General features: G+C 60.1%; 59 protein-coding genes and 2 tRNA genes (1 of these 61 only partly in view). 16 read left to right on the forward strand and 45 right to left on the reverse strand.

The window, feature by feature from the left end; all coding sequences use genetic code 11:
- Window positions 1-105: the 3' end of a transcriptional regulator gene (locus M5B42_RS03640; protein WP_248745062.1), read on the forward strand. The gene continues 270 nt to the left of window position 1, outside the view; the window shows 105 of its 375 coding nt (coding positions 271-375); the start codon falls outside the window, past its left edge; its stop codon occupies window positions 103-105.
- A gap of 94 nt (window positions 106-199) precedes the next feature.
- Here M5B42_RS03640 and M5B42_RS03645 read toward each other — a convergent pair.
- The 5 genes from M5B42_RS03645 to dapA all read right to left on the reverse strand — a co-directional run bounded on the left by M5B42_RS03645 (window position 200) and on the right by dapA (window position 3,875).
- Window positions 200-289, reverse strand: a tRNA-Ser gene (locus M5B42_RS03645).
- An 84-nt stretch (window positions 290-373) separates the two neighbouring features.
- On the reverse strand, window positions 374-1,084 hold the full coding sequence (gene purC / locus M5B42_RS03650; protein WP_248745063.1) for a phosphoribosylaminoimidazolesuccinocarboxamide synthase: 711 nt from the start codon (window positions 1,082-1,084) through the stop codon (window positions 374-376).
- Window positions 1,071-1,871 carry an MBL fold metallo-hydrolase gene (locus M5B42_RS03655; RefSeq protein WP_177099987.1) on the reverse strand — a complete coding sequence of 267 codons (801 nt, stop codon included), beginning with the start codon at window positions 1,869-1,871 and terminating at the stop codon, window positions 1,071-1,073. Before M5B42_RS03655 ends, purC begins: the two co-directional genes overlap by 14 nt.
- A gap of 4 nt (window positions 1,872-1,875) precedes the next feature.
- Complete coding sequence (gene bamC / locus M5B42_RS03660) at window positions 1,876-2,979, reverse strand: outer membrane protein assembly factor BamC (protein WP_248745064.1); 1,104 nt, start codon at window positions 2,977-2,979, stop codon at window positions 1,876-1,878.
- A gap of 17 nt (window positions 2,980-2,996) precedes the next feature.
- The gene (gene dapA / locus M5B42_RS03665; RefSeq protein WP_103498661.1) at window positions 2,997-3,875 is read right to left on the reverse strand and encodes a 4-hydroxy-tetrahydrodipicolinate synthase; all 879 of its coding nucleotides are present in this window, start codon (window positions 3,873-3,875) and stop codon (window positions 2,997-2,999) included.
- Window positions 3,876-4,202: 327 nt separating this feature from the next.
- On the opposite strand from dapA, the gene M5B42_RS03670 reads away from it, so the two are divergent.
- Window positions 4,203-4,763, forward strand: coding sequence for a glycine cleavage system protein R (locus tag M5B42_RS03670; RefSeq protein ID WP_100938862.1), 561 nt, complete (start codon window positions 4,203-4,205; stop codon window positions 4,761-4,763).
- A 10-nt stretch (window positions 4,764-4,773) separates the two neighbouring features.
- Complete coding sequence (locus M5B42_RS03675) at window positions 4,774-5,247, forward strand: peroxiredoxin (protein ID WP_248745065.1); 474 nt, start codon at window positions 4,774-4,776, stop codon at window positions 5,245-5,247.
- 14 nt (window positions 5,248-5,261) lie between these two features.
- Here the strand turns inward: M5B42_RS03675 and M5B42_RS03680 are convergent, their stop codons facing one another.
- Entirely contained in the window at window positions 5,262-5,501 is a 240-nt protein-coding gene (locus tag M5B42_RS03680) for a sulfurtransferase TusA family protein (protein ID WP_103498659.1), read from the reverse strand.
- A 128-nt stretch (window positions 5,502-5,629) separates the two neighbouring features.
- On the opposite strand from M5B42_RS03680, the gene M5B42_RS03685 reads away from it, so the two are divergent.
- Window positions 5,630-7,063, forward strand: a complete 1,434-nt coding sequence (locus tag M5B42_RS03685; RefSeq protein WP_248745066.1) for a M48 family metalloprotease — start codon at window positions 5,630-5,632, stop codon at window positions 7,061-7,063.
- A 139-nt stretch (window positions 7,064-7,202) separates the two neighbouring features.
- Here M5B42_RS03685 and nadA read toward each other — a convergent pair whose 3' ends face one another.
- The gene (nadA, locus tag M5B42_RS03690) at window positions 7,203-8,261 is read right to left on the reverse strand and encodes a quinolinate synthase NadA (protein ID WP_152738231.1); all 1,059 of its coding nucleotides are present in this window, start codon (window positions 8,259-8,261) and stop codon (window positions 7,203-7,205) included.
- Between the two features lie 244 nt (window positions 8,262-8,505).
- Here nadA and coaA point away from each other — a divergent pair, with 244 nt between their 5' ends.
- Together coaA and M5B42_RS03700 are read left to right on the forward strand one after the other, a co-directional pair.
- A complete protein-coding gene (coaA, locus tag M5B42_RS03695) occupies window positions 8,506-9,432 on the forward strand; it encodes a type I pantothenate kinase (protein ID WP_103498656.1) in 927 nt (308 codons plus the stop codon).
- Between the two features lie 155 nt (window positions 9,433-9,587).
- Window positions 9,588-9,833 carry a co-regulatory protein PtrA N-terminal domain-containing protein gene (locus tag M5B42_RS03700; RefSeq protein WP_103498655.1) on the forward strand — a complete coding sequence of 82 codons (246 nt, stop codon included), beginning with the start codon at window positions 9,588-9,590 and terminating at the stop codon, window positions 9,831-9,833.
- A 44-nt stretch (window positions 9,834-9,877) separates the two neighbouring features.
- On the opposite strand, the gene M5B42_RS03705 is transcribed toward M5B42_RS03700, so the two are convergent.
- Entirely contained in the window at window positions 9,878-11,851 is a 1,974-nt protein-coding gene (locus tag M5B42_RS03705) for an EAL domain-containing protein (protein ID WP_248745067.1), read from the reverse strand.
- A 122-nt stretch (window positions 11,852-11,973) separates the two neighbouring features.
- Window positions 11,974-13,026, reverse strand: coding sequence for an HD domain-containing phosphohydrolase (locus M5B42_RS03710; protein WP_152738196.1), 1,053 nt, complete (start codon window positions 13,024-13,026; stop codon window positions 11,974-11,976).
- A gap of 357 nt (window positions 13,027-13,383) precedes the next feature.
- Between M5B42_RS03710 and M5B42_RS03715 the strand changes: the two genes are divergently transcribed.
- On the forward strand, window positions 13,384-16,128 hold the full coding sequence (locus tag M5B42_RS03715) for a PAS domain S-box protein (RefSeq protein ID WP_248745068.1): 2,745 nt from the start codon (window positions 13,384-13,386) through the stop codon (window positions 16,126-16,128).
- Complete coding sequence (locus M5B42_RS03720; RefSeq protein ID WP_103498651.1) at window positions 16,125-16,754, forward strand: response regulator transcription factor; 630 nt, start codon at window positions 16,125-16,127, stop codon at window positions 16,752-16,754. Before M5B42_RS03715 ends, M5B42_RS03720 begins: the two co-directional genes overlap by 4 nt.
- Before the next feature lie 16 nt (window positions 16,755-16,770).
- On the opposite strand, the gene M5B42_RS03725 is transcribed toward M5B42_RS03720, so the two are convergent.
- The 11 genes from M5B42_RS03725 to M5B42_RS03775 form a co-directional block, all read right to left on the reverse strand.
- Window positions 16,771-17,835 carry a chemotaxis response regulator protein-glutamate methylesterase gene (locus tag M5B42_RS03725; protein WP_248745069.1) on the reverse strand — a complete coding sequence of 355 codons (1,065 nt, stop codon included), beginning with the start codon at window positions 17,833-17,835 and terminating at the stop codon, window positions 16,771-16,773.
- On the reverse strand, window positions 17,832-18,407 hold the full coding sequence (locus M5B42_RS03730; RefSeq protein WP_349292763.1) for a chemotaxis protein CheD: 576 nt from the start codon (window positions 18,405-18,407) through the stop codon (window positions 17,832-17,834). Before M5B42_RS03730 ends, M5B42_RS03725 begins: the two co-directional genes overlap by 4 nt.
- A complete protein-coding gene (locus M5B42_RS03735; protein WP_177099976.1) occupies window positions 18,346-19,149 on the reverse strand; it encodes a protein-glutamate O-methyltransferase in 804 nt (267 codons plus the stop codon). The genes M5B42_RS03730 and M5B42_RS03735 overlap by 62 nt, the downstream gene beginning before the upstream one ends.
- The gene (locus M5B42_RS03740; protein ID WP_103498647.1) at window positions 19,146-19,673 is read right to left on the reverse strand and encodes a chemotaxis protein CheW; all 528 of its coding nucleotides are present in this window, start codon (window positions 19,671-19,673) and stop codon (window positions 19,146-19,148) included. Before M5B42_RS03740 ends, M5B42_RS03735 begins: the two co-directional genes overlap by 4 nt.
- A gap of 90 nt (window positions 19,674-19,763) precedes the next feature.
- A complete protein-coding gene (locus tag M5B42_RS03745) occupies window positions 19,764-20,273 on the reverse strand; it encodes a chemotaxis protein CheW (RefSeq protein WP_152738183.1) in 510 nt (169 codons plus the stop codon).
- A 3-nt stretch (window positions 20,274-20,276) separates the two neighbouring features.
- Window positions 20,277-22,676, reverse strand: a complete 2,400-nt coding sequence (locus M5B42_RS03750) for a methyl-accepting chemotaxis protein (RefSeq protein ID WP_248745070.1) — start codon at window positions 22,674-22,676, stop codon at window positions 20,277-20,279.
- 23 nt (window positions 22,677-22,699) lie between these two features.
- Window positions 22,700-24,841, reverse strand: coding sequence for a chemotaxis protein CheA (locus tag M5B42_RS03755; RefSeq protein WP_248745266.1), 2,142 nt, complete (start codon window positions 24,839-24,841; stop codon window positions 22,700-22,702).
- A 16-nt stretch (window positions 24,842-24,857) separates the two neighbouring features.
- Window positions 24,858-25,175, reverse strand: a complete 318-nt coding sequence (locus M5B42_RS03760) for an STAS domain-containing protein (protein WP_177099968.1) — start codon at window positions 25,173-25,175, stop codon at window positions 24,858-24,860.
- Between the two features lie 31 nt (window positions 25,176-25,206).
- Window positions 25,207-25,575: a response regulator gene (locus M5B42_RS03765; RefSeq protein ID WP_103498642.1), complete on the reverse strand. Its 369-nt coding sequence runs from the start codon at window positions 25,573-25,575 to the stop codon at window positions 25,207-25,209.
- A 12-nt stretch (window positions 25,576-25,587) separates the two neighbouring features.
- On the reverse strand, window positions 25,588-26,736 hold the full coding sequence (locus M5B42_RS03770; RefSeq protein WP_248745267.1) for a methyl-accepting chemotaxis protein: 1,149 nt from the start codon (window positions 26,734-26,736) through the stop codon (window positions 25,588-25,590).
- A 169-nt stretch (window positions 26,737-26,905) separates the two neighbouring features.
- Complete coding sequence (locus M5B42_RS03775) at window positions 26,906-28,174, reverse strand: HD-GYP domain-containing protein (RefSeq protein ID WP_177099966.1); 1,269 nt, start codon at window positions 28,172-28,174, stop codon at window positions 26,906-26,908.
- Window positions 28,175-28,489: 315 nt separating this feature from the next.
- Between M5B42_RS03775 and M5B42_RS03780 the strand changes: the two genes are divergently transcribed.
- Entirely contained in the window at window positions 28,490-28,648 is a 159-nt protein-coding gene (locus M5B42_RS03780) for a hypothetical protein (protein ID WP_248745071.1), read from the forward strand.
- Between the two features lie 28 nt (window positions 28,649-28,676).
- On the opposite strand, the gene M5B42_RS03785 is transcribed toward M5B42_RS03780, so the two are convergent.
- The 21 genes from M5B42_RS03785 to M5B42_RS03885 all read right to left on the reverse strand — a co-directional run bounded on the left by M5B42_RS03785 (window position 28,677) and on the right by M5B42_RS03885 (window position 44,456).
- Window positions 28,677-28,865: a hypothetical protein gene (locus M5B42_RS03785; protein ID WP_248745072.1), complete on the reverse strand. Its 189-nt coding sequence runs from the start codon at window positions 28,863-28,865 to the stop codon at window positions 28,677-28,679.
- A 43-nt stretch (window positions 28,866-28,908) separates the two neighbouring features.
- Window positions 28,909-29,811 (reverse strand): LysR family transcriptional regulator, encoded by a 903-nt coding sequence (locus M5B42_RS03790; RefSeq protein ID WP_248745073.1) that lies wholly within the window; start codon window positions 29,809-29,811, stop codon window positions 28,909-28,911.
- A 29-nt stretch (window positions 29,812-29,840) separates the two neighbouring features.
- On the reverse strand, window positions 29,841-30,584 hold the full coding sequence (locus M5B42_RS03795; protein WP_248745074.1) for an isochorismatase family protein: 744 nt from the start codon (window positions 30,582-30,584) through the stop codon (window positions 29,841-29,843).
- A gap of 223 nt (window positions 30,585-30,807) precedes the next feature.
- Window positions 30,808-30,883 (reverse strand) — tRNA-Lys (locus M5B42_RS03800).
- A gap of 63 nt (window positions 30,884-30,946) precedes the next feature.
- Window positions 30,947-31,636, reverse strand: coding sequence for a 7-cyano-7-deazaguanine synthase QueC (gene queC, locus M5B42_RS03805; RefSeq protein WP_248745075.1), 690 nt, complete (start codon window positions 31,634-31,636; stop codon window positions 30,947-30,949).
- Between the two features lies 1 nt (window position 31,637).
- Window positions 31,638-32,285 carry a 7-carboxy-7-deazaguanine synthase QueE gene (queE, locus tag M5B42_RS03810; protein ID WP_100938837.1) on the reverse strand — a complete coding sequence of 216 codons (648 nt, stop codon included), beginning with the start codon at window positions 32,283-32,285 and terminating at the stop codon, window positions 31,638-31,640.
- Between the two features lie 164 nt (window positions 32,286-32,449).
- A complete protein-coding gene (ybgF, locus tag M5B42_RS03815; RefSeq protein ID WP_103499431.1) occupies window positions 32,450-33,265 on the reverse strand; it encodes a tol-pal system protein YbgF in 816 nt (271 codons plus the stop codon).
- A 6-nt stretch (window positions 33,266-33,271) separates the two neighbouring features.
- Complete coding sequence (gene pal / locus M5B42_RS03820; protein WP_100938835.1) at window positions 33,272-33,769, reverse strand: peptidoglycan-associated lipoprotein Pal; 498 nt, start codon at window positions 33,767-33,769, stop codon at window positions 33,272-33,274.
- A gap of 53 nt (window positions 33,770-33,822) precedes the next feature.
- A complete protein-coding gene (tolB, locus tag M5B42_RS03825) occupies window positions 33,823-35,103 on the reverse strand; it encodes a Tol-Pal system beta propeller repeat protein TolB (RefSeq protein ID WP_248745268.1) in 1,281 nt (426 codons plus the stop codon).
- Window positions 35,104-35,120: 17 nt separating this feature from the next.
- Window positions 35,121-36,188 carry a cell envelope integrity protein TolA gene (gene tolA, locus M5B42_RS03830; protein ID WP_248745076.1) on the reverse strand — a complete coding sequence of 356 codons (1,068 nt, stop codon included), beginning with the start codon at window positions 36,186-36,188 and terminating at the stop codon, window positions 35,121-35,123.
- Window positions 36,188-36,640, reverse strand: a complete 453-nt coding sequence (gene tolR / locus M5B42_RS03835) for a protein TolR (RefSeq protein WP_103499434.1) — start codon at window positions 36,638-36,640, stop codon at window positions 36,188-36,190. The genes tolA and tolR overlap by 1 nt, the downstream gene beginning before the upstream one ends.
- A 14-nt stretch (window positions 36,641-36,654) precedes the next feature.
- On the reverse strand, window positions 36,655-37,350 hold the full coding sequence (gene tolQ / locus M5B42_RS03840) for a protein TolQ (protein WP_100938831.1): 696 nt from the start codon (window positions 37,348-37,350) through the stop codon (window positions 36,655-36,657).
- The gene (ybgC, locus tag M5B42_RS03845; protein WP_103499435.1) at window positions 37,340-37,807 is read right to left on the reverse strand and encodes a tol-pal system-associated acyl-CoA thioesterase; all 468 of its coding nucleotides are present in this window, start codon (window positions 37,805-37,807) and stop codon (window positions 37,340-37,342) included. Before ybgC ends, tolQ begins: the two co-directional genes overlap by 11 nt.
- Before the next feature lie 138 nt (window positions 37,808-37,945).
- Window positions 37,946-39,004, reverse strand: a complete 1,059-nt coding sequence (ruvB, locus tag M5B42_RS03850) for a Holliday junction branch migration DNA helicase RuvB (protein WP_100938829.1) — start codon at window positions 39,002-39,004, stop codon at window positions 37,946-37,948.
- Complete coding sequence (ruvA, locus tag M5B42_RS03855) at window positions 39,005-39,619, reverse strand: Holliday junction branch migration protein RuvA (protein ID WP_100938828.1); 615 nt, start codon at window positions 39,617-39,619, stop codon at window positions 39,005-39,007.
- A 114-nt stretch (window positions 39,620-39,733) separates the two neighbouring features.
- Window positions 39,734-40,258: a crossover junction endodeoxyribonuclease RuvC gene (ruvC, locus tag M5B42_RS03860; RefSeq protein WP_152738165.1), complete on the reverse strand. Its 525-nt coding sequence runs from the start codon at window positions 40,256-40,258 to the stop codon at window positions 39,734-39,736.
- Window positions 40,259-40,274: 16 nt separating this feature from the next.
- A complete protein-coding gene (locus tag M5B42_RS03865; protein ID WP_100938826.1) occupies window positions 40,275-41,021 on the reverse strand; it encodes a YebC/PmpR family DNA-binding transcriptional regulator in 747 nt (248 codons plus the stop codon).
- A 126-nt stretch (window positions 41,022-41,147) separates the two neighbouring features.
- Window positions 41,148-42,923 carry an aspartate--tRNA ligase gene (gene aspS / locus M5B42_RS03870; protein WP_103499438.1) on the reverse strand — a complete coding sequence of 592 codons (1,776 nt, stop codon included), beginning with the start codon at window positions 42,921-42,923 and terminating at the stop codon, window positions 41,148-41,150.
- A gap of 83 nt (window positions 42,924-43,006) precedes the next feature.
- The gene (locus M5B42_RS03875; RefSeq protein WP_100938824.1) at window positions 43,007-43,228 is read right to left on the reverse strand and encodes a zinc ribbon domain-containing protein; all 222 of its coding nucleotides are present in this window, start codon (window positions 43,226-43,228) and stop codon (window positions 43,007-43,009) included.
- 166 nt (window positions 43,229-43,394) lie between these two features.
- On the reverse strand, window positions 43,395-43,733 hold the full coding sequence (locus M5B42_RS03880) for a ribbon-helix-helix domain-containing protein (RefSeq protein ID WP_100939203.1): 339 nt from the start codon (window positions 43,731-43,733) through the stop codon (window positions 43,395-43,397).
- Between the two features lie 252 nt (window positions 43,734-43,985).
- A complete protein-coding gene (locus tag M5B42_RS03885) occupies window positions 43,986-44,456 on the reverse strand; it encodes a Dps family protein (RefSeq protein ID WP_100938823.1) in 471 nt (156 codons plus the stop codon).
- A gap of 368 nt (window positions 44,457-44,824) precedes the next feature.
- Here M5B42_RS03885 and M5B42_RS32100 point away from each other — a divergent pair, with 368 nt between their 5' ends.
- Window positions 44,825-45,430 carry a cold-shock protein gene (locus tag M5B42_RS32100; RefSeq protein ID WP_103496683.1) on the forward strand — a complete coding sequence of 202 codons (606 nt, stop codon included), beginning with the start codon at window positions 44,825-44,827 and terminating at the stop codon, window positions 45,428-45,430.
- Window positions 45,431-45,494: 64 nt separating this feature from the next.
- Here M5B42_RS32100 and M5B42_RS03895 read toward each other — a convergent pair whose 3' ends face one another.
- Window positions 45,495-45,701 (reverse strand): SlyX family protein, encoded by a 207-nt coding sequence (locus M5B42_RS03895; RefSeq protein ID WP_177099955.1) that lies wholly within the window; start codon window positions 45,699-45,701, stop codon window positions 45,495-45,497.
- Entirely contained in the window at window positions 45,698-46,129 is a 432-nt protein-coding gene (locus M5B42_RS03900) for an HIT domain-containing protein (RefSeq protein ID WP_248745077.1), read from the reverse strand. Before M5B42_RS03900 ends, M5B42_RS03895 begins: the two co-directional genes overlap by 4 nt.
- A 960-nt stretch (window positions 46,130-47,089) precedes the next feature.
- On the opposite strand from M5B42_RS03900, the gene M5B42_RS03905 reads away from it, so the two are divergent.
- From M5B42_RS03905 to M5B42_RS03930, 6 genes are all read left to right on the forward strand, one after another.
- Window positions 47,090-48,433, forward strand: coding sequence for an OprD family porin (locus tag M5B42_RS03905; RefSeq protein ID WP_248745078.1), 1,344 nt, complete (start codon window positions 47,090-47,092; stop codon window positions 48,431-48,433).
- Between the two features lie 647 nt (window positions 48,434-49,080).
- A complete protein-coding gene (locus M5B42_RS03910) occupies window positions 49,081-50,187 on the forward strand; it encodes an ABC transporter substrate-binding protein (RefSeq protein ID WP_248745079.1) in 1,107 nt (368 codons plus the stop codon).
- Between the two features lie 93 nt (window positions 50,188-50,280).
- Complete coding sequence (locus M5B42_RS03915; protein ID WP_218586076.1) at window positions 50,281-51,177, forward strand: ABC transporter permease subunit; 897 nt, start codon at window positions 50,281-50,283, stop codon at window positions 51,175-51,177.
- Window positions 51,174-51,959 carry an ABC transporter permease gene (locus tag M5B42_RS03920; protein WP_152738156.1) on the forward strand — a complete coding sequence of 262 codons (786 nt, stop codon included), beginning with the start codon at window positions 51,174-51,176 and terminating at the stop codon, window positions 51,957-51,959. The genes M5B42_RS03915 and M5B42_RS03920 overlap by 4 nt, the downstream gene beginning before the upstream one ends.
- A 74-nt stretch (window positions 51,960-52,033) precedes the next feature.
- Window positions 52,034-53,101, forward strand: a complete 1,068-nt coding sequence (locus M5B42_RS03925; protein WP_103496677.1) for an ABC transporter ATP-binding protein — start codon at window positions 52,034-52,036, stop codon at window positions 53,099-53,101.
- A gap of 2 nt (window positions 53,102-53,103) precedes the next feature.
- On the forward strand, window positions 53,104-54,300 hold the full coding sequence (locus M5B42_RS03930) for a haloacid dehalogenase-like hydrolase (protein ID WP_248745080.1): 1,197 nt from the start codon (window positions 53,104-53,106) through the stop codon (window positions 54,298-54,300).
- Window positions 54,301-54,350: 50 nt separating this feature from the next.
- Here M5B42_RS03930 and M5B42_RS03935 read toward each other — a convergent pair whose 3' ends face one another.
- Window positions 54,351-55,193 (reverse strand): mechanosensitive ion channel domain-containing protein, encoded by an 843-nt coding sequence (locus M5B42_RS03935; RefSeq protein WP_248745081.1) that lies wholly within the window; start codon window positions 55,191-55,193, stop codon window positions 54,351-54,353.
- A 125-nt stretch (window positions 55,194-55,318) separates the two neighbouring features.
- A complete protein-coding gene (locus M5B42_RS03940) occupies window positions 55,319-55,804 on the reverse strand; it encodes a YajQ family cyclic di-GMP-binding protein (protein WP_248745082.1) in 486 nt (161 codons plus the stop codon).
- Between the last annotated feature and the right edge of the window lie 33 nt (window positions 55,805-55,837).

The raw sequence follows: 55,837 nt of genomic DNA on the forward strand, positions 1-55,837 counted from the left end.
CTCAATGGTAAGCGGGCTCTGACTCTACCAATGATCTGGAAACTACATGAGATGTTTGGAATTCCGGCTGAGAGCTTGATCAGGCCAATGAAAGCGGTGGGATGATTTCCTGCGAACCTAAGCTGCACGTGCCAGAACAAATTTCTCCCATAACGAAAAAACCCCTGAAATCTCACGACTTCAGGGGTTTTTCTATGTATGGCGGAGAGATAGGGATTCGAACCCTAGGTACCGGTGAAGGTACAACGGATTTCGAATCCGTCCCATTCGGCCACTCTGGCATCTCTCCAACGGCGCGCATCATAACAACACTTTTGCCGGAAGCGAAGCCCCAACTGCAAAAAAATTACGTGCTATCAGATGCTTGCGTCGATTACAGCGGTACGCCCAGACGCTTGGCGACTTCTTCGTAGGCTTCGATGACATCACCGAGGCCCTGGCGGAAGCGGTCCTTGTCCATCTTCTTGCGTGTTTCCTTGTCCCACAGGCGGCAGCCGTCCGGACTGAACTCGTCGCCCAGGACGATCTGGCCGTGGAATACGCCGAATTCCAGCTTGAAGTCCACCAGCAGCAGGCCAGCCTCGTCGAACAGCTGGCTCAGTACTTCGTTGACCTTGAGCGACAGCTCTTTCATCTTCGCCAATTGCTCGGCAGTGCCCCAACCGAACGCCACGACGTGGGATTCGTTGATGAACGGGTCGCCCTTGGCGTCGTCCTTGAGGAACAGTTCGAAGGTGTAAGGGTTGAGCTTCAAACCCTCTTCCACACCCAGACGCTTGACCAGGCTGCCGGCCGCGTAGTTACGCACCACGCATTCCACCGGGATCATGTCGAGTTTCTTCACCAGGCACTCGTTGTCGCCCAGCAGTTTGTCGAACTGGGTCGGGATACCGGCCGCTTCGAGCTTCTGCATGATGAAGGCGTTGAACTTGTTGTTCACCATGCCCTTGCGGTCCAGCTGTTCGATGCGCTTGCCGTCGAACGCCGAGGTGTCGTTGCGAAACAACAGGATCAAACGGTCGGCGTCGTCGGTCTTGTAAACCGACTTGGCTTTGCCGCGGTAGAGTTCTTCACGTTTTTCCATGATGGGCTCCGCTTGTTAAGTTGTTGGGCCAGGCGATATGTCGCCAGTCGAGCCCTGAATCTTGATCGGCCAATTGCAGCCAGTCCGGGTCGCACCCAAGGGTGTCGACAAAACATTGCCGGGCCAGCCGCGGCAGGTTGTTCTTGCTGCTCAGATGGGCCAGTACCAGGTGTTGCAGGTCTTGCCAGCCCAACTCAGCCACCAGGCTCGCGGCCTGGTGGTTGTTCAAATGTCCCAGTTCACCACCGACCCGCTGCTTGAGAAAGGCCGGGTAATGCCCACGACCCAGCAGGTCGCGGCAATGGTTGGACTCGATCATCAAGGCATCGAGACCGCTGTAGCTGTCCATGACCCTGCCGCAATAGGAACCCAGGTCGGTCAGCAGGCCGAAACGCCGCCGACCGTCGCTGAACACATATTGCGTCGGCTCAAGGGCATCGTGGGCCACCGACACCACTTCGATGCTCAAGCCGCCAATCCGCAAGGTCTCGCCACCCGCCACGAAACCCGCGGGTTCGATAGGCTTGCGCAGGCCGCGCAAGGTGCCACGACTCAGGTACACCGGTAGATTGTAGCGCCGAGACAGCAAACCCACGCCATGCACGTGGTCGGCATGTTCGTGGGTCACCAGAATCGCGCTCAGTTGCGTCGGACTCACCCCAAGGCGCGCCAGGCGTCGCTCGGTTTCCCGCAGCGAGAAACCACAATCGACCAGGATCAGCGTGTCTTCACTGGCGATCAGCGTGCCGTTCCCTTGGCTACCACTGCCGAGAACGGCAAACCGCACCGGATCAGCCCAGGTTGTCTTGAATCACGCCCAACACCCGACGGGCCACATCAGCCGGTGCCACGGTGTTGATGTCTTTCTCGACGGTGACCTGGACGTTGTCGCCGACCTTGCTCAGGCGAACCTGATAACGCACGGCACGGGTTTCGATCTCTTCCTTGCTCGGCTTGCTGCCGAACAGACGGGCGAAGAAACCAGGCTCGTCGTTCTTCTTCTCGGCTTTTTCCGCCAGGTTGATGTAATAGAGACCCAGGCTGCGGTTGATGTCTTCGACACGCCACTCGCCCTGCTCCAGAGCACGGCCGACACTCGACCAGGCACGGTCAAGGTCTTCACCAACGTTGAGCACCGGGTTGCCGCTACCGTCCTGGCTCAGGGCGACACGGCTCGGGGTATCGAAATCACGCGCGGCCAGCAAGGACACCGAACCGCCCTTCTCGGCGCTGCGGCTCATGCTCGAGAGCATTTCGTCGACCAGGGCCGAATCCAGGCCGAGGTTGACCGAATGCGGGGTGAAATCGACGTTGGCGGTGCTGCCAGCCGGGCGCTGGGCGCTGACCACGTAGACTTCACTGGTGTTGCGCTGCACGCCCGGCTCGATACGGACCCGCACACGGGTTTCGTTGTCACCCGCCGCGAGGCGCTTGCCCATGGCCGCCGAGAGCTCGCTGGAACGCTGCCAGGCCGTGGTGAATTCACCGGTCTGTGGGCGTTGCGCGTCGATCCGGAAACCGTTGTCCTGGAAGAACTGCAACGCCACTGGCCAGACTTCGGCCGGGGTGTGCTGGGCCATTACCCAACGCGTGTCGCCGCTTTTCTGCAGGCTGTAGTCGCTGGCGCTGGCCGCAACCTGCAAAGGCAGCGGACGCGGCACTTCGAACGGCCCCTTGGCGGTGTCGTCGGCGACGTTGCGTGGAATCGGCAGCAGCGGGTCAAGACGCTTGCTGGTGCTGACATCCGCTGGCAATTGCATCGCCGGCGTCTGTTTCGAGTCCAGGTAGTCGCTGCCGCGGTCGCGGAAATAACCTTCCGGGCCCCACAGCCAGGCGCAGCCACTGGTGCTGGAGATAATCAAGGCAAGTGCAGAAAGTCCGGCCAATCGCTTCATGCGGGGTATTTCCTCAATTAAACCAGGACGCCGGACTGGCGCATGGCCTGCCGCAGCGGTTCGTGACAGGCAGCACTGAGCCAGGTGAGCGGCAGACGGATACCGTCCGGCATCAAGCCCATCTCATGCAGCGCCCATTTCACGGGGATAGGGTTGGATTCGATGAACAGGGTCTTGTTCAGCGGCATCAGTTTTTCGTGAATCGCCCGGGCCTCATCGGCCTTGCCAGCCATGGCGGCGGCGCACATCGCGCTCATTTCACGGGGTGCAACGTTGGCGGTCACCGAGATATTGCCCTTGCCGCCGAGCAGGATCAGCTCGACCGCGGTGGCGTCATCACCGGAATACACCAGGAAATCACTGCTCACGCCAGCCAGGATCGCCTTGGCTCGCGCCAGGTCACCGGTGGCTTCCTTGATGCCGATGATGTTCGGCACGCTCGACAGGCGAATCACGGTCTCGGCCTGCATGTCACACGCAGTACGGCCTGGAACGTTGTAGAGGATCTGCGGGATGTCGACAGCTTCGGCGATGGTGCGGAAATGCTGGTACAGGCCTTCCTGGGTCGGCTTGTTGTAATAAGGGGTCACCAGCAGGCACGCGTCGGCGCCGGCGGTTTTCGCATTGGTGGTCAGTTCGATCGCCTCACGCGTCGAGTTGGCGCCCGTACCGGCAATCACCGGGATACGACCTGCCACCTGGTCGACCACGCGACGAATCACTTCGATATGCTCGTTCACATCGAGAGTGGCCGACTCACCTGTGGTGCCGACCGCGACAATGGCGTTGGTGCCGTTTTGCAGGTGGAAGTCCACCAGTTTGCTCAGGCTGTCCCAGTCAAGACGACCCTGTGCATCCATGGGTGTGACCAGTGCCACCATACTGCCCGCAATCATGCAACCGCTCCTGCCGGAAAAAGAGAGCGGTAATGGTACTGGCGCCATCAGGCTTGTACAAGCGAAGTACTGTCTATGAGCATTCCCCTGAGCGCAGGTTTTCGCTACCCTTCAGGCTTTGATCGGTACTGAGTCGCTCAAGTGCCGGGTTCCAGTCTCCATTTTCGCTGCCCGAAGCCCGCTCCGGCCTGGCCGCCGCCCGTCCCCTGCGAGACGGCAACCGGCACCAGCGCTCGATTCCAGGCCTCGCCACCCGCATCCGGATCCCCGAACCCAGCCCCTGACCGCCCCCAAGGTACTGACCGCTCATCGCTTTAGGAATGCTGCATGTCCACCCCCACAGTCCGCGAACAATTCCTTGTTATCAGTGCCCTCGGCGCCAACCCCATGGAGCTGACCAACGTCCTGTGCCGCGCCAGCCATGAAAATCGCTGCGCCGTCGTAACCTCACGCCTGACCCGCCATGGCGAGTACAGCGCGCTGGTCCTGCAGATTTCCGGCAGTTGGGACGCCCTGGCGCGCCTGGAAGCCGGCCTGCCGAACCTGGCGAAGAAGCACGCCTTCATTGTCAGCGTGGTGCGCAGCGGCGCCCTGGAGAGCCGTCCCCAGGCACTGCCGTACGTCGCTTATGTCAGCTCGGCCTACCGCTCGGACATCATCAACGAGCTGTGCCAGTTCTTCATGGACCACAACGTCGAGCTGGAAAACCTGACCTGCGACACCTACCTGGCGCCCCAGACCGGCGGCACCATGCTCAACGCCACCTTTACCGTGACCCTGCCTGCCGGCGTGCAGATCAGTTGGTTGCGCGATCAGTTCCTGGACTTCGCCGACGCGATGAACCTCGACGCCCTGATCGAACCGTGGCGCCCACAGAACCCAATGTAAGGAAACCCCCATGGCCGTCGTTCTCGATCAACCCGTCGCCGATTTCCAGGCCCAGGCCACCAGCGGGCAGACCGTCAGCCTCGCCGACCTCAAGGGCAAGCAGGTGGTGATCTATTTCTATCCCAAGGACAGCACCCCGGGTTGCACCACCGAGGGCCAGGGCTTTCGTGACCAGTACGGCGCCTTCCAGGCCGCCAACACCGAAGTCTTCGGCGTATCCCGCGACAGCCTGAAGTCCCACGAGAACTTCAAGGGCAAGCAGGAATTCCCCTTCGAACTGATCAGCGACAAGGACGAAGCCGTCTGCCAGCTGTTCGACGTGATCAAGTTGAAGAAGCTCTACGGCAAGGAATACCTGGGCGTGGACCGCAGCACTTTCCTGATCGATGCAAACGGTGTGTTGCGTCAGGAATGGCGCGGCGTGAAGGTTCCGGGCCACGTCGACGCGGTACTGGCGGCAGCCCAGGCGCTGAACAAGGCCTGAGCCGACGCGCTGCGTCAGGCCTTGCGCAACCAGTAACGATAAACGCCGGACGCTTCCTCTTCATGAATCAGGATATGTCCGGCAAGCCTGGCGAAAGTCCGAAAATCGCGCTGCGATCCGGCGTCGGTGGCAATGACCTTGAGCACCGCGCCACTGGCCAGGCGATTGAGTTCCAGCTTGGCCTTGAGCAACGGCAGCGGGCAGTTCAGGCCACTGGCGTCCAGCTCGGCATCGTGCTCTACAACTTCGGTCATTGCTTCACTCCTGGCGCGCTGCCGGATGGTCGGTTCGAAGCGCCTAGGATACCCCAAGTGGAAGCAGCTCTGGTCGCAGGCGCAGTGTCCGGCTACAGTAAGGACTTTGCCGACTCAGAGCCCTGTGCATGACCTTTCTGCGCCCCACCCTGTTGACGCTCGCTTGCCTGCTCGCCTCTCCAGGCTTCGCCGACGACCTGCCGTCACTCGGCGACGCCAGTTCCGCCATTGTCTCCCCGCAACAGGAATTCCAGCTGGGCCGTGCCTGGCTGAGCCTGCTGCGCAGCGAGGTCAAGCTACTCAATGACCCGCAGCTCAAGGATTACGTCGAGACCACCGTCTATAAACTGGCGGAAAGCAGCCAGGTCCAGGACCATCGCCTGGTGTTCATCCTGATCGACAGCAACCAGCTCAACGCCTTCGCCGCGCCCGGCGGGATTGTCGGGATCAACGGCGGCCTGTTCCTCAACGCCCAGACCGAGGGCGAATACGCCGCGGTACTGGCCCACGAACTGGCGCACTTGTCACAACGCCACTTCGCCCGGGGCGTGGAAGCCCAGCAACGCATGCAATTGCCGATGATGGCGGCACTCCTGACCGGGATCGTGATCGCGGCGGCGGGCGGCGGTGATGCCGGTATTGCCACCATTGCCGGCACCCAGGCCGCGGCGTTCCAGGAAAAACAGCGTTTCTCCCGTCAGAACGAACAGGAAGCCGACCGCATCGGCATCCTCACCCTGGAAAAAGCCGGTTACGACCCACGCTCGATGCCGACCATGTTCGAGCGCCTGATGCGCATCTACCGCTTCGACGCCAAGCCACCGGAATTCCTGCTGACCCACCCGGTCACCGAGTCACGGATCGCCGACACCCGCAACCGCGCCGAGCAATCCAAGCCCGGCGGTATCGAGGACAGCCTGCGTTATCAGTTGATTCGGGCCAGGGTGATACTGTCCTACGAAGACTCGCCAGGGTTGGCGGCCAAGCGCTTCCGTGCGCAACTGGACGAGAACCCCAAGTCCGACGTGGCGCGTTATGGCCTGGCTATCGCACAGATCAAAGGTACGCAGTTGAACGAGGCCCGGGCGACCCTCAAGCCACTGCTGGACAAGTCACCCAACGACATCACCTACAACCTGGCCCAGATCGACCTGGACACGGCGGCCAGCCGGTTCCCCGAAGCACTGCAACGGACCGACAAGATGCTGCTGCAATATCCTGCCAGCTACCCGCTGAAGCAGGAACGCATCGACCTGCTGATCAAGCAGAATCGTCCGGCCGAGGCGGAAAAGGGCCTGGACGACCTGTTGAAGACTCGCCAGGACGATCCGGATGTCTGGTATCAGCTCGCCGAAACCCGTGGCCAGTCCGGCAATATCATCGGCCTGCACCAGGCGCGAGCCGAGTATTTTGCCTTGGTCGGCGACTTCAAGCAGGCGATCCAGCAACTGGACTTCGCCAAGCGCCGCGCGCCGAACTTCCAACTGGCTTCACGCATCGATGCGCGCCAGAAGGAGTTGATTGATCAGGAGCGCATGGTCAAGGACTTGATGGGCGGCTGACAACATCCGCCCCCTGTAGGAGCGAGCTTGCTCGCGATGGTAACCCTGGCACTGCGGGGTATCAGGTGCCCTGCGTTATCGTTGACGTCCATCGCGAGCAAGCTCGCTCCTACAGGGGTGAGCCGTCGCCAAATGCCTCTCAGGCATTCCCCGCCAGTTTCATCCGCGCCGCCTGGGTGAAATCCAGCATGCGCTTGAGCGGGCGAACCGCGCGGGGAATCACCGCCGGGTCGACGAAGATCTCGTTGCTGCCCTCGCGCAGGCACTGCAAGGTGCGCTCCAGGGTATTCATCGCCATCCACGGGCAATGCGCGCAACTGCGGCACGCCGCGCCATTACCGGCGGTCGGCGCCTCGATAAAGACCTTGTCCGGGCACAACTGCTGCATTTTGTAGAAAATGCCGCGGTCGGTGGCCACGATAAAAGTCTTGTTCGGCAGACGCTGCGCCGCCGCGATCAATTGGCTGGTGGAACCCACCGCATCGGCCAGTTCGATCACCGACTCCGGCGATTCGGGGTGCACCAGGATCGCCGCCTCGGGATACAGTGCCTTCATGTCCTCCAACTGCTTGGACTTGAACTCCTCGTGAACGATGCAGGCGCCGTCCCAGAGCAACATATCGGCGCCGGTTTCCTTCTGGATATAACGCCCCAGGTGCTTGTCCGGCGCCCAGATGATGGTTTCGCCGTTGTCCATCAGGCTTTCGACGATCTCCAGCGCGCAACTGGAGGTCACCACCCAGTCGGCCCGTGCCTTCACCGCCGCCGAGGTGTTGGCATAGACCACCACCGTGCGCTCGGGATGCTGGTCGCAGAACGCGGAAAACTCGTCCACCGGGCATCCCAGGTCCAGCGAGCAGGTCGCTTCCAGGGTCGGCATCAGGATGCGTTTTTCCGGGGTGAGGATCTTGGCGGTTTCGCCCATGAAGCGCACACCGGCCACCAGCACGGTCTTGGCCGGATGGGCGGCGCCGAAACGGGCCATTTCCAGGGAGTCGGAGACACAGCCGCCGGTCTCCTCGGCCAGCGCCTGGATCACCGGATCGCAATAGAAGTGAGCCACCAGCACCGCATCCCGGGCCTTGAGCTCGGCGGCGATATCGGCCCGCAACTGCGCCTCTTCGGCGGCACTCAGGGGTTTGGGTTGCTTGGCATCAAGGTGGGCTTGAACCAGAAGGCGTTCGGAAATCTGCGTCATGTTCGCAAGACCTGCAAGCGCGAGAGCGCGAAAGTCGAGTATACCCCGGCCCCCGCCCCTTTCCGAGACGGGATATTAGGTGCAACGTATGGACCGGGAGAGTGAATCCATCAGGCATGGACTGCTTTGCAGCGTCGCAAGGCTACAGAATATCCAATGAATTCAAAAGATTATTCTGATCTTCGGACAAGTGGGGGCAAAGCGTTGGATAATCCGCCCATTGAAGAGGCCTGGATGGCAACCGATGAGATCCGATGAGTACCTCGTAATGACCCGCAACGAGTGGGCGGAACTGCGTGCCAGCACGCCGTTGACCCTCTCGGAAGAAGACCTGTCGGCATTACGCGGCGTGAACGAAGACGTCTCCCTGGAAGATGTCGCCGATGTCTATCTGCCCCTGTCGCGGCTGATCAACCTGCACATTGGCGCCGCCCGCCAACTGACAGGCATCCGCGATACCTTTCTCAGCCGCCCGACCCACCGTGGTCCTTACATCATTGCCATCGCCGGCAGCGTCGCCGTCGGCAAGAGCACCTTTGCCCGCGTGCTGCAGGCAGTGATGGCACGCTGGCCGGATCACCCCAACGTCGCCCTGGTCACCACCGACGGCTTCCTCTACCCCAACAGCAAGCTGGTGGCCGATGGCATCATGCACCGCAAGGGTTTCCCGGAGAGCTACGATCGCAAACACATGGTCAAGTTCCTGGCGGCGGTGAAAGCTGGCGAGCACAATATCGAGGCGCCGATCTACTCCCATGTCAGCTACGACATCGTGCCCGACCAGTTCCAGGTGATCGACCAGCCGGACATCCTGATCTTCGAAGGCCTCAACGTGCTGCAAACCGATGGCGTCGACGGGCTGAAACCCTCGACCATCGTCTCCGACTTCTTCGATTTCTCGGTGTACCTGGATGCCGATGAACAAGATATCGAGCACTGGTACGTGGCGCGTTTCCTGATGCTGCAGAAAACCTCGTTCCGCGCCCGTGGTGCCTATTTCCGCAAACTGGCCGACCTGACGCCCGAGGAAGCGCCCGAAGCCGCGCGCCAGATCTGGCGGGACATCAACCGCGTCAACCTGCTGGAAAATATCCTGCCGACCCGCGAACGTGCCGACCTGGTGTTGCGCAAGGCGTCTGACCACTCAGTCAGTGAGATCTGGTTACGCTGAGGGTGCTACGCTGACGCATTGACCCTTCGAAAACTGGCAGTAACCTGTCATATAATTCGGGTCGCAGGGAGCAGGCCGATCCATCAGCGCTCAGACCACGAGCGCTGCTCGGCCACTACCCTGTTCATACTCCCCATCACTCATGCAGAGTTCCCATGAAGCTCCTCAGCGCATTGTTGAGCGTCACCTTGTTGAGCGTCCCGGTCTCGGCATTCGCCGAAGGCGGTAGTTCGCGGGTGACTGCACGCATGCAAGCCCAGCGCGACGAGTCGATGGCGCGCTTCCTCGAACGTGAAGATGCCAAGGCGATTGTCACCGCCCAACAAGCCGCCAAAGCTCGCCTGGCGGCTCGGATAGCAGGCTCAGCGCCTGCCGAAGAAAGGTCTGTGGACCAGCCCTGAACAGACGCCCGTGGGCACGTGACAATACGCCGTCGAAGATCCGCTCATGCTGAATCCAGCACCTGTCCGGCCGCCCATTGCCGCCGCCGCGCCTCAGCCTGCGCCAACCAGTCCAGGGTGTCGGCGAAAGCCACCGGACGGCTGAAAAGAAACCCCTGCACCTGCATGCACCCCAGGCTGCACAGAGCCTGGAGCTCCTCCTGGGTCTCGATCCCCTCGACCACGCATTCCAACTCCATGTCGAGGCTCAAGGCCAGCAGCGACTTGACGATCTTGTAGCTCGCGGGCTTGATGTGAATATCGGCAACGAAGCTGCGATCGATCTTGAGTTTCGTCAGCGCCAGGGCATGCAGCTGGCTCAGGCTTGAATACCCCGTGCCGAAATCATCCAGCGAGATACCGCAGCCCAACTGACGAAACCGTCCGATCGCCGATTGCACCTGAGGGATATCCTGCATGACGACGGTTTCGGTGATTTCCAGATCCAGATACGCCGGATTGAAGCCACTGACCGTGATCACGTCGATGATCGACTGCACGTTGTCGTGGGAGCCGCAGTCGTGGACCGACAGATTGAATGAAAGCCGCATGCCTTCAGGCCAGAACCGCGCCATGCCCAGCGCCTGCCGCAACAACGGCAGCGTGAGGCGATTGATCAGGCCGATACGCTCGGCAATGGGGATGAACTGCGCCGGGGATACCAGACCCAACTCCGGGCTGTTCCAGCGGGCCAAAGCCTCGAAGGCAACCGTCTCACGGCTGCGGCAGTCGAGAATCGGCTGGAACAGCACGAAAAACTCCTTGTCCAGCACCGCCCTGCGCAGCGCCTGCTCGGTGATGGCGTCACGGTGCAACTGCTCGCGATGGCTGGCCGAGAACAGGCACATCGAACCCGGGTTATGGCGCTTGCCCTGGTAGAGTGCATAGTCGGCATATTCGAAAAGCTGTATGGCACTCGCTGCGCCCTCGGGAAATGTGGCAATGCCCAGGGTAGCGCCGATCTGGATCGGCACATCAACCAGCAGAAACTCGACGTGCAACCGCTCGCACACCGCCTTGCCGAACACCTGCAAATCCTCGTCACTGAGATCGCCTTCGAGCACCAGGGCAAACTCATCCCCACCCAACCGTGCCACATGCACCGTTGCGTCGGCCAATTGCCGCAAGCGCAGACCGACCATGACCAGAATCTTGTCACCGACGCTGTGGCCGTAGAGATCGTTCACCGGCTTGAATCCATCGAGATCGAGGATCCCTACCGCGAGGCGCCTTTTCTTGGTGATTGCCAGGTGCATGGCGCTCTCCAGGGTGCTGAAGAACTGCCGCCGATTGGGCAGCCCGGTCAGGCTGTCCTGATTGGCCAGTCGCAGGTTCTCGTTGCTCAGCTGTTCGGTCTGCGCCTGCACATTCACCAACCGGGTGAAGTCATGGTAGTGATGCTGCAGGATGATCAGCATCGCCAGGGACACCAGCAGGACATTCACCGCCGTGGCAATAAAGGCCGGGTTGTGGGTAGAGGAGAAAAAGACCACGAAAGCGACGTTGACCACCAATGTGGCGGTCAGCGCCGCGGGTCGCAGGTGCATCATGCAGAAAATGCAGACGATCACCGTAATGCCCATGAAAAAGGCGATTTGTGACTGTGAATAGGCGTCGCCGTAGGGATACAGGGCCAGGGACCAGGACGTGAAGGCGCCCGCGATAAAGGGCACCAACTGGTTGGTTCGCCGCAGTGAGGCGAGGATCTGCGCATCGGCCGGCAAGCGCCCGGCGCTACGCAACCACATGCAGGCGCGCGCCACACAGATCACCGTCATGGCCAGCGGAATGACGAATGTCAGCCACAACGGGGCAGTGGTCAGGTGAGTGATGGCCAGCGCCCACATATTGAGCAGCAAGACCAGATACATCAGCGGCAGCTGGCGCGACAAGGCCACGTACTGAGCCCGCAGCAGCTTGGGGTTGTCATGGGGCACGGACATGAGGGTCCGCAGGGTAGCCAGGAGCTTTATTATCATAGGAATGCCTCTCTGTCTGCGCAGTGAAGGCGTGCAGCGCTCGTCCCTTTCAGGTAGCCGACCCAAAGCCAATAAGGGTCAATATTATTGTCGGCGTCGCTATTACTTTCTTTATACTTTCTTTAGAGCGAGCGTAGTCGCTCAGCCTCGATCTCATCCAGCAGACCGCAGAAAATATCCACCAGTTGCGGATCAAAGTGCCGGCCGGCCTGTTCACAAAGATATTCCTGCGAGCGCTCGGCGCTCCACGCCTCCCTGTAGGGACGTGGCATTCTGAGCGCTTCATAGACATCACAGATCGCCGTGATCCGGGCTGACAAAGGAATCGCCTCGCTTTGCAACCGGTTGGGATAACCGGTGCCATCCCACCGCTCGTGATGCGCCAGGGCAATCTCCGCCGCCAGGTCGGTGACCGGGGAACCGTTGTTGTCGCGCAGGACTTCATAACCGATGCGCGGATGGTCCTGCATGATTTCCCGTTCCCGCGCCGTCAGCACCCCGGGCTTGCGCAATATCGCGTCTTCTATGCCGATATTCCCGACATCATGCATCGGTGCCGCCAGACGGATCAGCTCGCACCATTGCCTGGACATACCGACCGCCTTGGCCAACAGGGCTGCGCAATCGCCGATGCGACGGACATGGTTGAGCGTATCGTTGCCCCGATAACTGGCAGCACGACCCAGACTGTTGGCGATCGCCTGGTAGCTGGCCTCCAATTGGGCCGTACGTCGTTCGACCTTGCGCTCCAGTTCGACATTGGCCTCGCGCAACAACCGGGTGGCCTGGGCCAGCTCCAGGCAACTGCGCACTCGCAACAGCACCTCGGGCAGATCGATGGGTTTGCAGACGAAGTCGTTGGCGCCCATCTCCAAGCCTTTGCGCCGGTTTTGCGGATCGTTCAGGGCCGTCACGATAATGATCGGCGATTCGGTCCGGCTGCGCTGTTTGAGGCGATCCAGAATCTCGAAACCATCGGGCGCCGGCATATACAGGTCCAGCAACAACAAGTCCCAGGGGTTGGACTGGAGCCAGGTCAGCCCTTCGGCGGAGTCGGAAAACGTTCTGATGTTGCGAAGCCCATAGGCCCGCAAACACGATTCCAACAACCGGTGGTTGAGCGAAACATCATCGATAATGACGATTTCGCTTTCAGTATTGACTTTGGAAAACATAAATCCGTCACTCCCATGGCCAGTGTCCCGTCGAAACGGGCGCTACCGATACCGGCAAAAGCACATCAGGTCCACCTGCGCGGGCTGATCCTCCAAAGCGGGGCGGCTTCCATCGAGATATTCGATGGCGTGGAGTCAACAACATAGCATCACATTGATATCACCTTGCTCATACCTTAGACGTTTGTCTAAGCGGCCAACCGTCCTTCCGTCGGCAAGGGGGGTCATGACGCAATCGGCCTGCTTGCCGGCCAGGATCCGACACTGATCAACGGTCCCACGCCCCAGACCGAACAGGTGTGCATACCGCTGGGCGCTTGCGCTATGCTCCAGGCAAAATAACCGGGAGAAAGGCGAATGGACTCAGCCGTTACTGCAGAGCTCGCTCCCACGCAAGGCCCTGACAAAACCGAAGGATTACCGCTGGGCCCCGCCGAGCAAGACTATCGCCTCGCCTTCGATTCCGCCGGCACCGGCCTGGCCTTGCTACGCCTGAGCGGCGAATGGATTGCCGCGAACCCGATGCTCTGCCGGATGCTCGGCTACACCGAAGAAGAGCTGCGCGGTACCTCGTTCCAGCAACTGACCCACCCGGACGACCTTCAGGCTGGCCGGGACGAAATACCCAGGCTGATCCAGGGCCAGTGTTCAAGCGTCACCTTTGAAAAACGTTACCTGCGCAAGGACGGCAGCGCGCTGTGGGCGCGCTTGACCATCGGCGTAGCCCGTAACCAGAAAGGCGAAGCCCTTTACTTCGTGTCCCAACTCGAGGACATCAGCGAACACCTGGCCTTGCGCCAGGCCCTGTTGAGCAACGAACAGAAGTACCGCTCCCTGGCGCAAAACTCGCCCAATATCATCCTGCGCTACAACCGGCTTGGACAACGCATCTACGTCAACCCCGAGTTCGAACGCACCCGGGGCTTTCCCGATGTTCCCGGCATCGAACGCACAGCGTCACAAGGCTCCCACACGCAACCGATCGACGAGGAATTCCGCGCACATCTGCAACACACCCTGTCCACCGGCATCCCGGCCACCCGGTTGCTGGAAAGCAAGGATCCCTACTCCGGGCACTCCGTGGCATTCCTGTGCAACCTGACGACGGAGCATGATGAAAACGCAGAGATCTCCGGGATCCTGGTCATGGCCCAGAATGTGAGCTCCTTGCGGCAACAGGAACGTGCGGAGAATGCCCGATCGGCGATTTTCCAGGTGATGATCACCGACGGTGCGTTGCGTACCGTGCTGCCACTGTTGAGTACCTACCTGGAAGTACTGGCGCCGGACTTTCGCAATGCAATCGCCTTCAAGACAGAGCCCGACGGCGACAACCTGGCCCCGCCAGCCGTGGTCCCGCAGTCGCTCCAGGCCTGCCTGGTCGCCGACCTGAACCGTTTCCCGGGATTCTTTGAGCAACGCCGGCTGATCGATGACCTGAGGGCCGACGCCACGCACCTGAGTTTCAGCGCGCCGGCCCTGCTGGCCGGATATCGGGGCTGCTGGCTGGAACCGGTAGTCAACAGCGCTGGCCAGACACTTGGGGTCATCCTGCTGTTTACCAACGGCGAACATCCCCTCCCTGAACAAGAGCGCAAGTATGCGCAGATGGCCAGCCACATAGGTTCCATTGCCTGGGAGCGCTGCTCGGCCCTGGACAACCTTGCGCAAAGCGAACGCCGTTATCGCGAAGTCTTCGATCACACCCAGGACATGCTCTGCCTGCTGTCCATCGATGCCAACCAGCGGCTCAGTTGTCTGGAGGCCAATCCGATACTCTGCCAGATGCTCGCCAGAAGCCATGGGGAGCTCATAGGGCAACCTCCGGAGTCTTGGCTGCCGAGCGAGGCCGCGCAGGTGGTCGACGCTATTTGCCAACACTGCATCGCTGTCGGTGCCCCCATCGAGCTCGATGCCCACCTGCCCTGTGGCAAGCGCTCCTTGATCATCCATTTCAACCTGGTGCCGATCGCCGATGCCAGCGGCCGTCCGCACCGCATGGTATGCATTGCCCGAAATATCACCGACCTGAAGGAGATCCAGCGCAATGAACGAGCCCGCCAACAGGAAATCGGCACCCTGGTGGAAAACTCCCCCGACGGTATCGCTCGCCTGAGTCCGTCGGGGAAAGTGCTGTTCATCAACCCGGCGCTGGAAAGATGGCTTGACCGACCAAAGGCCAGATTACTGCACAAACGCCTGCTGCAAATACTGCCACGCAACCTGCAAAGCCAACTGCTCCAGGACGCGCTGATCGAAGCGGTGGAAAGCGGCCAGCCTCTGGAGTACGAGTATCTGCTCAACGGTCGCCAACGCCTGCAACAGGTCTACCACATCAGTCTGGTTCCGGAACAGGACGTCCAGGGGCGCATCAGCACCGTACTGGCCGTGGTCCGTGATATCTCCAAACTACGAGTGGCCGAGCGACGCCTGGCCGCGCTGAACAATCAACTCCGGCAACTGATGTCCAGCCGCGAAAGTGCCCGGGAAGAGGAACGCAAGCTGATTGCCCAGGAAATTCATGATGAATTGGGGCAGCACCTGACGGCAATCCGCATGGGCACTTCGCTGTTGCGCTTTCAGTATGGCGAACAAGTGCCGATGCTCAGTGAGCAAGTCACGCGCCTGCTGCAACTGATCGATCAGACGGTCCAGGTGGTGAGGAATATCTCCACCAGCCTGCGTCCGTCGATCCTCAACATGGGGCTGGTGGCCGCCCTGGAGTGGCTGACCGACACGTTCAGGCAACAATGGGACATTGCCTGCGACCTGCAACTCCCCCGGCAACCGATGCAACTGGAGGATGCCGCTGCCACCGCGGCCTTTCGGATCGCCCAGGAATCGCTGACCAACATCGCCCGCCACGCCCAGGCGACCCGAGTCACGGTGAGCCTCGAAAAAACCACCAGTGGCTGGTCGCTGGAGATCACCGACAACGGCAAGGGTTTCGAGCAACGTGGGCTCTCCGGCAAAACCCTCGGACTGCTGGGCATGCGCGAACGCGGCCTGACCCTGGGTGGCACCACCCAGATTTCCAGCAAAATCGGCGGCGGCACCACCGTACAGCTGAAGGTACCCGACTCAAGGACCCACGAATCATGATCCGATTGATGGTAGCCGACGACCACAGAATAATGCGCGAAGGCCTCAAGCAGCTGTTCGCCCTGGTCAAGGATTTTTGCGTGGTGGCCGAAGCGGAAAACGGTGCCCAGGTCCTCGACCTGCTGCGCCACACCGAGATCGACCTGTTGCTGCTCGACATGACCATGCCCGGAAGCAGCGGCGAGGATCTGATCGGACGTATCCACGCCCACTATCCCAAACTGCCAATACTGATCCTGAGCATGCACAACGAAGCCCACATCGCCCAGCGTGCACTGCGCGCCGGGGCCTCGGGCTACATGACCAAGGACCACGATCCGGAGACCCTGCTGGCCGCCATCCGCAAGGTCAGCGGCGGTGGCCGCTACCTTGACCCGGAACTGGCGGAACAGATCGCCCTGCAAAGCAGCGGCCTGTCGCCTGAAAGCCCGTCACAAACGCTTTCGACACGGGAATTCCAGATCCTGCGCATGCTGGCACAGGGCCTGAGCGTCAATCAGATTGCCGAACAGCTGGTGATCAGCAACAAGACCGTAAGCACCCACAAGACCCGGTTGATGGAGAAGATGTGTTTCACCACCAGCACCGACCTGGTGCGTTATGCCCTGAGCCAGGGGCTGGTCTGAACCGACCCCGCGGCCCTCAGCGAACGTGCCCGCAGATGCCGAGGATCGCCCCGGCGATCTGCTCCAGCGGCAACTCCCGCTCGACCGCCCCCAGCTTGAGCGCCTCCCGCGGCATCCCATAAACCACGCACGACGGTTCATCCTGCCCGAGGGTCCTGGCGCCGGCATCGCGCATTTCCTTCAAACCCCGGGCGCCATCATCGCCCATACCGGTCATGATGATTCCCAGGGCATTGCTGCCCGCGCCCCGAGCGACCGAACGGAACAGCACATCGACCGAGGGTCGGTGCCGGCTGACGGGAGGGCCGTCGACGATATCCACCTGATACTGCGCGCCGTTGCGCTTGACCAGCATATGGCTGCCCCCTGGGGCGATCAATGCACGTCCCGGCATCACCCGGTCGCCGTGGCGGGCCTCGCGGACTTCGATCTCGCAGACCTGGTTGAGACGTTCGGCAAAGGCCGCGGTAAATTTTTCCGGCATGTGCTGGACAATGACAATGCCCGGGCAGACCCGGGGCAACACTCGGAGCACCTGCTCCAGGGCCTGGGTACCGCCAGTGGAAGTGCCCAGGGCGACAATGTTCTCGGTCGTACGTGCCATGGCTGTGCTACCCGCCGGCAGGATCGCGTCGGCAGTGAGTCTGGGCAGAACCTCAGGAGCCAGGACCCGCTTCAGATTGGCCTTGGCCGCGGCCTTGACCGCATGTATCAGCTCATCGGTGCTGTCGTTCAGGAACTGACGCAGGTTGGACTGGGGCTTGGTGACAGTACTCACCGCTCCCGCCGCCAGGGCCTGCAAGGTGGTCTTGGCGCCCTTCTCGGTCAGGGTCGAACAGATCACCACCGGTGTCGGACGTTCGGCCATCAGCTTTTTCAGGAACGTGATGCCGTCCATGCGCGGCATCTCCACATCCAGCACGATCACATCCGGCCACTGCCTGCTCATCTTCTCCATGGCGAACAGCGGATCAGCGGCAACACCGATGACTTCGATCCCGCTGGCCTGGCCCAGGGTCGCGCTCAATACCTGACGCACCACCGCCGAGTCGTCGACAATCAATACCTTGATATCCGTCATCTTGCACGACTCCTCGGGGGCCCGACCTGGCCTGGGGCCGAGTCCGTATGGTTGAGTTGCAGGCGACCGTTGGCCACATCGAACACCAGGCTGCGATAGCCCTGGCCACCCACGTGATACACCTCGCAGCGCAGGCCATGAGCCTTGATCAACCGCCGGGCGGCATTCACATTCAGCTCGCCGATGCCGACACCGTCGTGGCGTCGGACACTGGGAAACATGTCGCCACCACCAAAGACGCTGATGACGAACTCTTCGGGCCGCGCCTCGGCTTGACGAATGAAGGTCAACAGCAGCGCCAGCGCATCGGCCGCGTAACGCCCGTTCAAGTCACCGGCATCCCGCCCGCGTCGCAAAGGCAACATGTAATGACACATCCCCCCCAGCAAGCGTTGCGGATGCCACAGCACCAGGGCCACGCAGGAGCCCAACAAGGTACGCAGCCGCAACTGCCGGCCGCCGAACACCACTTCACCGGGCTGCAGGAAGTGCTCCACCACCTCGGGTGCATCAGGCCGCGGGCTTGCGGTAGATCGATGGTTTGACCAACTGCACATCATCGGTAATTCCATTCAGGCTCTCCGAATGGCTAATGACGAAGTAACCACCAGGCTTGAGGTGCTTGAGCAGACGCTGCACCACCTGGGACTTGGTCTGGTTGTCGAAATAGATCATCACGTTGCGCAGGAAAATCACGTCGAATTGCCCCACTGCGGGCAGCGAGGTGTTCAGGTTGAGCGCGGTGAAATCGATACGCGACGCCAACGCCGGATCCACCATGAAAATGCCGGAATTACTGCCGACGCCCTTGAGGCAATACTTGTTCAGCAGCGCTTCGGGGATGCCCTTGGTGGCATCCAGCGGATAACGCCCGGTGCGGGCCTTGTCGAGCACACGCGTGCTGATATCCGAGGCGAGAATCGCCCACGGCCGCGAACCCAGGCTGTCGGCCAGGACCATGGCCAGGGTGTAAGGCTCCTCGCCAGTGGAGCAGGCACCACTCCAGATCCGCACCGGGGCATGGCCCCGCAATTCGGGGAGAATGACGTCCTTGAGGAATTCGAAGTGCCTGGGCTCACGGAAAAAATAGGTTTCGTTGGTGGTCAACAGATCCACGGCCATCTGCAGTTCGACCTTGTCTTTGGTCAGCAGGCGATAATAACTGCCATAGTTGGTCAGCTTGAAATACTGCAGGCGCTTGGCCAGGCGACCGCTGATCAACTGCTTCTTCGCGTCGGACATGCTGATACCAGCAATCTCGCGGATCATCGTGCGAAATTGTTGGAACTCATTGTCTGAAAGAATCACATTCATGAGGCCAGTCCTTGTGTCAGGGCACTCTGGGACTGCAAAGCCGACCAGTCGTCCGCGCCAAGAATCTGCTCGATGTCCAGCAACAGGACGAAGCCGCCATTGAGCTTGCCAATACCCAGTATGAAGGCCGGGCTCAGGCGCCCATTAAGGGCTGGCGCGGGCTCGATCTGATCCCGGGCGATCTCCAGCACCTCGCTGACCGCGTCGACAATGATGCCCACCAGACCGGAACCGTCCGCCCCGCGGGTTTCCAACATGACGATGCAGGTGCGGGCACTCTGCTGCGTCAGGCTGCCGCCGAAACGCAGCCCCAGGTCCAGCACCGGAATCGCCGCGCCACGCAGGTTGGTGACTCCGCGAATGCTCGGCGGTGCCAGTGGCAGCGCAGTAATCGGGCCGTATTCGACGATCTCCCGGACACTCAAGGTGCCAACGGCAAACATCTCCTGACCCAAGCTGAACGTCAGGTACTGGGTTGGCACGGCGTCCTGTGGTTGCCGCAAAGGCGAAATGGATTCAGACATGGCTCACTCCCGGGGACCGCCCTTGAACGGCCGGTCCCTTATCAAGATTGGACAGCGGCACCCGCTTGCCCGGCGCCGGATCGACAGCGTTCAGTGCAGTTGACCGGCGATCTCACTGACGCAGAGCACCTGGTCGACCTGCAGCAAGGTCAGGAACTCCCCCCGGACCCGGACCATGCCGCGGATGAAATCCCCACGGATCCGATTGCCGATCACCGGGGCCGGTTTGATGTCGGCCAGGTCGATCTCGATCACCTCGCTGACCGAGTCGACGACAATACCCAGCACCTGCGAGTCGCCGTCCTGCAACACCTCAAGGATCACGATGCAGGTACGGCTGCCCGGTCGCGTGATGCCTCTGCTGAAACGTGCCTGCAGATCAATCACCGGTACCACCGCACCCCGCAGGTTGATCACCCCGCGGATAAAGTCCGGCATCATCGGTACCTGGGTGACCTGGCCGTACTCGATGATCTCGCGCACGCACAAGGTATCGATGGCGTAGGCCTCCCTGGCCGAGGTGAACGTCAGGAACTGTGAGGGCTCGCTCTCTCCCGGGTTCTGCGCCTCCGGTTCGAGGATGCTGGCGGCTGTGTTCATGACTTAACTCCCGAAGCGAATGAAGCCGCCCTCATGGGCATGCTCGCGGTCTTGCATGCCCCGCTGGCTGGAAGGGGCCACACGCAGCGCGGGGGCGACCGCCGCCCCGCCCTGCAGGGTGAAAAAGCCCATCAGTTCCTGCAACTGCTCGGCCTGGCTACTCATTTCCTCCGCCGTGGCGGCCAGTTCCTCGGAGGCCGAGGCATTCTGCTGGGTAATCTGGCTCATCTGCGACATCGCCCCGTTGATCTGTTCGGAGCCGATGGATTGCTCTTCGGACGCGGCGGCAATTTCCTGGACCAGGTCGGAGGTCTTGGTGATCGAAGGCACGATCTCATCCAACAGGCTGCCTGCACGCTCCGCCAGGGCGACGCTGTTTTTTGCCACCTGGCCGATCTCCTGGGCCGCGATCTGGCTTCGTTCCGCCAGCTTGCGGACTTCCGCTGCCACCACCGCAAAGCCCTTGCCATGCTCACCGGCACGGGCCGCTTCGATCGCCGCGTTGAGCGCCAGCAAGTTGGTCTGATAGGCAATCGAGTCGACGATACCGATCTTCTCGGCAATGGTTTTCATCGCCGAAACAGTGTCTTTCACCGCCTGCCCCCCTTCGCTGGCCTCCTTGGTGGCCTTGCCCGCCATGCCGTCGGTGACCTTGGCGTTCTCGGTGTTCTGGGCAATCGATGCCGACATCTGCTCCAGCGACGCCGAGGTTTCCTCGACCGACGCGGCCTGCATCGACGCCGACTGGCTGATGCTTTGCGCGGTGGCGGAAATCTCTTCCGAAGCACTGGACAGCGAGTCGGCGGAACTGCGTACTTCACCGATGATCTGCGAGAGCTTGCCCACCGTTTCGTTGACCGAGTTTTTCAAATCTTGCAGGCTGCCCTGATAGTGTCCCTTGACGCTGCGGGTCAGGTCGCCGCTGGACAACGCCGCCATGACTTCCATCGCCTCGCTGAGGGGGGCGACAATCGAGTCCAGTGTGCTGTTGATCCCCTCGACGATGCGGCGGAAATCACCTTGATGACGCGTGCTGTCGGCGCGGGTGTCGAGCTTGCCGACCACGGCATCCTCGCTCAGCCGGCGGGTGTCTTCGACCAGCGCCTGGATATTGCTGCGCAGCTGTTCGATGTTGTCATTGATGAAGGATTTCTTGCCGGGGAAACGAGCCAGGGGAGCCGACAGATCGCCTTCACCGAACGCACGGATACAGGCCATGGCTTGTTTCTTCACGCTGATATGGCCGTTGACCATGTCGTTGATGCCCTGGGCGATCTGACGGTATGAACCCTGGAATTTCTGCGCATCGATCTGTACATCGATGTCACCTTTCTCGTGCTGGTCCGACATCCGGTTCATCTCTTCGATCAAGGTCATGATCGTGCTGCGCAGATGTTCGATGGTGACGTTGATAAAGGCTTTCTTCCCAGGGAAGGCCTGCAACGGCGCCCCCAGGTCGCCCTCGCTGATCGACTTGATGCAGGCCATGGCCTGTTTCTTCACGCTGATATGGCCATTGACCATCGCATTGATCCCTTGGGCCATCTGCCCGTAGCTTCCGGCGAAGCGGCCAGCCTCGATATGCACCTCGATATCGCCTTTATCGTGCTCGGCGGACATGTGGTTCATTTCTGTGATCAGTTGGTTCAGGGTACCGCCCAGTTGCTGCATGGAACCCAGCAGGCCCGACTTCACGGCACCACCGCTGGCCAAGGCTTCCAACTGACCGGCGACCAGGCGTTCACTCAGAGCCCGGACTTCATCCGGCTCACCGCCCAGGGAGCGCAACAGGTTACGCGCCAGGAAAAAGCCCAACAGGATAGTGATCAACAAGGTCACGCCACCCACCAGGCAAACGATGTAGAACGCGGTCTGCTCGGTCCCGGTCGCGGCCAACGCCGCTTTGCTGCCCAGTTCCAGGTTGTACTGGCGCATATCGCTCAAGGCCGCGGTAACTTTGTCTTGTGCCGCCTGGCTGTCGAGCAGCAGACCGCGCGCGGCGGCTTGATCGCCATTTTTGAGCAAGCTATCAAAACGCTCCAGGCCACGGTTGTACTCATCAAGGCGGGCTCGAAGGCTATTGAGCAACGCTGCGTCGTGATCATCGGAGATCAACTCCTTCTGATAACGATCCAGCGCCTGGGTCACCGACGCCTGGGTCTTGTCGACCCACGACAAGCGGCTGTCGAGCGGCGTGGAAAGGTTCTGCCACTGATGAACATGGCTATCGGCCAGGGTCTCGGCCACCTGGTCCAACAGGACAATGCTCGGCACCGTATTGACCTGGGCATAGCTGGCCATGGTTCTGACCCCGCCCATCAGATAGAGACTGACCCCGCCCAGGATCAGGATACCCAGCAGGGCGGAGGCGACCAACAGCGAGATATTCTTTTTGACGGTCATGAGGCTGTACTCCAAGGGAAAGACTATTGAGTCAGTTCAGGGCAGAGGGTCGCGCCGTGTTTCTGCTGGCTGGCGACCTGCCCGAGCAGGTTGGGAATATCCAGGATCAGCGCCACCGCGCCGCTCCCCAGGATCGTGAAACCTCCCAATCCATGGGCCGTGCCGAACAATTTGCCCAGCGGCTTGATCACGGTCTGGAACTCTCCCAGCAACTGATCAACCACCAGCCCTACCCGAACGCCGGCGTAATGCACCACCACGATGTTTTCACGGCCCGGGTTCGGCTCGTCGATGGCAAACATGTCCCGCAGACGCAAGACCGGCAACACCGAGCCCCGGAGGTCCAGATAGTCTTGATTGTTGCAATCATCGGCGTTGAGCTCGATGCACTCCTCGACCATGTCCAGGGGCACCACATAAGAGGCCTTGCCAACCCCGATGAGAAAGCCATCGATGATCGCCAGGGTTAGCGGCAGGCGAATACGCACCGTGGTGCCGACACCCTCCTCGCTTTCCAGGTTGACGCTGCCCCGCAGCGCCGTGATGTTGCGCTTCACCACGTCCATGCCCACGCCCCGCCCGGACAGGCTGCTGACCTGTTCGGCGGTGGAGAAGCCGGGCTCGAAAATCAGATTGAGAATGTCCTTGTCCGCCAGCACCTGCCCTTCGGCCAGCAGCCCCCGCTCCCGGGCCTTGTTCAGGATCCGTTGCTTGTTCAGGCCGCCACCGTCGTCGCAGACTTCAATGACGATGCTGCTGGCCTCGTGATAGGCGTTGAGTCGAACGCTGCCCTGGGCAGGCTTGCCCCGGTCACGGCGCAGTTGCACGGCTTCGATGCCGTGATCCATGGCGTTGCGCACCAGGTGGGTCAAGGGGTCGCCAATGCGCTCGACCACGGTCTTGTCCAGTTCGGTTTCCGCACCATTGACCTCAAGGACGATGTCTTTACCCAGCTCCTTGGAGACATCACGAACCACCCGCTGGAAGCGGTTGAAGGTGGCGCCGATCTGCACCATGCGCAGGGTCAGGGCGCTGTCGCGCACTTCCTCGACAAGGCGCGAGAGTGAACTGGCGGCCTCGATCATCTCGCCGATGCCCGTGCGCGCCGCCACCAGATTGGCACCGGCACCGGCGATGATCAGTTCGCCCACCAGGTTGATCAACTGGTCCAGCTTGCCGGCATCGACGCGAATCAGGTTGCCCTCGACCGAGCGTGCCTCCCTGGTCGGCTTGCTTCTGGACAGACCGTCGCCTTGAGGCAGAGGCTGGTCAGGCACGACCTCGGGGGCTGCCATGAACGTCGCGGACGGCACCTGAGTCGCCGCCTGCCAGTCTTCGCGGGTCAGCGAACCACAAGCGATGAACACCTCCAGCAAAGCCTGCGGATCGCTGCCCAGACGCTCGATCAGCGCCTGGAAATCCGCCGGTTGGCGCTCCGGCGGCAGCACGCAGATCTGGCTGTCTTCGCGAACGAACTCGAAAGCGCTTTCGATGGTCGCCTGATCGGCTTCACTGACAAACCCCAGTTCGAAACCCAGGTAGCAACTCTCAGGGTCCATCGCCGCCACCTCCGGCAGGCCGTCGGTCATGCAGACAACCTGGGTGATCTGCCCGAAGCTCTTGAGGTAGCGCAGAAAGGACAAGGGATCCATGCCATTGCGCAGCACATCGCCGCCGAAACGCAGCGACAAGTGCCAATGACGCAAGCCTCCCGTCGAATCGCTCGCGGGTATGACCATGGCCGCCCCTTGTTCCGACTCAAGAGACGGCTCCAGATAACCATTGAGCAGCGCCACCAGGGCACTGCCCTGCCGTTCGTGATCGGCGGTCATACCTTGCAGATCGCCATGGCGGGCCAGCAGCTCGATCAGTTCGCCCAGATGGTCACGAACCTGCAGGAACAACGCACTGAGTGCCTCGTCCACCCGCAGTTCATTACCGCGCACCCGGTCCAGCACGCTTTCCGCCACATGGGTGAAGGCGACGATAGGGGTCAGGCCGAACAGACCGGCGGACCCCTTGATGGTGTGGGCCACGCGAAACAGCGCGTTAATCGTGTCGACGTCATCGGGGACCTGCTCGATCCGCAGCAGTGCGTCCTCCATCAGCAACAGCAGCTCCTGGCTTTCGGCAATAAAGGTCTGCAGCACATCGTCCAGGTTCATCGGCGCGCTCATGACGTCAGCCCCTCTGGGCGGCAGTTGTACCCGCCTCATCGAAATAGCGATGCAATCCGCTCAAATCGAAGGCCTGGAGTACCGCTGCGCTGTGATTGCTCAGGATCAGGGTGCGGCCCTGGCGGATCGACTCCTGCTTGGCCAGCACCAGCAATTGCAGCCCGGCGGTGTCCAGTTCGTCGACACTGCCCAGGTCCATTTCCACCTCTTCGGCAAGGGGAAACAACTCCAGCAGCAGGTCCCGGCGCTCGGTCGCGGTGTAGATGGTCAGCGGTCCCTCAAGGACCAGGATCCGACGCAGGCAAGGCACGGTGTGTGGCATGACAATCTCCTTTCCAGGGGGCCCTGGACGGCTACGACATGATCAATTTGGACACGGCACTGAGCATCTGGGCCGGCTGGAAGGGCTTGACCATCCAGGCCTTCGCGCCGATGGCCTGGCCCTGCTGTTTCATCGACTCGGCCGCTTCGGTGGTAAGCATGATCACCGGTGTGAACTTGTAGGCCGGCAGTTGCTTGGCGGCCTTGATGAAGCTGAGGCCGTCCATGTTCGGCATATTCAGGTCGCTGACGATCAGATGAATCTTGCGACCGTCGAGCTTGCTCAGGGCATCTCTGCCATCGCAGCCCTCGATCACTTCGTAACCAGCGCCTTTCAGGGTGATGCTGACCACCTGGCGAATGGAGGCAGAGTCATCGACGATCAAAATGGTTTTGCTCATGGGGGGTACTCCCTAGAAAAAGGTGATGTCGGATGAAGCACTGCCGGCCAAGGGTTTGCCGTGATGAATCGCGTGTTGCTCGGGCATGGTGTAGGTGCTGGCCAGTTGTTCGAGCCAGGCATGGGCGGCAATAGGTGGCGGCGTGGCACCGGCCTCGCTGAGTTGTTGACGTTCGCTGACCTGGTCACGCAGCTTGCCGAGGTCGTTGTTGACCAGGCTCAGCATCTGGCTGACCCGATCCTGAAACTGCAGGGCGACCAGCACCCCGGCGATCTCGCTCGCGACATTTTCACTCTGCTGCTGCAGGCCGCTGCTGGTGTCGACGATGGCCTGGGCGTTGTGCCGAAAATGCTCGATCACCTGGGACACCAGTTGTTCCGAATGGGCCAGGGTCTGCGAATCCTGCTGCGCCTGATGCCGGGACAGTTCGACCGTACGAGCGATCGCCGCATTGACCGTGCTCACTGTCTCGCTGATTTTCAGACCGGTATCACCGGACAGGCTCGACAGCTTGCGCACTTCGTCCGCCACCACCGCAAAACCGCGGCCAGCGTCACCGGCACGGGCCGCTTCGATCGCCGCGTTAAGCGCCAGCAGATTGGTCTGCCGGGCGATATCACCGACAAACTTGGCCATTTCCTGCAACTGTGAGGTGAACTCGGACAGCAGCAGGACCTCCTTGAGTTCCGACTCCTTGCGCAGGAGAGCGCCGCGCAACTCGACCATGATCGCGTCCAGGTCACGCTGACCGACCTCAAGGATCTCCACCAACCTGGTCCCGGAACTCTGCCCGGCGCCCTTGGAAACCGAAGCACTGATATCACCGGACAGCATGGCGAAACGATTGCTGAGTTTGAGAATCGACTCTTCGCTGAGGCTGCGGGCCGCGTCGATCTGGCGGCACCAGATCGGCAGAACCTGGGTACAGACCTCGGCCAAGCCCTCATCCGGCGACACTGGCAAAGGCCTGTTCAAGGATTCGAACGCCTGTTCCTCGCGCCGTTGCACGGAGCTCAAGGTGCGCAGCGCCAGGGTGCCGATCAGCAAGGACCCCACCAGTACTGCGGCACTGCTGCCCAGGGCCAGACCGTTCAGACCGATGCTGAGCAGGATCGCCAGGCAACCCAGGGCGCCACTCAAGACCGCCGGCAGCAGTGTCATATTCACGGGGGAAACCAGTGTCTGTCCTTTCACCTTCGTCTCTCCAGATCAGGATCGCTCAGAAAAACCGGAAGGCCGCTCGGACATCTGCTGAAAGTGGTGTACCGAGGGTTCTGGCTGCCTGGAGAAATAATGGCCCGGTAACATCACCGCACCTATCGGAGCATCCCTATTTACAGCTAGGATTTGCAGGACGGCAGCTAGGACAATCCCTACAAGCACCCTCTGTCCAAAGCGCCTCGAGATTTTTGAAGTTCCAGTTTTTCTCCAGCTCCAGGCCGATGATCGCGTCCTGCCCGCTCGCCAGATCCACAACCTCGAGGGTCACGGGCATACCGCGCGATACCGAATAGAAAACCTTCACCTTGGGAATGAGCAACGAATCGGCGTTCTGTTCCATGACCACCGCCAGACGCTCGCTACGCAGGCGCACCAACGCCCCCACCGGATAGATCCCGACACATTTGACAAAAGCATGGAACACCATCTGGTCGAAGTGCCCATCCCATCCAGCCATTCTGTGGATCGACTCGGCGGGGCCCCAATGGCGACGATAGGGACGATCCGAGGTAATGGCGTCGTAGACATCGCAGACCGCGGCCATGCGTGCGAACAGGCTGATCTGGGTACCCCGCAGCTTGTGGGGATAACCGCTACCGTCGACCTTCTCGTGGTGGTGCAGGCAGACATCCTGCACACGCAAGCTGAAATGATTGCTGTCCAGCAACTGCACCCCGGCCTCCGGGTGCGAACGGATCGTCTCGAACTCGCCGTCAGTCAACTCCGACGGTTTGTTGAGGATCGCCTCTGGTATGGTCATCTTGCCGATGTCGTGCAGCAGGCCGGCGAGCCCGGCATCCTGTACCAGCAGCGGCGGCAGACCCAGCTGGCGGGCCAGGCCGATCATCAATCCACAGACCGCCACAGAATGCATATAGGTGTATTCATCGGCGTTCTTGAGTCGGGCCAGATTGATCAGGGCATCCGGATGGCGCATCAATGAGTCGGAGATATCCCGCACCATGTCGGCCACATGATCCATCTGGATGACCCGGCCCATGCGCAGATCGCCAAACATCTCGATGACCGCGGCCTTGGACCTGGAACAGACGTTGGCGGCCCGCACCAGTTCGTCGCTCATCGCCACCCGCGCGCGCTCAGGCTTGGGCGTGCACGGGAGGGCCGGCGCGATAGGCACAACAGTAGCGACGGCCACATCCGGGGAAAAAGGCTCATGCGGCCCCACCACTGGCGTATCGGCTCCCTTGGAAAGGTCAATCCAGACGCAGGCAATGGACGAATCCCGGACCTTCTCCAGGGTCTGCTCATCCTCAAGCAGAAAGCTTTTTTTCCAGAACGGGTGATCGAGCCAGGGACCGCATAGCTCCTGGATATACATGCCGACGCCCAAATCGGCCACGACGATTTTTTTCAGCACGATCAAGCCCCTTTTCAGGTAGCGACAAGCCCTCGTCGAGTGCTCCGGTGCGCCCCTCGCCTAACAAGCCGGCACGCTGTGGAACATGACGGAGAACCTGACTGGCATGAAAAAATATCGTCGATATGCGGGAGGCCCCGCCATCGGAGCATCCCTATTTCAGGGTAGGGATAACGGGGACAGGGTAGGAAAATCCCTAGCTGGCGACGCCAAAGAGACGGCTTTGCCGACCGCATCAAAGAACGCCTGGCGTTCCGCGAAACGCTCCTTGTCCGAGGCGCTGGGCCATGCGCCGAGGACCACTACCAGCAATTCATGTCGCGGGTCGAAGTACATGGCCTGACCAAAGATACCGAGGGCCTGATGAGTGGTTCAAACCGCAAGGTGGCGATGGGCGTGGTGCATCTGATCGAGATGGCACAGCTGTGGATGGATTCGGTATTGGATAGGCACCTGACTAACGTCAACGGCTGACAGCGTGCCGAGCATGGAGCAACAAACATCAGGAAAGATCAGCAGGTCGCTGATGGATGACCATACGCTGCGGTTCAAACGCAATATCTTCAGCATCAGGCACCGCTAGAACATCGATGCTGCTGGCGTTACCGATTACGTCATCAGCCAGAGCGCCAGCCTTGGGTAAGTGCACAGCCAGACCAGGACTGCTCTGAAACGCGAAATCTTGATCCATGTTGCACCTTCAGGAATATGCCTTGCAGATGCTCCACACTACATCAAGTAGAAGCGTTGTTTCCCATTTGGTAATAATCAGTTATGAAATCCACAAACGCCCTCACCTTGGGCGCCAAGTAGCGGGCTTGTGGATAAATCGCGTAGTAATGCCGCTCACCCAACGAGTAGTTCGGGAGGATCGAGACCAACCGCCCCAGAGCAAGATCGCTGCGCACGGTGGCCTGGGTGAAACAGGCAATGCCGGCACCGGCCAGCGTCGCGGCATGCAAGGCACTGATGGTGTTGCTGCGGAACTGACCGTTTGGCGTGACCTTGACCGAAGTGCCGCGAGCGGAACTCAGCTCCCAATCCGAAGAAGCCCCGATAAACGTCAGCAAGCGATGCTTGTCGAGCTCCTGGGCCGTACGCGGTAAACCGTGGATGCGGATATAAGCCGGAGAAGCCACCAGCACCTGTTTGGAAACCGTCAGGGTGCGGGCGATCAAAGTGGTGTCGGCCAGACCGCTGGCAATTCGTATGGCGACATCAAAGCCTTCGGCCACCAGGTCGACGAACTGGTCATCGCAGCACAGTTCCAACTCGATATCGGGGTAACGCTTCTGGAACCCCGGCAGCCAGTGCGGCAGATCCAATGTACCAACCACCAGAGGCACACTGACCCGCAACAGGCCTTCCGGCCGTTGATGCCCCTGGGCCATGGCCTGGGAAGCTGCGTCGACCCGGTCGAGAATATCGACACAGGCCGCGTAGTACTGCTCCCCTGCCCCGGTCAGGCTGAAGCGCCGGGTGTTGCGGTTGATCAACTGAACGCCCAGTTCAGTCTCCAGTTGCTGCAACTGTCGTGAAATCGTCGAGTGGGTGGTGTCCAGACGTTCTGCGGCGGCAGAGAAGCCCTTGGCCTCGACAATGCAACGAAAGGCGCGCATGGCGGATAACTGGTTCATGAAGCAGGCGTTCCGAAGTCAGGGGTTGATCACTTGACCGGCAAGGCAACGATTTGCGAAGTGGTCAGCACCGAACCGAAGGTGTCTTCGATCTCGGCCAGCGCCGAGTTGTGCAGCTCGTCCTTGCTCACCGAGTGGCCATTGGCGCGGGCGATGGCACGGGTGGCGGTGGCGTCGGATGCTACCACAACGCTGTAACCCAACGGCACGGCGTCACGGCCCGCACCGGCGACACAAGCGTGGGTCATCAGGCCGCTGATGATCAGGGTCTTGACCCCGGCCTTCTTCAGTTGGGCATCCAGGTCGGTGCTGGCGAACACGCTGACGGTGGTCTTCTGAACAACCTTGTCCTGTGGACGCGGCTTCATCTGCGGATGGAAGTCGACAGTCTTGCCGTCAATGCCGAACACCGCCGCACCAGCAGGCGCAATGTGCTGCACATGGATCACCGGGATGTGCTCCTTATCGGCGAAGGCGATCAGGCGCTTGGTGTTTTCCAGGGCCTTCATGCCATCCGGGATCGGCATACGGCCGCTGAAGTATTCGTTCTGGAAGTCGATCACCACCAGGGCGGTGGTTTTCGGGTCCAGGCGGTCGCTCGGCTCGGCACCGAACATGGCGCGGATGGTTGGGTGTTGATTGGTCGGCGCTTCAGCAGCGCAGGCGAACTGGACGGTCCCTAACATCAAGCCCAAACCGACGATTGCAGACTTGAGCACGTTGGAAAACGAACGTTCGGTCTCAGAGGCTTGAAACAAAGAAGCATTGCTCATGATGAAGTTCCTTTTTGGAGATTGGCTAACTGGGACTCAGCTTAAGGAGTAGCCCCTGTAGCAACAACGCACCAATCAGAACAATATCTGTTTGCCATCCACACAAATAAAATCAAGTAACCCGCACGCTCGACACTGCGTTTGTTTTTCTCGCATGCAAAAAAAAAAAAATCCGGAAATCCTCACTTTCGTGGGCTTTCCGGATTTTCTTCTACAACAAATATGGTGGGTCGTGTGGGATTCGAACCTACGACCAATTGGTTAAAAGCCAACTGCTCTACCAACTGAGCTAACGACCCGCTGTGTGGTGGCGCGTATAATACTGATTTCTAACGGTAATTCAACACCTTAAATGAAAAAAATCAAAAATAACGTGTCGGATCACTGATTCCGGCCGCTGCGAAGCCTTCAGCACGTAGCCGGCAGCTGTCACATTTCCCACATGCAAAGCCGTTAGCATCCGCTTGATAGCAGGATACGGTCAGCGAATAGTCGACCCCGAGCTTGATTCCGGCCTGGACGATATCGCCCTTGCTGAGGTTCTGCAGCGGTGCCTGGATGCGGAAACCATTGCCCTCGACACCGGCTTTGGTCGCCAGGTTGGCCAGGGTTTCGAAAGCCTCGACGAACTCGGGACGGCAATCCGGGTAACCGGAATAGTCCACGGCGTTGACGCCGATAAAGATGTCACGGGCTCCGAGCACCTCGGCCCACCCCAGGGCGAGCGACAGGAACACCGTGTTGCGTGCCGGCACGTAGGTCACCGGAATGCCTTCGCTCGGCGCCTCGGGCACGTCGATGCTGCTGTCGGTCAGGGCCGAACCGCCGATGCCGTTGAGGTTCAGGCCGATAACCTTGTGCTCGATGACCCCGAGGTCACGCGCCACCCGCTCGGCCGCCTGCAGCTCGGCACGGTGCCGCTGGCCGTAGTCGAAGCTCAGGGTGTAGCAGCTATAGCCCTCGGCACGCGCCATGGCCACCACGGTGGCCGAGTCCAGACCGCCGGAGAGAAGGATTACCGCTTTCTTGTCAGTGCTTGCTTGGGTGGTCATATCAGCGCCCCGGCTCGTCATTCCATAGGTATTTGTGCAACTGCATCTGCAGGCGTACCGGCAGGTTGTCCGCGACGATCCAGTCGGCCAGCTCACGGGCCGGCAGATCGTGGTGGCTCGGCGAGAACAGCACTTCGCCGGCACGTTTTTCCAGACCGTACTGAATCAGTTTGGACACCGCCCAGTCATAGTCCTCCCGCGAGCAGATCACAAACTTGACCTGGTCGTTGGGGGTCAGCAGCTCGATATTCTCGTAGCGATTGCGGTGCGATTCCTTCGAGCCCGGCGTCTTCAGATCGAGCACGCGACTGACCCGGGTGTCCACCGCCGAGATATCCAGCGCCCCACTGGTTTCCAGGGACACGCTGTAACCAGCGTCACAGAGCTGCTTGAGCAAGGGAATGGCATTGGGCTGGGCCAGCGGTTCGCCACCGGTCACGCAGACATAACGCGGACGGTAATCGGCCACCTGGGTCAGCAGGCTGTCCAGGGTCATGAGTGTGCCGCCGCTGAAGGCGTAGGCACTGTCGCAGTACTGGCAGCGCAACGGGCAACCAGTCAGGCGCACAAAAACGGTGGGCAGCCCAGCCGTCCGCGTTTCACCCTGCAACGAGTAAAAAACTTCGGTGATTCTCAATGTGTCTTGCATAGTCGCCACGGGCGTAACAGCTAAACAGGCCGTCCGCCTCAGTCAGGCACCGCCATGAACCTGCAATCGCACAGTCCAGGACAGCGTGTTTCATAAAAAAGGGCGTGAATTCTAACGAAAAAACCCGCGACAAGCGCGGGTTTCTTCAAGCAGGCCGTCGGCCGTCACATGCGCTGCAGATCGCGCTGTGCCAACTGCGCGGCGGAAGTCCCGGGATATTGGGAAACCACCTGCTGCAGAATGCCCTTGACCTTGTCGGTATGACCCAGGCGACGCTCGACATCCGCCAGCTTGTACAGCGAATCCGGCACCTTGGCGTGCTTGGGATACAGCTGGCTGACCTTGGCAAACGCCTGGCCGGCACCTTGCAGATCGCCCTTGGCCAGATTCACCTCGCCCAACCAGTATTGCGCGTTACCGGCGTACTGGCTATTGGGGTACTTGCGCAGGAAGGCGCTGAACGCCTGGCTGGCCTTGTCGAAGTCCTTGGCCTTGATCAGGTCGAAGGCTGCATCGTAGTAGAGTTTTTCCTTGGCCGGATCACCCGGCTCGCTGCTGGCCGCGGGGGCCTGGGCAGCGGGTGCAGCACCGGCGGCGGCATTGACATTGCCACCGGTTGAAGAATTATCAGGAGCCGCAGCCGCCGGAGCGCCGCCACTGCCTATGCGCCGATCAAGATCCTGGTATCGCTCCAGGTTTTCCTGCTTCATGCGCGCAATATCGTTTTGCAGAACCTCGATCACGCCTTGTTGCTGCGCGAGTTGCTCCTGCATGCGTTGCAATTGGTTGAACAGCTCGCCCTGTGCCGAGACAGGGGCCGAAACCCCTCCCCCGGCATAGGCGCCGTTCGTACCGTAACCCGCAGGCGGATAACTCCCACCGTTACCGGAGTTGTCATCGACCACAGGAACCGCAGCCCACGCCGCAAGCGGCATCAGGCTGAGAGCCAGAACAGTTACAGCACGACGGCACGTTCGCATGACGAATTACTTACGCAGTTCGACGCGACGGTTTTGAGCCCAGGACTGCTCGTCATGGCCAGTAGCTACTGGACGCTCTTTACCGTAGGAAACCAGTTCCAGCTGACCTGGAGCAACACCTTGCAGTACCAGGTAGCGTTGAACGGCTTTCGCACGACGCTCGCCCAGTGCCATGTTGTACTCGCGAGTACCACGTTCGTCGGTGTTACCTTCCAGAACGACTTTAGCGCCGCTAGCTTTCAGGTCCTTGGCGTGAACGTCCAGGGAGCGCATGGCTTCTGGCTTCAGGTCCGAGCTGTCGTATTCGAAGTAGAAAGTGGTGATAGCGCGCAGAGCAGCTTCTTCGCTCAGGGAGCCGTCGACTGCACCAGTGTTAGCGCCGTAACCAGCGTTTGGGTCTACAGCGCCTTGACCGGCATTGTCGCCGCCTTTGGACGAGCAACCTACAGCTACAGCCATGGCCAGAGCCAGCGCAGCAAATTTACCAAACTTCAGCATTTCCATCGTAAAACTCCTAATGAACCCCAGTGTGTTAAGCAAAATCGTAAAGCGCCGCGTCAGTTCAGGTAAGGGGACCAGGAAGGTTCTCTGACTTCGCCTTGAGCGGTAGGAAGCGGGAGCCTTACGCGTCCATTAATGGACACGAGCATCAAGACTCCCCGGCCCTGCTGGGCGGTGGCGTAGATTACCATGGTGCCGTTGGGCGCGACAGTGGCTGACTCATCAAGGTTGGTGTCTGTCAGTATTTTTACTGTCCCACGTTGCAAATCCTGAGCCGCGACTCGGAAATTGGTGAAGCCGTCCTGGCGGTGAATCATCACCAGGGTCTTTTCATCCGCCGACAATTTCGGGTTGGCGTTGTAGTTGCCGATGAAGGTCACGCGCTCCGCACCACCGCCATTGACGTTGGTTTTGTAGATCTGTGGCTTGCCGCCACGATCGGAGGTGAAGTAGATGGTCGAGCCATCCTTGCCCCAGAACGGTTCGGTGTTGATGCCCGGGCCGCTGGTGACGCGACTCATCTGGCGCGTGGCCATGTTCATCACGTAGATGTCCGGGTTGCCGTCCTTGGACAGCACGAACGCCAGGCGGTTACCGTCCGGCGACCAGGCCGGCGCACCGTTGAGGCCTTCGAAGTTGGTGATCTGCTCACGGCGACCGGTATCGATGTGCTGGACGAAGATGCGCGGACGCTTCTGTTCGAACGACACATAGGCGATGCGCTTGCCATCCGGTGCGAAACGCGGCGACAGGATCGGCTCGCGCGATTGCAGCAGGGTCACCGCGCGGGCACCGTCATAGTCCGAGCGTTGCAGGGTGTAACGGGTGTTGTTCACCGAGAAACGCTCAGCCGTGACATAAAGCATGCGCGTGGAGAACGCACCCTTGATACCGGTGAGCTTTTCGAACGACTGGTCGGAGATGTAGTGCGACATGTCGCGCAACTGATCGACCGTGCCCGACACACTGCCGGTCAGCACTTGCTGCTCGGTGGAGACGTTGAACAGCGCGTACTGCACCTGCAGGCGACCGCCGGCCGGAACAATGCTGCCGACCATGATGTACTGGGCGCCCAGGGCCTTCCAGTCACGGTAGATGACTTCGCTGGCCTGGGTCGGCAGGCTGATCATGTTCTGTTTCGGAATCGGCGAGTAGTAACCGGAGTTACGCAGGTCGTCGCCGATGATCTGGGCCATGTCGTCCGGCAGGACGCTACCGCCCTGCCAGCCGAAGGGAACGACCGCGATGGGCGTGGCCCGATCGCTACCGCTGGTGACCAGAATGTTCTTTTCATCCGCCATCGCCATCCCTGCCAGGCAGCAGATCACGACAAGCATTGTTCGAAGAAGGTTTCTCACAAGGCTAGATCCTCAGGTGTGAATGTCATCTTGAAGGAACGATAGGGCGCAAAGTCGCTCGGTTTCATTCCCTGCATTTCCGTCAAACGACCAATATTCTTGACCGCAGCTACCGCCGAGGCGTCAAACGGGCCGTCGCCACTGGACTTGGCTACCGAGACCGTGGTCACCGTACCGTCCGGCAACATGCCGATTTGCAGCACCACCGTCATACCTTTGCGCGCAGAAGGAGGACGTGCCCAACCTTCCGCTGCCCGCGAACGAATCAGATCGTCAAAGCTGCCCGCCGTTTCATCACCCTGCTCATCAGCCAGGGCCTGTTGGCGTTGCGGCGTGTCGGAAAGCAGATCTGCCAGGGCCTGGGCCTTTTTATCTTCGGCGGATTTACGCGCCGCATCCTGCGACTTCTTCTTCGCGGCATCGGCAGCGGCTTTCTTCTTCGCGTCTTCGGCGATTTTCTTCTTCGCCTCGTCAGCTTCGGATTTCTTCTTCGCGTCTTCGGCGGCTTTCTTCTTGGCGTCTTCGACGATTTTCTTCTTCGCGTCTTCAGCGGCCTGCTTGGCCTCTTCTTCAGCGGCCTTCTTGGCTTCGTCGTCGGCTTTCTTCTTGGCTATATCAGCCAGTTCCTTTTTCGCTTCGGCAGCCTTTTTCGCGTCGTCGGCTTTCTTGGCCTCATCGGCCTTTTTCGCCTCATCCGCGGCTTTCTTGGCTTCGTCGGCCTTTTTCGCGTCGTCGGCCTTTTGAGCCGCTTCCTCTTTCTTTTGTTCCGCAGCCTTTATCGCTTCCTGCTCGACCTTCTTCTGTTCCATCTGTTCGACTTCGGTCTGACGCGCAGCGGATTTCTTCGCCTCACCCGCAATCTTCTGATTGGTCTGGGTGGTCGCCTGACTTTTCGATTTCAGCTGATACAGGGTCGCCTGGACAATCGGCTTGGCTTCCGGCAGATCCGGCGTCATGGCAAAGCTGACGAACAGCATGCCAAAGATCAGGATATGCAGGCCGATCGCCCAGACCCAGGGCCAGAAGTAGCTTTCCGAAGCGGACGGCTCTCGCTGTTGGTGCATCAGGGGGCCTCGGTAATCAAGCCAACATTACCGACGCCGGCCTTCTGCAGACCGCCCATGGCACCCATGACGGAGCCATAGTCGACGGTCTTGTCACCGCGAATGAACACCTGGGTACGCTTGCCGCCTTCGGTGCCGGCACGGATGATCTTGGTCACCGCGTCGGTCATCTGCGGCAGGGTCATGGCCCTGTCCTGCTGTTTTTCGGTATCGACTTCGCTGCCAAGGTTCCAGTAGTAGGTCTTGTCAGCCTTGATCGAAATGGTCAGGACCTGGGTGTTGTTGTCCTGCGGCAAGGCTTCGCTGGAAACCTTGGGCAGATCAACCTTCACGCCCTGATTGAGCATCGGCGCGGTCACCATGAAGATAACCAGCAGCACCAACATCACGTCGATGTAGGGCACCACGTTCATCTCGGCGACCGGCTTGCGTTTGTGGCGAACTCGGGCCATGGGGATTTACCTGCTCACTCTTCGCTGGTGTGCACTTTACGGTGCAGGATCGCCTGGAACTCATCGGCGAAGGTGTAGTAACGGCTGATCAGGGTCTCGCCACGGGCCGCGAAGCGGTTGTAGGCGATAACCGCCGGAATCGCCGCGAACAGGCCGATGGCGGTAGCCACCAGTGCTTCGGAAATGCCCGGGGCCACGGTGGCCAGGGTTGCCTGCTGGGCGGTAGCCAGGCCACGGAAGGAGTTCATGATCCCCCAGACGGTACCGAACAGGCCGATGTACGGGCTGACGGAACCGACGGTGGCGAGGAACGGCAGGCTCTGCTCGAGTTTTTCTTCTTCACGGGAGATGGCCACGCGCATGGCACGGGACACGCCTTCCATGACCGCTTCCGGATCGACGCCCGGTTGCTGGCGCAAACGGGAGAACTCCTTGAAACCGGCACGGAAGATCTGCTCCACACCCGAGTCCGGGTCCGGGTTGCTGCCGGCCTGACGGTAGAGCTTGGACAGGTCGATACCCGACCAGAAGCGCTCCTCGAAGCTCTCCAGGGCGCGGCGGCCGGCGCGCAGCAGGTTGCTGCGCTGAAAAATCATGACCCATGAGGTGACCGAGGCGGCCAACAGGATCAGCATGACCAATTGCACCACGATGCTGGCATTGCTGACCAAGCTCCACATGGAGGAATGGTCGACGACGTTAGCTTCCACGCTTTATCTCCTGCTCTAAGTGAGTACCCGCGCCGCTTGTGTCGGCAAAGGCCGAACGCAAGGCTTCTGGAATGGCCCGGGGTTTTAAACTATCGGCGCGCACACAGGCCACCAGGAACCGCCCTTCACAGAGCAGCGTTTCATCATCAGCCCGCCTGACCTGCTGCTTGAAGCGCAGGCTCGCACGGTTCAGCTCAATCACCTCGGCGCTGATCAGCAGTTCGTCGTCCAACCGCGCCGGCGCGTGGTAACGCGCTTCGCTGGAATGCACGACGAACAACAGGTTCTCCCCTGCCAGCGACGATTGGGCAAAGCCCAATGCCCGTAGCCGCTCGGTTCGAGCCCGCTCCATGAACTTAAGGTAATTGACGTAATACACGATGCCGCCGGCATCGGTGTCCTCGTAATAAACGCGACAGCGATGTGCGAACGACTGAACCCCGTTTTGCGCGCGCATACTCTAGTGCTTACTCCTCAGGTTGCCAATCCGGCCAGGCAACTGTTTTTCATCCTTCGACGATTTTTTGCATGAAGATTCGTGACACGTGCCCTTCGGACAACGCAAACCGCGAATAAATCAGCCCCGATTCCGCTTTTACTCGTCCAACGCATCCAGAAACTCGTCTACCACGGGCATTTCACCCAAGCGCGACGGAATATTCAATCCGAAGTGCAGATAGGCATGCCGGGTCACCACCCGTCCACGGGGGGTGCGCATGATGTAGCCCTGCTGGATCAGGTAGGGTTCGAGCACATCTTCGATGGTGTGCCGCTCCTCGCTGATCGCCGCCGCCAGGCTGTCCACGCCGACCGGACCGCCGTCGAACTTCTCGATCATGGTCAGCAGCAGGCGCCGGTCCTGGTGATCGAAACCGTGTTCATCGACATCCAGCAAGTTCAACGCCAGGTCCGCCACGGCCTTGGTGATATGGCCCTTGGCCCGCACCTCGGCGAAATCCCGCACCCGGCGCAACAGGCGGTTGGCAATCCGCGGCGTGCCCCGGGCCCGTCGAGCGATCTCGAACGCGCCTTCCGGGTCCAGCGGCAAGCCGAGAATCCCCGCCGAACGAGTGACGATGGTCGCCAGGTCCGCGGTGCTATAGAACTCAAGACGCTGGACGATACCGAAGCGGTCGCGTAACGGGTTGGTCAACATGCCCGCGCGGGTGGTGGCGCCGACCAGGGTGAAGGGTGGCAGATCAAGCTTGATCGAACGCGCCGCCGGCCCTTCGCCGATCATGATATCGAGCTGGAAGTCTTCCATCGCCGGGTACAGGACTTCTTCGACAACGGGCGACAGGCGGTGAATTTCATCGATAAACAGCACATCGTGGGGCTCGAGATTGGTCAGCAGCGCCGCCAGGTCGCCGGCGCGCTCCAGCACCGGCCCCGAGGTGCTCTTGATCGACACGCCCATTTCCTGGGCGATGATATTGGCCAGGGTGGTCTTGCCCAGGCCCGGCGGGCCGAAGATCAGGGTGTGGTCAAGGGACTCGCCACGCCCGCGTGCCGCCTGGATAAACAGCTCCATCTGCTCCTTGACCGTCGGCTGGCCGATGTACTCGGCCAGGCTCAACGGCCGAATGGCGCGATCCTGGACTTCCTCGCGGTCACGCCCGCCGGAGGCGGTAATCAAACGGTCGGCTTCAATCACTTAGATCATTCCCTTCAGGGCGCGACGAATCATGTCTTCGCTGCTCAGGCCTTTGTCTTTGATGGCCGACACCGCCTTGCTCGCTTCCTGGGGCTTGTAGCCCAGGGAAATCAGCGCACTGACCGCATCGCTTTCAGCACTGGCCACCGGCTGCGCCGGGGCACCGTCCGGCTGGTTGGGCACCAGGGCAAACATGCTCGGCACGGTTTCCCAGGCCTTGAAGCGGTCCTTGAGCTCCACCAGCAGGCGCTCGGCGGTCTTCTTGCCAACGCCGGGCACCCGCACCAGCGCCGAGGTGTCCTGGGCCTGCACGCAGCGCACCAGTTCATCGACCTCCAGGCTCGACATCAACGCCAGGGCCAGCTTCGGCCCGACACCGTTGAGGCGGATCAACTCGCGAAAAAAGTCGCGCTCGCGCCTGCCGATGAAGCCATAGAGTAACTGGGCATCCTCGCGCACCACCAAATGGGTGTGTAGGGTCAGCGGCTCGCCGACCGACGGCAGGCGGTAAAGCGTGGTCATCGGCACCTCCAGCTCGTAGCCGAGGCCATTCACATCAAGGATGAGGTGCGGCGGCTGTTTTTCAGCCAGGGTGCCGCGCAAACGTCCAATCACGTATCAGATCCTTATTTCTGGCCAGACCAGTGGCTGACGACTCGGAACGATAGCGCACTACGTTATCCGGCGTGGCGCTATCGGCAAGCAAAATTGTTTGAGGCGATGATGCTATCAGAGACGCAGGCGACCACCACGGGAACGTGCCGCACCCAGGCCATGGGGCAAGAGACTGGAGCGGGTATGTGCATGGCACAGGGCAATCGCCAGGGCATCGGAGGCGTCGACTTGCGGTTTGGTGGTGAGCTTGAGCAGGTGCATGACCATCATCATCACCTGTTCCTTGTTGGCGCCGCCGGTACCGGCCACGGCCTGCTTGACCTGGGTCGCGGTGTACTCGGCGATCTCGAGGTTTTCCTCGGCGCCGGCGACGATGGCCGCGCCCCGCGCCTGGCCAAGCTTGAGCGCCGAGTCGGCGTTTTTTGCCATGAACACCTTTTCGATGCCCATGGTCACCGGCCCGTAGGTCTGGATCACTTCGCGCACGCTGCGGTAGACGATCTGCAAACGCTCATGCAGTTCGCCACTGCCGGTGCGGATGCAGCCCGAGGCGACGTAAACGCAGCCGCGGCCGGTATCGCGCACCACACCATAACCGGTGATGCGCGAACCGGGGTCGATACCAAGAATTAAAGTCATAACGCCTGCGTTTGGGTCAGCCGAGCTGCTCGGCTACCGATTCGGGAATATCGGCATTGGAGTAGACGTTCTGCACGTCGTCCAGGTCCTCGAGCATATCGATCAGCTTGAGGACCTTTTCCGCGCCCTCCAGATCGAGTTCGGCGCTGGTGGTCGGCAACATGACGATTTCCGCATCCGCCGCCTTGAATCCTGCCGCATCCAGGGCGTTACGCACCGTATAGAAGCCGGCAAACGAGGTGAACACGTCCATCGAACCGTCCTCGTGGGTAACCACGTCATCGGCGTCGGCTTCCATCGCCGCTTCCATCAGCGCGTCTTCATCGATGCCCGGGGCGAAGGACAGTTGCCCCTTGCGCTCGAACAGATAGGCCACGGAGCCGTCGGTCCCCAGGTTGCCGCCACACTTGCTGAACGCGTGACGCACGGCTGCCGCGGTACGGTTGCGGTTGTCGGTCATGCATTCAACCATCACCGCCACGCCACCGGGGCCGTAGCCTTCGTAGCTGAGTTCGACCATATCGTCGGTGTCGGCCGCACCGGCACCGCGGGCCACCGCGCGATCGATGATATCGCGGCTCATGTTTGCGCCGAGGGCCTTGTCCAGCGCCAGACGCAGGCGTGGGTTGGAGCCTGGATCACCACCGCCCTGACGAGCGGCAACGGTCAGCTCACGAATCCACTTGGTGAAGATCTTGCCCTTCTTGGCATCCTGACGTTCTTTGCGGTGCTTGATGTTCGCCCACTTGGAATGACCTGCCATAACTCGCTCCGAATTCTCTTTGTGCTCTTTGAAACGTTGCCCGCCCTGCCCGGTGGCAGCGGCCGGCAATAAAAAGTCTCGACCTTGAAAAAAGGCGCATCCAGTGGATGCGCCCTCGGGTCCGTCTTACTCTGCCTTGGGGGCTTCGCGCAGGCGGATATGCAGCTCGCGCAGTGCCTTGGCGTCCACCAGCCCTGGCGCCTGGGTCATGACACAGGCCGCGCTCTGGGTTTTCGGGAACGCGATCACTTCGCGAATCGACTGGGCGCCGGTCATCAGCATCACCAGGCGGTCAAGGCCGAAGGCCAGGCCACCGTGGGGCGGAGCACCGTATTTCAGCGCGTCGAGCAGGAAGCCGAACTTCTCTTCCTGTTCCGCTTCGCTGATACCCAGCAGACGGAACACCGCCTGTTGCATTTCCTTGCGATGGATACGGATCGAACCGCCACCCAGCTCGGTGCCGTTCAGAACCATGTCGTAGGCGCGGGACAAAGCGGTGGCCGGGTTGGCCGCCAGTTCTTCCGGCGAGCACTTCGGCGCGGTGAACGGGTGGTGCAAGGCGGTGAAGCTGCCGTCTTCGTTCTCTTCGAACATCGGGAAGTCGACGACCCACATCGGTGCCCACTCGCAGGTGAGCAGTTCGAGGTCATGACCGACCTTGATCCGCAGCGCGCCCAGGGCTTCGCTGACGATCTTGGACTTGTCGGCACCGAAGAAGACGATGTCGCCGTCGACCGCACCGACGCGATCGAGGATCACGTTGAGGTTGGCCTCGGGAATGTTCTTGACGATCGGCGACTGCAGGCCTTCAACACCCTTGGCGCGTTCGTTGACCTTGATGTACGCCAGGCCCTTGGCACCGTAGATGCCGACGAACTTGGTGTACTCGTCGATCTTGCTGCGCGGCATGCTCGCCGCGCCCGGGACGCGCAAGGCGGCCACACGGCATTTCGGGTCGTTGGCCGGGCCGCTGAACACCTTGAACTCAACGTCCTTGAGCTGGTCGGCAACGTCCACCAGTTCCAGCGGGATACGCAGGTCCGGCTTGTCGGAGCCGTAACGGCGCATGGCCTCGTCCCAGGTCATGTGCGGGAACTCACCGAACTCCAGACCCAGCACTTCCTTGAACAGGTTGCGGATCATGCCTTCGGTCAGGCCCATGATGTCTTTTTCATCGAGGAAGCTGGTCTCGATGTCGATCTGGGTGAATTCCGGCTGGCGGTCGGCCCGCAGGTCTTCGTCGCGGAAGCACTTGGCGATCTGGTAGTAACGGTCGAAGCCGGCCACCATCAGCAGTTGCTTGAACAGCTGCGGCGATTGCGGCAGGGCGAAGAAGCTGCCGGCGTGGGTGCGGCTCGGCACCAGGTAGTCACGAGCGCCTTCGGGAGTCGCACGGGTCAGGATCGGCGTCTCGACGTCGAGGAAGCCGTTTTCGTCCAGGTAACGACGGATGCTGGTGGTCATGCGCGAACGCAGACGCAGCTTGTCGAGCATTTCCGGACGACGCAGGTCGATAAAACGATAACGCAGGCGGGTTTCTTCGCCGACGTCGGAGTATTCGTTGAGCGGGAACGGCGGGGTTTCCGCTTCGTTCAGCACTTCCAGCTCGTAACCCAGCACTTCGATGGCACCGGACGCCATGTTGGCGTTGCCGGCACCGGCCGGACGCAGGCGGACCTTGCCGGTGATCTTGACCACGTACTCGCTGCGCACGCGATCGGCGGCGGCGAAAGTGTCGGCGCGATCCGGGTCGAAGACCACCTGGGCCAGACCTTCGCGGTCACGGATATCGAGGAAAATCACCCCGCCATGGTCGCGACGACGGTGGACCCATCCGCAAAGGGTGACTTCCTGGCCTTCCAGGCTCTCGTTCAGTTGGCCGCAATAATGGCTGCGCATCATGGTCGTGGTTCGCTTCTAGTCATTCGATTTCGGTGGAGGTCTTGTCTTGGCAACGCGACAAGCGCCCGCTCGTGTCGCTTATTTCAGTCGGCTTTATCGCCACCTGCCAGGTTTTTCTTGCTGCCGGTCTTGAAATCCGTCTCGTACCAGCCGCTACCGCTGAGGCGGAAGCCTGGCATGGAGAGCATTTTCTTCAATTGCGGTGCCTGGCAGGCCGGGCAGTCGACCAGCGGTGCATCACTGATCTTTTGAATGGCTTCCAGCTGATGACCGCAGGAAGCGCATTGATAGTCGTACATGGGCATGGGGCGTCTCGGCAATCAGATAACGGCAACACTGCTGCCCGAGCCCGGGACGGGCCATGCAGCAAAGAGCGGGATTATATCCGTTAAATCGAGCCTTTGCAGCCGTGGACCGGTCAGCGCCCCAGCCCATGCCGTCTCGCCAATCCACCGAGACGTCAGAACAAGCCTAGAGGGCCCGGGACAAACCGCCCAACGTCAGCAGATGGACGACACAGACCACGCGAATCAAACCACTGAAATTCTTCACCCCGCCGTAGCGCAGATGAACCTCCATGTCCACATTGGACAGCAAGGCATTGACTGTACATTCATGGGTATTGGCAATATCGGCCAGTACCTTCCAATAAACCTCCTCCAGACGCAAGCAGGTGGCAAAACCATTCAAACGCACCGAACGCGAAACTGGCTTCGCCAATCCAATATCGAAATCCAGCAACAGGGGATCCACCCGGGTCTTGCGCAAACAACCGGAACTCCCCACCTCATGCCCTACCCACTGAACCATTTTCATCGCACTCCGTCGCTGCACACCTTTGAATAAAGGCGCTCCTGGCAAACCTCCTGACATAAAACATTAAGTAAAAAACCCTATCCAGCAGACTGCACCACAGCCTCCGTAGGAAGAGTCCATTAATAAGGAAGAACAACGAAAAGCCTGGGGCCGCGACCAGGCGAAGGCCTGCGCCTTCGCGAAGATGCCGAGCTCGCCGACAGGCAGCGCGAATGAAGCGACGGCTTCATTCGCGCCGGCGCGGGCTCAGCCTTCGAGCAGGGCGCGCAGCATCCAGGCGGTCTTCTCATGCACCTGCATGCGCTGGGTCAACAGGTCGGCGGTCGGTTCGTCACTGACCTTGTCCAGCAACGGAAAGAGGCCCCGCGCCGTGCGGGTGACCGCTTCCTGGCCTTGCACCAGTTGCTTGATCATCTCCTCGGCACTCGGCACCCCTTCTTCTTCCTTGATGGAGGACAGACGGGCGTAGGTGGAATAGGTCCCCGGCGCGGGAAAACCCAGGGCGCGGATACGTTCGGCGATCAGGTCGACGGCCAGGGCCAGTTCGTTGTATTGCTCTTCGAACATCAAATGCAGCGTGCGGAACATCGGCCCGCTGACATTCCAGTGAAAGTTGTGGGTTTTCAGGTACAGCACGTAGGTGTCCGACAACAGACGGGAAAGACCTTCAACAATGGATTTACGGTCTGCTTCGCTGATACCGATATCAATAGCCATATGTATCCCCTTGGTCAGAATGGATCATCGTCTTCGCAGGTGCAGGACCACTCTAGCAAGCGCCTACGACTCGCGCAGCCGCGACGACTGCGACAAATCCGCCACGGCGACCACCGGCAGGCGTCTGGCCCGCGGGCTGTGTCGGCGCAGGCCCTGCCCCGCCGCAAGTTCTCCGACAGCGGCCCGGCGCCGAAGTTTGAGAAGGCATGGGCTTTGCTGTTAAATAGAGGCTGTGTCGTGGCTGTCGATTCTCTGGCAGCGGCGCATAGGCGGATGCCCACACGTGCCCAACGCCTCACCTTTTTTCCAGAAGCGAACCGTGTGCCACCCGCTCTTCCTTGTGATCCGTCTTGAGTGAGTCAATCAAAATGTTGAAAATCGTCCACCTGCTAACGGGCGCCGTTGCCCTGCTGCTGTCCTTTATCCCCAGCCTGCGATCCGAAGCCCTGCCTTACCTGCAACAACCCGATGCGCTGTACCTGGCATTCTTCGGCTTGCTCAACCTGACCCTCGCGCCAGTCATTCCTTACTGGAACAAGGGCCCACGGCATCAACTGCAAATCCTGGTCAGCATTCTGCTGATCATCGCCGTGGCACTGCAAATCCTCACCCTGCTCGCCCCTCTGACCCTGATCGGCGGCCAACCCGCCGTGCTACCGAGCCTGCTGGCCGCCGTGATTGCCGTATTGCTGCACCTGGCGGTGAGTTTCTACAAGAAATCTTCCCCGGCGGCGGCTTCCCACAACTACGACATGAGCAATCGCGATACCGGTACCGTGAAGTGGTTCAACACCTCCAAGGGTTTCGGCTTTATCTCGCGGGATTCCGGCGATGATATTTTCGTGCACTTCCGCGCCATCCGTGGCGAAGGCCACCGCGTCCTGGTCGAAGGCCAGCGCGTGGAGTTCTCGGTGATGAACCGGGACAAGGGCTTGCAAGCCGAGGACGTGATCGCGGCCCTGCCGCGCCGCTGATCGGCCACAAAAAAACGCGAGGCAGCCTGGCTGCCTCGCGTTTTTTTATGCCTACGGATTGCTGTCAATAATGCGGCGGTGGTGCTTCTTCCTCAAAGGAATCGAACTGCCCCATCATTTCTTCATGACGCTTGAGCAAAGCGGCCATCTGCAGTTGCAGGCGCTCGACCACCCGCCGCTGCTCCACCAGCACATCATTGAGCGCCTGAATGGTGTCATCCTGAAACGCCTGGCGACTTTCCAGTTCGGTCACGCGATCTTCAAGGTTCATACGTCCGCCTGTACAAAACGCGAATCATGCTGGAACGCCACTCGCAACTGCTCGCGAATCACCATGAACTCCTCATCGCTATAAGGCCGCGTCGGGTGCTTGCCCCAAACCGGTGCCGGCCAGGCCACATCGTCACGACGACGAACGATCACATGCATATGTAACTGACTGACCACATTGCCCAGGGCCGCGACATTCATCTTGTCCGCCTTGAAGGTGACCTCGAGCAGCTGCGCCAGCTCCGTGGTCTCGCGCCACAACTGCTGCTGATCGGTAGCCTCCAACTGGAACACTTCACTGATATCCGCGCGCCGTGGCACCAGGATGAACCAGGGATAGTTCGCATCATTGGACAGCAGCACACGACACAACGGCAAGTCGCCCATCGGCAAGGTGTCTTGTTGAAGGCGCGAATCGAGAACGAACACCGTGAATACTCCTGCGTGACGGATAGGTTTGCGCCCGGCAAAAGCCAGGCGACAGGCCGTCAGGATACCCGTGATCGGCCACCGATTCACGGCCCTCGGCCGCGATGGCGGCAAATGGGCGAATACGGGGCACCGCCTGCTCCAGAATGGAACAGGGCGCACTTTTTCAGGACAACAAACACCACAAAATTACACAGCAGCCAGAAAAAAACCCAGCCGGCCATAAAAATGTCACTTTTTTCTGAAATCCTCTGCCTACGTCATGGAAGGCGAGAGCTGACTCCAGGGACAAAAAAGCCGCCTTGCCTGCAGACAATGTCCGCATCGAAACTGTAAATCGGCTTTTTGCACCAAAACCGCACACTACGACTACTATCAGTGCACGCTTCAGTCACCGACTACCCAGTCGGAGTGTGGACTGGTAACGTTTTTGGCTTTCCATGGATTTTCAAAGGATTAGCAGCACAAGGAAAAGCACTACGTCAAGCGCTGGCGTAAAGGCCAACCGCCCTAGGTTTCATAAGGGTTTCAGCGTGATGACGGTGCCAGGTAAATTTTTTCTCACGTTTTTTTCACTTTGTGCATGCTTGTTGCATTGGTAAGTGAATAGTCGCGACAGAGGGTCGGCCCGGACGCTGAAGCCCCTGCGACACCGAGACAACGCAGTACAGTGCGCCCATGGAGAGTTCAGGGCTTGAACATAGACCATTTGCTTCTATGCTCATTCCGCTGAAAACAGCGCTGAAGTTGTGCAGCCGCTGTACAAAGGCTGTGAATTTGCGACATGGAGCTAGCTTTTTGCGACAGGCTCGTAAAGAAGCCGCAAGGATAGGTGTGCAAGTATCGCCAAGTTTGTCAGCGTGATATAAGTTTGCGCCGACACAAAAAAGAAAGAGCCGCCCAGACAAAAATACAGGTGGGACGGCAGTACTCTTCCTAAAACCAAAGGAGCAAATCACGATGCGCGTGATGAAGTGGAGCATGATCGCCCTGGCTGTTACCGCAGCAGGTTCCCAAGTGGCTATGGCCGACCCGTTCGTAACCCCTCAGTCTGACGCCAAGGGTTTCGTTGAAGGCGCTTCGGCTGGTGTGGTTCTGAAGAACTACTACTTCAATCGGGACAAGAAAGATGGTGGTGTCGACCAAAAAGACTGGTCCCAAGGCGTGCTCGGCAAAGCCAGCTCTGGCTTTACCCAAGGTACCGTTGGTGTAGGTGTCGATGTCTTTGGTGATGCCGGTTTCAAACTTGACGGTGACAACACCCATGTGGGTAGCGGCAACCTGAGCCACGGAGCAGATGGCGTCAATAATAGCTTCGGTAAAGCAGGCGCGGACGTCCGCGTTCGCATCTCCAAAACCCAGCTGACATTCGGCGACTTCACCCCTACCACTGCGCCAGTATTCGCCGTTGGCGGGAGCCGTCTGTTCCAGCAAACCGCTCGTGGCTTCCAACTGCAAAGCAGTGAAGTCAAAGACCTCGATCTCGAAGCTGGCCATTTTTACGCTGGTAGCAGCACGGACTACACCTCGCTGCAGGGCAACCTGTTTGCCACCTATGCCGGTGTTACAGCCAAGAGCATCGACTATGTGGGTGGTAAGTACGCCATCAACGAGAACCTGACTGCTTCCCTGTACGGCGCCAAGCTCCAGGATGTCTGGAACCAGTACTACACCAACGTCAACTACACCCTGCCACTGGCTAGCGATCAGAGCCTGAACTTCGACTTCAACCTCTATCGCACAACCGATACCGGTGCGGCGAAGGCAGGTGATATCAGCAACACTGCCTACTCCCTGGCAGCTGCTTACTCCTTCCTCAAAGCACACACTTTCACCCTGGCCTTCCAACAGGTACACGGTGACACGCCATTCGATTACATTGGCTTGGAGCGTGGCAAGGGTAACCAGGGTGGTGACTCGATTTTCCTGGCTAACTCGATTCAGTACTCCGACTTCAACGGCCCAGGCGAGAAATCCATCCAGGCCCGTTATGACATTAAAATGGCTGAGTACGGTATCCCAGGCCTGAGCTTCATGGCTCGTTATGTCCACGGTCAGGGCATCGACGGCACCAATATATCCGCTAACAGTGCGTATCGTAATACCGACGGCACCCCTCTCTATGGCAAAGACGGTCATCACTTCGAAACCAACCTGGAAGCCAAGTATGTTGTCCAGTCTGGCCCTCTGAAGGATCTGTCCTTCCGTGCACGCCAAGCTTGGCACCGTGGCAACGCTGCCGACGGCGAAGGCAACATCAACGAGTTCCGTTTGATCACCGAGTACCCAATCACCATCCTGTAATCGCCTGATTACTTGCTTGATGATGTAATACTCGCTTGAAGAAAGGCCCATCCTGATGATGGGCCTTTTTTTGCGCCCAATATGGGCGTATATCTTGTAAGTCATTGAGTTCCGCCCCCATAACTACCGCGTTTCTTGCCAACTTAACCTTACCGCATCACAAGGGTGGGTTTGCGCCGTGTAGCCATCATCAAATCATGCGATTTCTAGCCGAACCTTAAGCTAGATAAGAACTAAAATATCAGTTCAAACCCACCAACCAAAACAAGGGTTCAAAAATGAATCCGGCAACCTCTTTCTCTACCTCAAACAGCAATGAAGCCCTATCTGAAACACCTATGATATCGGCGTCCACGCGCCCACCTCCCCAACGCCGCACCCATTTTGATTCACACTTTCCTAATTACGACCAATTTGTCGCGAAAAAGTCATAAATCACCACTACGATTGCGCAGGCACAGCGCCGACAGTAGTATGCAATTGAAGCTCTGAAAGTTACCTTTCTTCCCTGTACTGCCGCCCAGGCCAGGTGTCGGCTGAATGTTTACATAATAGATGTCATACCTTGCCATTGCGCCAAGTTGGTTCGCTGTGCCTGATCTTCCGCCGTCAAACTCCCCTCTACCGGATACCGAAAAGGAAGTGATATGCCACGTCAAACATTCAAAGTCCTTGCTCTAACAGCAGCCATCTCCACGGCTCTAGTCTGCGCACAAAATGCATCGGCCGCCTCGGCGGAACTTGTCGCAGCGGCCAAGGCAGAGGGCGAACTGACGGTGATCGCCCTGGCGAACTCCTGGTGCGGATATGGCGACCAGATCAAGAACTTCAAAGCCAAGTATGGCCTCAAGGTCAACGAACTGAACCCTGACGCCGGTTCGGGCGACGAACTCGAAGCCATCAAGGCCAACAAGGACAACAAGGGGCCGCAAGCGCCTGACACCATCGACGTCGGCCTGTCTTTCGGCCCCCAGGCCAAGGCTGCCGGCTTGCTGCAGCCCTACAAGGTGGCCAGCTGGGCGACCATCCCTGACTCGGTGAAAGATCCGGAAGGCTACTGGTATGGCGACTACTACGGCGTGCTGGCTTTTGAAGTCAACACCGACCTGATCAGCTCGATCCCGGCCGACTGGAGCGACCTGCTCAAGGCCGATTACAAGAATTCCGTGGCCTTGGCGGGCGATCCGCGCTCCGCCAACCAGGCCATCCAGGGCATCTATGCGGCCGGTATTGCCGCCGCGGGTGGGGATCCCACCAAGGCCGCCGCGGCCGGCCTGAAGTTCTTCGGCGATCTGAACAAGGCCGGCAATTTTGTCCCGGTGATCGGCAAGGCCGCCTCCCTGGCACAAGGCACCACCCCGATCATCATCCGCTGGGACTACAACGCCCTGGCCGACCGCGATGCACTCAAGGGCAACCCCAATGTGCAAGTGGTCGTGCCCAAGTCGGGCGTGGTCGCGGGCGTGTATGTGCAGGCCATCAGCGCTTATGCACCGCACCCGAATGCCGCCAAGCTGTGGCTGGAATACCTGTATTCGGACGAAGGCCAGGTGGGCTGGCTGAATGGCTACTGCCACCCGATCCGCTTCAACGACCTGGTGGCCAACAACAAGCTGCCCAAGGCCATGCTCGACAAGCTGCCACCCGCGGAAGGCTATGCCAAGGCCGTGTTCCCTACTCTGGACCAGCAGAACTCGAGCAAGGAAGCCATCACCAAGCAGTGGGACACCCTGGTCGGCGCCAGTGTGAAGTAACCGGCCTTCGATGGCTTTTTGTACTGGCATGGCCTTCACCGGCCACGCCAGTCATTTCATGGATTGGATGGCGGCTTGAAAGGCGGGCTTCACTTGACTGATACCTTGAGTTCTGCAAAACCCGCGACACCGTCCATACCGGGCAGGTCGCTCAATTGGCACTGGCTGGGTGTACTGCCCTTTCTGGTATTCGCCATCCTGTTTTTGATCTTGCCCACCGGCTATCTGATGATAGGTGCGTTCCAGGACGCATCAGGCCATTTCACCCTGGCCAATATCGCCGGCCTGGCCGACCCGAACGTGGTCAGCGCCTACTGGATCAGCTTTCGCATCAGTGCCGCGTCGGCCCTGGGCGGCGGAATCATCGGCTTCCTTCTGGCCTGGGCGGCCGTCCAGGGCAAACTGCCCGAGTGGATTCGCCCGACCCTCATGACGTTTTCGGGCGTGGCCTCCAACTTCGCCGGCGTGCCGCTGGCCTTCGCGTTCCTGGCCACGCTGGGGCGGGTGGGTCTGGTGACCGCGCTGATGAACAAGTACCTGGGCTTCAACCTCTATTCCACCGGTTTCAACATCCTCAGCTTCACCGGGCTGACACTGACCTATCTGTATTTCCAGATCCCCTTGATGGTGCTGATCGTGTCCCCGGCACTGGAAGGCCTCAGACGCGAGTGGCGCGAAGCCTGCGATTGCCTGGGCGGCACCGCCTACCACTACTGGCGCTATATTGCGTTGCCGGTGCTGTGGCCGAGCATCATGGGCGCCATGCTGCTGCTGTTTGCGAACGCCTTTGGCGCGGTGGCCACCGCCTATGCGCTGACCGGCAGCTCCTTGAACATCGTGCCTATCCTGCTCTATGCGCAGATCCGCGGTGACGTGCTGCACAACCCGAACCTGGGCTACGCCCTGGCGCTGGGCATGGTGGTGATTACCGGGGTATCCAACGCGGGCTATATCTGGCTGCGCAGCAAATCGGAAAAGGGCCGCAAATGAAATCCACCTCGCGTTTGGGTGCCTGGATCGCCATCGGCCTGGGCACCAGTTATTTCCTGATTCCACTGCTGGCCACCTTTGAATTCAGCCTGCGCATGCTGCGCGGCGAATACAGCTTCGAAGCCTACCGGGTGGTGTTTAGCGACCCTCAGTTCCAGGCCACGTTTGGCTATTCGATCCTGATGGCGCTCATCACCATTGTGGTCGGCGTGCTGCTGGTCGTACCTACCGCCTACTGGGTGCAATTGCGTCTGCCCAAACTGCGCCCGCTGGTGGAGTTCATCACCTTGCTGCCCTTGGTAATCCCGGCCATCGTCATCGTATTTGGCTATCTGCGCATCTTCGGCAGCAACTCGTGGATACCGCTGACCGGCAACGAGCGGTCCACCGACTTCCTGCTGGTGTGCAGCTACGTCACCTTGTCGCTGCCCTATATGTACCGCTCGATCGATACCGGCTTACGCACCATCGATGTGCGCACCCTGACGGAGGCCGCCGAGGCGCTGGGCGCGGGCACTTTCACCATTCTGTTCAAGGTGATCTTCCCGAATCTGCGTTCGGCGATTCTGTCCGGTGCGTTCCTGACTTTTGCCGTGGTGATCGGCGAGTTCACCATGGCCAGCCTGTTGAACCGTCCCGCGTTCGGGCCTTACCTGCAACTGGTGGGCGCCAACAAGGCGTACGAGCCGTCCGCGCTGGCGGTAATGGCCTTCATGATTACCTGGGCCTCCATGGGCTTGATCCAGGTGTTCGGGCGCAATGCCAAGAACGCAAAACCTTAAGCACATCCCCGGGTGGCATGCGTTCTGGCTACTGAGCCGAGTAGTAACCCCTACATTGACGGAAAAAACATCCCATGGCCTTCCTTGAAATCTCCCACCTGAAAAAAGCCTTCGGCGCTCAGACCGCGGTGCATGACTTCACGATGGACATCGCCCGTGGCGAGTTCATCACCTTTCTGGGCCCATCGGGTTGCGGCAAGACCACGATTTTGCGCATGCTGGCCGGGTTCGAGGGCCCCTCGGGTGGCACCATCAAATTCGATGGCAAGGATGTGACCCACACGCCGACCAACCAGCGCAATATCGGCATGGTGTTCCAGTCGTACGCGCTGTTCCCCAACATGACGGTGGCCGAGAACATCGGCTTCGGCCTGAAGGTGGCCAAGATGCCAGCGGAGCAGATCCATGAGCGCGTCACCGAAATGCTCAAGCTTATCGGCCTTGCGGCCCTGGGCGCGCGCTATCCCTCGCAGTTGTCGGGCGGCCAGCAACAGCGCGTGGCCCTGGCCCGCGCGCTCGCCGGCAAGCCCCAGGTGCTGTTGCTGGACGAGCCCTTGTCCGCGCTGGACGCCAAGATCCGCGTGTCGCTGCGCGAAGAGATCCGCGCCGTACAACGCGAACTGGGCATCACCTCGGTCTTCGTGACCCATGACCAGGAAGAAGCCTTGTCGATCTCGGACCGCATCGTTGTACTGAGTGAGGGCCGGGTTGAACAAATCGGCACGCCGAGCGAGGTCTACAACTTTCCGCGCACCCGTTTTGTAGCCTCCTTTGTCGGGACGCTGAATCTGCTGTCCGGCGTGGTGGTGGATGCCGCGACGGGCCAGATCTCCGTGGGCGGTCAGTCTTTGGTGACATCGAACCCTATCGTTGATGCCTTCGTAGGCCAAACCCGCGCGCTGGCGATCCGACCCGAGGCCATTGTGCTGGAGCCGCCGACCCCGGGGCGCAACTCGCTGGCGGCGACGGTGGAAGACGTTGATTTTCTGGGCGCCGTAGTGCGTATCCGGGTACGCATGGATACGGTGGTCATCTCACTCGACGTGTTCAACGATCCACACCGTGCGCTGCCCCAGCGCGGCGAGAACATCACCCTGGGTTTCTCATTCGATAATCTTTTGGTACTGGAAGAAACGGCCTGAGCATGACGACCGACAACTTTGTATTGCCCGCGGAACCTGCAGGCTGGTCTGCGGCCAACCGCCGGGCCATCAACCAACTGCTGCAAACCTGGGGTTGCCGCAGTGCCGACTACAACCCGGCCAAAAAACCCTATGCGGTGTTCGACTGGGACAATACCTGCATCATGAACGACACCGAGGAATCGCTGTTGTTGTACCAGGCCGAAAACCTGCTGTTCAAACTGACGCCGAGCGAGTTTGCCGAAGTGCTGTGCCAGGATGTGCCAGGTGGCTGGTTCCATGCCGATCACACCAATCTGGACGGCCAGCGTATCTCGATGGAAGACCTGGCGGCCGACATCAACGACGCCTACCAATGGTTGTACACCCACTGCGCGGTACTGGCTGGCAACCAGCCCCTGGAGGAAATCCGCGCCAGCGCGCAATTCCAGAACTTCCGCGCCAAGTTCTACTTTTTATACGGTGCGTTGTGCGATACCTACCCGATGGAAGTGGGTTACAAGTGGATCATTTATTTCTACAAGAACTTCACCACGGCCGAACTGCAGGCGATGGTGTCCGACTCCATTGAACACAACCTGGGCGAGGCATTGCGCCAGGCGCCTATCCACAGCAGCACAGAGATGCCTGGCCGCGCGGGCCGGGTTGCGCCGGTGCACTTCCACGGCATGCGCGTGCATGCCGAAATTGTGGTCTTGATGGCAACTTTGCGGACCAACGGTTTCGATGTCTACATCTCCACGGCATCAATCGACGACGTGGTGCGGGTTTTTGCCTGCGATCCGAAATACGGCTACGGGCTGCCGCCGGAAAATGTCCTCGGCCTGAAGCTGGAAATGGTCGATGGCAAATACACCAATGTGTATAAAAAGGACTGGCACTTCAACTGGGGACCGGGCAAGACCGTCGGTATCCAGAATGTGTTTGTCGCGCAAAAAGGCTATGGTCCAGCCCTGGTGTTCGGCGACAGCGATGGCGACGCCTGGATGATGAAGGACTTTGCCGATACACGCCTGGGGGTGATCATCAACCGCCAGCAAAAAGGCCTGATTGGGGAGAACAGCCAGCAGGCGGCCGCCACCCTGGGCCGTTCGGACGCCCGCTTTGTGCTGCAAGGCCGGGACGAGCACACCGGCTGCTTCAACGCCGATGAAAAAACCTTGCGCTACGGCCACACGGAAGCCCGCTTGCTAGCCTGAGCCCAGGCAGATTTGATGCCCGGCCCAGCGGCCGGGCATCAAGACCTCGATTACTTCGCCTGCTCTTCCGAAAACATCCGCACCACGTGCTGCGGAAACGGAATCTCGATGCCCACCGCTTTCAGACGGTCGCGCACCTGCTCATTGAACAGGAAGGTGACATCGCCGTAATCGGCGGTATTGACCCACACCCGCAAGGACATGGTGATCGAATGAGCCCCCAGCGCGGACACCACCACCACCGGCGCCGGATCGGCCAACACCCGCCCATCCTTCGCCATCTCCAGCAGCACCTCGCGGGCCTCCTGCAGATTCGCCTGGAAGTCCACGCCGACATCGAACACCACCTTGCGGGTGGCTTGGCGGTTGATGTTGGTGATGATGCCGTTCGACAGATTGCCGTTGGGCATGATCACCGTCTGGTTGTCGCCGGTACGCAGGATGGTGTGGAAAATCTGGATGCTGTCGACCGTCCCGGTCACCCCTTGCGCGGTGATCGTGTCACCCAGGCGAAACGGCCGGAACAACAGAATCAACACCCCACCAGCGAAATTCGCCAGGCTGCCCTGCAACGCCAGACCAATGGCCAGGCCTGCCGCACCGATGGCCGCGACAAAGGAGGTGGTCTCCACACCGATCATCGAGGCGACGCTGACAATCAGCAGCACCTTGAGGATGATATTCGCCAGGCTGCTGATAAACCCCTGCAGCGCCAGGTCGGCATTGCGCAACGCCAGCAGCTTGCCCACGCGGCGGGTCAGGTTGTTGATCAACCACCAACCGATGCACAGGGTGACGATGGCCAGCAGCACACGGCTGCCGTATTGCATGATCATCGGGATCCAGGCCTCGGAGGCCTTCACCAACTGATCCACTTGTGCATTCAAATCCATTGTTCTCTCCGGTTACCATGCGATGACCCGGCGAAACGATGCCTGCCGCGCAGGGCGACCCACCGTTTCACCGTGGCTGGGCCCTCCGACGCCGATAACTCCCAGAGGTTCCCTGACAGCCTAGATCAGTCGCGGAAATTGTTGAATTGCAGCGGCACATCGAATTCCTTGGCCCGCAGGTTGGCAATCGCCTCCTGCAGATCGTCACGCTTCTTGCCGGTAACCCGTACCTGCTCGCCCTGGATGGCGGCCTGGACCTTGAGCTTGGCGTCCTTGATGTGCGCGACGATTTTCTTCGCGGTGTCCTTGTCGATACCTTCCTTGAAGGTCGCTTCCTGCTTCATCAGCTTGCCGGAGGCGTAGGCGTCCTTGATTTCCAGGCATTTGACGTCGATCTTGCGCTTGACCAGGGACATGCGCAGGATCTCCAGCATGGCTTCGAGCTGGAACTCGGCTTCGGCGGTCAAGGTGATGATCTGCTCCTTGTCCTTGAACTCGAAGGAGCCTTTGCCCTTGAGGTCATAACGACGGTCCAGTTCCTTGACGGCGTTCTCGACGGCGTTGGTGACTTCGTGCTTGTCCAGTTCGGATACCACGTCGAACGACGGCATCGTATTTCTCCAAAATAAAATCGGCGCCGCTCA

This window comes from Pseudomonas sp. MWU12-2037, assembly GCF_023242345.1.
Classification (GTDB): Bacteria; Pseudomonadota; Gammaproteobacteria; order Pseudomonadales; family Pseudomonadaceae; genus Aquipseudomonas; species Aquipseudomonas gingeri_D.

Excerpts from the sequence above, each read along its gene's own strand:
- purC (WP_248745063.1), bottom strand. The coding sequence starts at position 1,084 with ATGGAAAAACGTGAAGAACTCTACCGCGGCAAAGCCAAGTCGGTTTAC.
- bamC (WP_248745064.1), bottom strand. The coding sequence starts at position 2,979 with ATGAAGCGATTGGCCGGACTTTCTGCACTTGCCTTGATTATCTCCAGC.
- dapA (WP_103498661.1), bottom strand. The coding sequence starts at position 3,875 with ATGATTGCGGGCAGTATGGTGGCACTGGTCACACCCATGGATGCACAG.
- M5B42_RS03670 (WP_100938862.1), top strand. The coding sequence starts at position 4,203 with ATGTCCACCCCCACAGTCCGCGAACAATTCCTTGTTATCAGTGCCCTC.
- M5B42_RS03675 (WP_248745065.1), top strand. The coding sequence starts at position 4,774 with ATGGCCGTCGTTCTCGATCAACCCGTCGCCGATTTCCAGGCCCAGGCC.
- M5B42_RS03680 (WP_103498659.1), bottom strand. The coding sequence starts at position 5,501 with ATGACCGAAGTTGTAGAGCACGATGCCGAGCTGGACGCCAGTGGCCTG.
- M5B42_RS03685 (WP_248745066.1), top strand. The coding sequence starts at position 5,630 with ATGACCTTTCTGCGCCCCACCCTGTTGACGCTCGCTTGCCTGCTCGCC.
- nadA (WP_152738231.1), bottom strand. The coding sequence starts at position 8,261 with ATGACGCAGATTTCCGAACGCCTTCTGGTTCAAGCCCACCTTGATGCC.
- coaA (WP_103498656.1), top strand. The coding sequence starts at position 8,506 with ATGAGATCCGATGAGTACCTCGTAATGACCCGCAACGAGTGGGCGGAA.
- M5B42_RS03700 (WP_103498655.1), top strand. The coding sequence starts at position 9,588 with ATGAAGCTCCTCAGCGCATTGTTGAGCGTCACCTTGTTGAGCGTCCCG.
- M5B42_RS03705 (WP_248745067.1), bottom strand. The coding sequence starts at position 11,851 with ATGATAATAAAGCTCCTGGCTACCCTGCGGACCCTCATGTCCGTGCCC.
- M5B42_RS03710 (WP_152738196.1), bottom strand. The coding sequence starts at position 13,026 with ATGTTTTCCAAAGTCAATACTGAAAGCGAAATCGTCATTATCGATGAT.
- M5B42_RS03715 (WP_248745068.1), top strand. The coding sequence starts at position 13,384 with ATGGACTCAGCCGTTACTGCAGAGCTCGCTCCCACGCAAGGCCCTGAC.
- M5B42_RS03720 (WP_103498651.1), top strand. The coding sequence starts at position 16,125 with ATGATCCGATTGATGGTAGCCGACGACCACAGAATAATGCGCGAAGGC.
- M5B42_RS03725 (WP_248745069.1), bottom strand. The coding sequence starts at position 17,835 with ATGACGGATATCAAGGTATTGATTGTCGACGACTCGGCGGTGGTGCGT.
- M5B42_RS03730 (WP_349292763.1), bottom strand. The coding sequence starts at position 18,407 with ATGGAATTACCGATGATGTGCAGTTGGTCAAACCATCGATCTACCGCA.
- M5B42_RS03735 (WP_177099976.1), bottom strand. The coding sequence starts at position 19,149 with ATGAATGTGATTCTTTCAGACAATGAGTTCCAACAATTTCGCACGATG.
- M5B42_RS03740 (WP_103498647.1), bottom strand. The coding sequence starts at position 19,673 with ATGTCTGAATCCATTTCGCCTTTGCGGCAACCACAGGACGCCGTGCCA.
- M5B42_RS03745 (WP_152738183.1), bottom strand. The coding sequence starts at position 20,273 with ATGAACACAGCCGCCAGCATCCTCGAACCGGAGGCGCAGAACCCGGGA.
- M5B42_RS03750 (WP_248745070.1), bottom strand. The coding sequence starts at position 22,676 with ATGACCGTCAAAAAGAATATCTCGCTGTTGGTCGCCTCCGCCCTGCTG.
- M5B42_RS03755 (WP_248745266.1), bottom strand. The coding sequence starts at position 24,841 with ATGAACCTGGACGATGTGCTGCAGACCTTTATTGCCGAAAGCCAGGAG.
- M5B42_RS03760 (WP_177099968.1), bottom strand. The coding sequence starts at position 25,175 with ATGCCACACACCGTGCCTTGCCTGCGTCGGATCCTGGTCCTTGAGGGA.
- M5B42_RS03765 (WP_103498642.1), bottom strand. The coding sequence starts at position 25,575 with ATGAGCAAAACCATTTTGATCGTCGATGACTCTGCCTCCATTCGCCAG.
- M5B42_RS03770 (WP_248745267.1), bottom strand. The coding sequence starts at position 26,736 with ATGACACTGCTGCCGGCGGTCTTGAGTGGCGCCCTGGGTTGCCTGGCG.
- M5B42_RS03780 (WP_248745071.1), top strand. The coding sequence starts at position 28,490 with ATGTCGCGGGTCGAAGTACATGGCCTGACCAAAGATACCGAGGGCCTG.
- M5B42_RS03785 (WP_248745072.1), bottom strand. The coding sequence starts at position 28,865 with ATGGATCAAGATTTCGCGTTTCAGAGCAGTCCTGGTCTGGCTGTGCAC.
- M5B42_RS03790 (WP_248745073.1), bottom strand. The coding sequence starts at position 29,811 with ATGAACCAGTTATCCGCCATGCGCGCCTTTCGTTGCATTGTCGAGGCC.
- M5B42_RS03795 (WP_248745074.1), bottom strand. The coding sequence starts at position 30,584 with ATGAGCAATGCTTCTTTGTTTCAAGCCTCTGAGACCGAACGTTCGTTT.
- queC (WP_248745075.1), bottom strand. The coding sequence starts at position 31,636 with ATGACCACCCAAGCAAGCACTGACAAGAAAGCGGTAATCCTTCTCTCC.
- queE (WP_100938837.1), bottom strand. The coding sequence starts at position 32,285 with ATGCAAGACACATTGAGAATCACCGAAGTTTTTTACTCGTTGCAGGGT.
- ybgF (WP_103499431.1), bottom strand. The coding sequence starts at position 33,265 with ATGCGAACGTGCCGTCGTGCTGTAACTGTTCTGGCTCTCAGCCTGATG.
- pal (WP_100938835.1), bottom strand. The coding sequence starts at position 33,769 with ATGGAAATGCTGAAGTTTGGTAAATTTGCTGCGCTGGCTCTGGCCATG.
- tolB (WP_248745268.1), bottom strand. The coding sequence starts at position 35,103 with ATGCTTGTCGTGATCTGCTGCCTGGCAGGGATGGCGATGGCGGATGAA.
- tolA (WP_248745076.1), bottom strand. The coding sequence starts at position 36,188 with ATGCACCAACAGCGAGAGCCGTCCGCTTCGGAAAGCTACTTCTGGCCC.
- tolR (WP_103499434.1), bottom strand. The coding sequence starts at position 36,640 with ATGGCCCGAGTTCGCCACAAACGCAAGCCGGTCGCCGAGATGAACGTG.
- ybgC (WP_103499435.1), bottom strand. The coding sequence starts at position 37,807 with ATGCGCGCGCAAAACGGGGTTCAGTCGTTCGCACATCGCTGTCGCGTT.
- ruvC (WP_152738165.1), bottom strand. The coding sequence starts at position 40,258 with ATGACTTTAATTCTTGGTATCGACCCCGGTTCGCGCATCACCGGTTAT.
- M5B42_RS03865 (WP_100938826.1), bottom strand. The coding sequence starts at position 41,021 with ATGGCAGGTCATTCCAAGTGGGCGAACATCAAGCACCGCAAAGAACGT.
- aspS (WP_103499438.1), bottom strand. The coding sequence starts at position 42,923 with ATGATGCGCAGCCATTATTGCGGCCAACTGAACGAGAGCCTGGAAGGC.
- M5B42_RS03875 (WP_100938824.1), bottom strand. The coding sequence starts at position 43,228 with ATGCCCATGTACGACTATCAATGCGCTTCCTGCGGTCATCAGCTGGAA.
- M5B42_RS03880 (WP_100939203.1), bottom strand. The coding sequence starts at position 43,733 with ATGGTTCAGTGGGTAGGGCATGAGGTGGGGAGTTCCGGTTGTTTGCGC.
- M5B42_RS03885 (WP_100938823.1), bottom strand. The coding sequence starts at position 44,456 with ATGGCTATTGATATCGGTATCAGCGAAGCAGACCGTAAATCCATTGTT.
- M5B42_RS32100 (WP_103496683.1), top strand. The coding sequence starts at position 44,825 with ATGTTGAAAATCGTCCACCTGCTAACGGGCGCCGTTGCCCTGCTGCTG.
- M5B42_RS03895 (WP_177099955.1), bottom strand. The coding sequence starts at position 45,701 with ATGAACCTTGAAGATCGCGTGACCGAACTGGAAAGTCGCCAGGCGTTT.
- M5B42_RS03905 (WP_248745078.1), top strand. The coding sequence starts at position 47,090 with ATGCGCGTGATGAAGTGGAGCATGATCGCCCTGGCTGTTACCGCAGCA.
- M5B42_RS03910 (WP_248745079.1), top strand. The coding sequence starts at position 49,081 with ATGCCACGTCAAACATTCAAAGTCCTTGCTCTAACAGCAGCCATCTCC.
- M5B42_RS03920 (WP_152738156.1), top strand. The coding sequence starts at position 51,174 with ATGAAATCCACCTCGCGTTTGGGTGCCTGGATCGCCATCGGCCTGGGC.
- M5B42_RS03925 (WP_103496677.1), top strand. The coding sequence starts at position 52,034 with ATGGCCTTCCTTGAAATCTCCCACCTGAAAAAAGCCTTCGGCGCTCAG.
- M5B42_RS03930 (WP_248745080.1), top strand. The coding sequence starts at position 53,104 with ATGACGACCGACAACTTTGTATTGCCCGCGGAACCTGCAGGCTGGTCT.
- M5B42_RS03935 (WP_248745081.1), bottom strand. The coding sequence starts at position 55,193 with ATGGATTTGAATGCACAAGTGGATCAGTTGGTGAAGGCCTCCGAGGCC.
- M5B42_RS03940 (WP_248745082.1), bottom strand. The coding sequence starts at position 55,804 with ATGCCGTCGTTCGACGTGGTATCCGAACTGGACAAGCACGAAGTCACC.